51 protein-coding genes, 2 tRNA genes and 2 rRNA genes are annotated in these 49,430 nt (G+C 37.8%); 3 read left to right on the top strand and 52 right to left on the bottom strand.

The genetic code is table 11. From position 1 onward, the window contains the following. The 16 genes from ACNHOZ_RS26915 to spoIIE all read right to left on the bottom strand — a co-directional run. A 16S ribosomal RNA gene (locus ACNHOZ_RS26915) occupies positions 1-108 on the bottom strand; the annotation flags it as partial. Between the two features lie 282 nt (positions 109-390). Then, positions 391-1,875, bottom strand: coding sequence for a lysine--tRNA ligase (gene lysS, locus ACNHOZ_RS26910; protein ID WP_013054894.1), 1,485 nt, complete (start codon positions 1,873-1,875; stop codon positions 391-393). Between the two features lie 272 nt (positions 1,876-2,147). Beyond that, on the bottom strand, positions 2,148-2,693 hold the full coding sequence (gene folK, locus ACNHOZ_RS26905; RefSeq protein ID WP_048021876.1) for a 2-amino-4-hydroxy-6-hydroxymethyldihydropteridine diphosphokinase: 546 nt from the start codon (positions 2,691-2,693) through the stop codon (positions 2,148-2,150). After that, the gene (gene folB / locus ACNHOZ_RS26900) at positions 2,694-3,053 is read right to left on the bottom strand and encodes a dihydroneopterin aldolase (protein ID WP_028412654.1); all 360 of its coding nucleotides are present in this window, start codon (positions 3,051-3,053) and stop codon (positions 2,694-2,696) included. 21 nt (positions 3,054-3,074) lie between these two features. Continuing rightward, a complete protein-coding gene (pabC, locus tag ACNHOZ_RS26895) occupies positions 3,075-3,938 on the bottom strand; it encodes an aminodeoxychorismate lyase (RefSeq protein WP_033580816.1) in 864 nt (287 codons plus the stop codon). 4 nt (positions 3,939-3,942) lie between these two features. Continuing rightward, a complete protein-coding gene (gene pabA / locus ACNHOZ_RS26890) occupies positions 3,943-4,524 on the bottom strand; it encodes an aminodeoxychorismate/anthranilate synthase component II (protein ID WP_013054890.1) in 582 nt (193 codons plus the stop codon). 2 nt (positions 4,525-4,526) lie between these two features. Further along, a complete protein-coding gene (pabB, locus tag ACNHOZ_RS26885) occupies positions 4,527-5,942 on the bottom strand; it encodes an aminodeoxychorismate synthase component I (protein ID WP_048021878.1) in 1,416 nt (471 codons plus the stop codon). Between the two features lie 97 nt (positions 5,943-6,039). Further along, positions 6,040-6,978, bottom strand: a complete 939-nt coding sequence (cysK, locus tag ACNHOZ_RS26880; protein ID WP_013054888.1) for a cysteine synthase A — start codon at positions 6,976-6,978, stop codon at positions 6,040-6,042. A gap of 201 nt (positions 6,979-7,179) precedes the next feature. Further along, positions 7,180-8,058 (bottom strand): Hsp33 family molecular chaperone HslO, encoded by an 879-nt coding sequence (gene hslO / locus ACNHOZ_RS26875; RefSeq protein WP_028412650.1) that lies wholly within the window; start codon positions 8,056-8,058, stop codon positions 7,180-7,182. 12 nt (positions 8,059-8,070) lie between these two features. After that, the gene (locus tag ACNHOZ_RS26870; RefSeq protein ID WP_013054886.1) at positions 8,071-8,838 is read right to left on the bottom strand and encodes a type III pantothenate kinase; all 768 of its coding nucleotides are present in this window, start codon (positions 8,836-8,838) and stop codon (positions 8,071-8,073) included. Positions 8,839-9,059: 221 nt separating this feature from the next. Further along, the gene (ftsH, locus tag ACNHOZ_RS26865; RefSeq protein ID WP_013081350.1) at positions 9,060-10,970 is read right to left on the bottom strand and encodes an ATP-dependent zinc metalloprotease FtsH; all 1,911 of its coding nucleotides are present in this window, start codon (positions 10,968-10,970) and stop codon (positions 9,060-9,062) included. Between the two features lie 93 nt (positions 10,971-11,063). Beyond that, positions 11,064-11,603 carry a hypoxanthine phosphoribosyltransferase gene (gene hpt / locus ACNHOZ_RS26860; RefSeq protein WP_028412649.1) on the bottom strand — a complete coding sequence of 180 codons (540 nt, stop codon included), beginning with the start codon at positions 11,601-11,603 and terminating at the stop codon, positions 11,064-11,066. Positions 11,604-11,630: 27 nt separating this feature from the next. Then, entirely contained in the window at positions 11,631-13,007 is a 1,377-nt protein-coding gene (gene tilS / locus ACNHOZ_RS26855) for a tRNA lysidine(34) synthetase TilS (protein WP_028412648.1), read from the bottom strand. A gap of 96 nt (positions 13,008-13,103) precedes the next feature. Next, positions 13,104-14,069, bottom strand: coding sequence for a protein kinase domain-containing protein (locus tag ACNHOZ_RS26850; RefSeq protein ID WP_048021881.1), 966 nt, complete (start codon positions 14,067-14,069; stop codon positions 13,104-13,106). Beyond that, complete coding sequence (locus ACNHOZ_RS26845; protein WP_013054881.1) at positions 14,038-14,778, bottom strand: VWA domain-containing protein; 741 nt, start codon at positions 14,776-14,778, stop codon at positions 14,038-14,040. The genes ACNHOZ_RS26850 and ACNHOZ_RS26845 overlap by 32 nt, the downstream gene beginning before the upstream one ends. A gap of 71 nt (positions 14,779-14,849) precedes the next feature. After that, positions 14,850-17,327 (bottom strand): stage II sporulation protein E, encoded by a 2,478-nt coding sequence (spoIIE, locus tag ACNHOZ_RS26840; RefSeq protein ID WP_013054880.1) that lies wholly within the window; start codon positions 17,325-17,327, stop codon positions 14,850-14,852. A 312-nt stretch (positions 17,328-17,639) separates the two neighbouring features. Here spoIIE and ACNHOZ_RS26835 point away from each other — a divergent pair. After that, positions 17,640-17,713 (top strand) — tRNA-Met (locus ACNHOZ_RS26835). 10 nt (positions 17,714-17,723) lie between these two features. After that, positions 17,724-17,795, top strand: a tRNA-Glu gene (locus ACNHOZ_RS26830). 121 nt (positions 17,796-17,916) lie between these two features. Here ACNHOZ_RS26830 and ACNHOZ_RS26825 read toward each other — a convergent pair. From ACNHOZ_RS26825 to metG, 25 genes are all read right to left on the bottom strand, one after another. Beyond that, positions 17,917-18,384: a S1 domain-containing RNA-binding protein gene (locus tag ACNHOZ_RS26825; RefSeq protein WP_013054879.1), complete on the bottom strand. Its 468-nt coding sequence runs from the start codon at positions 18,382-18,384 to the stop codon at positions 17,917-17,919. A gap of 88 nt (positions 18,385-18,472) precedes the next feature. Then, the gene (locus ACNHOZ_RS26820; protein WP_013054878.1) at positions 18,473-18,844 is read right to left on the bottom strand and encodes an FtsB family cell division protein; all 372 of its coding nucleotides are present in this window, start codon (positions 18,842-18,844) and stop codon (positions 18,473-18,475) included. 4 nt (positions 18,845-18,848) lie between these two features. Next, on the bottom strand, positions 18,849-19,472 hold the full coding sequence (gene yabQ, locus ACNHOZ_RS26815; RefSeq protein ID WP_028412646.1) for a spore cortex biosynthesis protein YabQ: 624 nt from the start codon (positions 19,470-19,472) through the stop codon (positions 18,849-18,851). Next, complete coding sequence (gene yabP, locus ACNHOZ_RS26810; RefSeq protein ID WP_013054876.1) at positions 19,469-19,774, bottom strand: sporulation protein YabP; 306 nt, start codon at positions 19,772-19,774, stop codon at positions 19,469-19,471. The genes yabQ and yabP overlap by 4 nt, the downstream gene beginning before the upstream one ends. 99 nt (positions 19,775-19,873) lie before the next feature. After that, on the bottom strand, positions 19,874-20,140 hold the full coding sequence (locus ACNHOZ_RS26805; RefSeq protein ID WP_013054875.1) for an RNA-binding S4 domain-containing protein: 267 nt from the start codon (positions 20,138-20,140) through the stop codon (positions 19,874-19,876). A gap of 20 nt (positions 20,141-20,160) precedes the next feature. Continuing rightward, on the bottom strand, positions 20,161-21,621 hold the full coding sequence (locus ACNHOZ_RS26800; RefSeq protein WP_028412645.1) for a bifunctional methyltransferase/pyrophosphohydrolase YabN: 1,461 nt from the start codon (positions 21,619-21,621) through the stop codon (positions 20,161-20,163). 12 nt (positions 21,622-21,633) lie between these two features. Then, the gene (locus ACNHOZ_RS26795) at positions 21,634-23,238 is read right to left on the bottom strand and encodes a putative polysaccharide biosynthesis protein (protein ID WP_048021885.1); all 1,605 of its coding nucleotides are present in this window, start codon (positions 23,236-23,238) and stop codon (positions 21,634-21,636) included. A gap of 229 nt (positions 23,239-23,467) precedes the next feature. Further along, positions 23,468-24,004: a stage V sporulation protein T gene (spoVT, locus tag ACNHOZ_RS26790; protein ID WP_028412643.1), complete on the bottom strand. Its 537-nt coding sequence runs from the start codon at positions 24,002-24,004 to the stop codon at positions 23,468-23,470. 249 nt (positions 24,005-24,253) lie between these two features. Further along, a complete protein-coding gene (gene mfd, locus ACNHOZ_RS26785) occupies positions 24,254-27,784 on the bottom strand; it encodes a transcription-repair coupling factor (protein WP_048021886.1) in 3,531 nt (1,176 codons plus the stop codon). Positions 27,785-27,853: 69 nt separating this feature from the next. Further along, positions 27,854-28,084, bottom strand: coding sequence for an anti-sigma-F factor Fin family protein (locus ACNHOZ_RS26780; RefSeq protein ID WP_013054869.1), 231 nt, complete (start codon positions 28,082-28,084; stop codon positions 27,854-27,856). A gap of 59 nt (positions 28,085-28,143) precedes the next feature. Further along, positions 28,144-28,701, bottom strand: coding sequence for an aminoacyl-tRNA hydrolase (pth, locus tag ACNHOZ_RS26775; RefSeq protein WP_028412641.1), 558 nt, complete (start codon positions 28,699-28,701; stop codon positions 28,144-28,146). A 139-nt stretch (positions 28,702-28,840) separates the two neighbouring features. After that, entirely contained in the window at positions 28,841-29,470 is a 630-nt protein-coding gene (locus ACNHOZ_RS26770; protein ID WP_048021888.1) for a 50S ribosomal protein L25/general stress protein Ctc, read from the bottom strand. A gap of 186 nt (positions 29,471-29,656) precedes the next feature. Further along, the gene (locus ACNHOZ_RS26765) at positions 29,657-30,610 is read right to left on the bottom strand and encodes a ribose-phosphate diphosphokinase (RefSeq protein ID WP_014462059.1); all 954 of its coding nucleotides are present in this window, start codon (positions 30,608-30,610) and stop codon (positions 29,657-29,659) included. An 18-nt stretch (positions 30,611-30,628) separates the two neighbouring features. Further along, a complete protein-coding gene (gene glmU, locus ACNHOZ_RS26760; protein ID WP_028412639.1) occupies positions 30,629-32,008 on the bottom strand; it encodes a bifunctional UDP-N-acetylglucosamine diphosphorylase/glucosamine-1-phosphate N-acetyltransferase GlmU in 1,380 nt (459 codons plus the stop codon). A gap of 194 nt (positions 32,009-32,202) precedes the next feature. Then, a complete protein-coding gene (spoVG, locus tag ACNHOZ_RS26755; RefSeq protein WP_013054864.1) occupies positions 32,203-32,493 on the bottom strand; it encodes a septation regulator SpoVG in 291 nt (96 codons plus the stop codon). Between the two features lie 155 nt (positions 32,494-32,648). Further along, positions 32,649-33,026 carry a RidA family protein gene (locus tag ACNHOZ_RS26750; protein WP_013054863.1) on the bottom strand — a complete coding sequence of 126 codons (378 nt, stop codon included), beginning with the start codon at positions 33,024-33,026 and terminating at the stop codon, positions 32,649-32,651. A 21-nt stretch (positions 33,027-33,047) separates the two neighbouring features. Further along, entirely contained in the window at positions 33,048-33,869 is an 822-nt protein-coding gene (gene purR, locus ACNHOZ_RS26745) for a pur operon repressor (protein ID WP_013054862.1), read from the bottom strand. A 56-nt stretch (positions 33,870-33,925) separates the two neighbouring features. Then, positions 33,926-34,795, bottom strand: coding sequence for a 4-(cytidine 5'-diphospho)-2-C-methyl-D-erythritol kinase (ispE, locus tag ACNHOZ_RS26740; RefSeq protein WP_013054861.1), 870 nt, complete (start codon positions 34,793-34,795; stop codon positions 33,926-33,928). Between the two features lie 193 nt (positions 34,796-34,988). Further along, the gene (locus ACNHOZ_RS26735; RefSeq protein ID WP_016762700.1) at positions 34,989-35,159 is read right to left on the bottom strand and encodes a small, acid-soluble spore protein, alpha/beta type; all 171 of its coding nucleotides are present in this window, start codon (positions 35,157-35,159) and stop codon (positions 34,989-34,991) included. Between the two features lie 194 nt (positions 35,160-35,353). After that, positions 35,354-35,587: a biofilm formation stimulator Veg gene (gene veg / locus ACNHOZ_RS26730; RefSeq protein WP_013054859.1), complete on the bottom strand. Its 234-nt coding sequence runs from the start codon at positions 35,585-35,587 to the stop codon at positions 35,354-35,356. Between the two features lie 273 nt (positions 35,588-35,860). Continuing rightward, positions 35,861-36,733, bottom strand: a complete 873-nt coding sequence (gene yabG / locus ACNHOZ_RS26725) for a sporulation peptidase YabG (protein WP_028412638.1) — start codon at positions 36,731-36,733, stop codon at positions 35,861-35,863. A 77-nt stretch (positions 36,734-36,810) separates the two neighbouring features. Further along, positions 36,811-37,689 (bottom strand): 16S rRNA (adenine(1518)-N(6)/adenine(1519)-N(6))-dimethyltransferase RsmA, encoded by an 879-nt coding sequence (gene rsmA / locus ACNHOZ_RS26720; protein ID WP_048021893.1) that lies wholly within the window; start codon positions 37,687-37,689, stop codon positions 36,811-36,813. Further along, positions 37,683-38,246, bottom strand: a complete 564-nt coding sequence (gene rnmV / locus ACNHOZ_RS26715) for a ribonuclease M5 (protein ID WP_028412636.1) — start codon at positions 38,244-38,246, stop codon at positions 37,683-37,685. The genes rsmA and rnmV overlap by 7 nt, the downstream gene beginning before the upstream one ends. A gap of 223 nt (positions 38,247-38,469) precedes the next feature. Next, positions 38,470-39,240, bottom strand: a complete 771-nt coding sequence (locus ACNHOZ_RS26710; protein WP_028412635.1) for a TatD family hydrolase — start codon at positions 39,238-39,240, stop codon at positions 38,470-38,472. 71 nt (positions 39,241-39,311) lie between these two features. Next, positions 39,312-41,294 carry a methionine--tRNA ligase gene (gene metG, locus ACNHOZ_RS26705; RefSeq protein ID WP_028412634.1) on the bottom strand — a complete coding sequence of 661 codons (1,983 nt, stop codon included), beginning with the start codon at positions 41,292-41,294 and terminating at the stop codon, positions 39,312-39,314. A 566-nt stretch (positions 41,295-41,860) separates the two neighbouring features. Here metG and ACNHOZ_RS26700 point away from each other — a divergent pair. Next, entirely contained in the window at positions 41,861-42,151 is a 291-nt protein-coding gene (locus tag ACNHOZ_RS26700; RefSeq protein ID WP_170836841.1) for an AbrB/MazE/SpoVT family DNA-binding domain-containing protein, read from the top strand. A gap of 32 nt (positions 42,152-42,183) precedes the next feature. Here the strand turns inward: ACNHOZ_RS26700 and rsmI are convergent, their stop codons facing one another. The 11 genes from rsmI to rrf all read right to left on the bottom strand — a co-directional run bounded on the left by rsmI (position 42,184) and on the right by rrf (position 49,421). Continuing rightward, positions 42,184-43,056, bottom strand: coding sequence for a 16S rRNA (cytidine(1402)-2'-O)-methyltransferase (rsmI, locus tag ACNHOZ_RS26695; RefSeq protein ID WP_016762698.1), 873 nt, complete (start codon positions 43,054-43,056; stop codon positions 42,184-42,186). Further along, on the bottom strand, positions 43,034-43,321 hold the full coding sequence (locus tag ACNHOZ_RS26690; protein ID WP_013054850.1) for a GIY-YIG nuclease family protein: 288 nt from the start codon (positions 43,319-43,321) through the stop codon (positions 43,034-43,036). Before ACNHOZ_RS26690 ends, rsmI begins: the two co-directional genes overlap by 23 nt. Further along, positions 43,308-44,054 carry a tRNA1(Val) (adenine(37)-N6)-methyltransferase gene (locus ACNHOZ_RS26685; RefSeq protein WP_028412633.1) on the bottom strand — a complete coding sequence of 249 codons (747 nt, stop codon included), beginning with the start codon at positions 44,052-44,054 and terminating at the stop codon, positions 43,308-43,310. The genes ACNHOZ_RS26690 and ACNHOZ_RS26685 overlap by 14 nt, the downstream gene beginning before the upstream one ends. A gap of 78 nt (positions 44,055-44,132) precedes the next feature. Further along, on the bottom strand, positions 44,133-44,498 hold the full coding sequence (gene yabA, locus ACNHOZ_RS26680; protein WP_013054848.1) for a DNA replication initiation control protein YabA: 366 nt from the start codon (positions 44,496-44,498) through the stop codon (positions 44,133-44,135). Between the two features lie 14 nt (positions 44,499-44,512). Beyond that, complete coding sequence (locus ACNHOZ_RS26675) at positions 44,513-45,340, bottom strand: PSP1 domain-containing protein (RefSeq protein WP_013054847.1); 828 nt, start codon at positions 45,338-45,340, stop codon at positions 44,513-44,515. Between the two features lie 4 nt (positions 45,341-45,344). Continuing rightward, the gene (gene holB, locus ACNHOZ_RS26670; protein ID WP_013054846.1) at positions 45,345-46,337 is read right to left on the bottom strand and encodes a DNA polymerase III subunit delta'; all 993 of its coding nucleotides are present in this window, start codon (positions 46,335-46,337) and stop codon (positions 45,345-45,347) included. A gap of 33 nt (positions 46,338-46,370) precedes the next feature. Next, positions 46,371-46,700 carry a cyclic-di-AMP receptor gene (locus ACNHOZ_RS26665; RefSeq protein ID WP_013054845.1) on the bottom strand — a complete coding sequence of 110 codons (330 nt, stop codon included), beginning with the start codon at positions 46,698-46,700 and terminating at the stop codon, positions 46,371-46,373. 63 nt (positions 46,701-46,763) lie between these two features. Continuing rightward, on the bottom strand, positions 46,764-47,390 hold the full coding sequence (gene tmk / locus ACNHOZ_RS26660) for a dTMP kinase (RefSeq protein ID WP_028412632.1): 627 nt from the start codon (positions 47,388-47,390) through the stop codon (positions 46,764-46,766). Positions 47,391-47,406: 16 nt separating this feature from the next. Then, the gene (locus ACNHOZ_RS26655) at positions 47,407-48,831 is read right to left on the bottom strand and encodes an aminotransferase class I/II-fold pyridoxal phosphate-dependent enzyme (RefSeq protein ID WP_048021896.1); all 1,425 of its coding nucleotides are present in this window, start codon (positions 48,829-48,831) and stop codon (positions 47,407-47,409) included. A gap of 153 nt (positions 48,832-48,984) precedes the next feature. Beyond that, entirely contained in the window at positions 48,985-49,167 is a 183-nt protein-coding gene (locus ACNHOZ_RS26650; protein ID WP_013081329.1) for a sigma factor G inhibitor Gin, read from the bottom strand. A gap of 138 nt (positions 49,168-49,305) precedes the next feature. Beyond that, positions 49,306-49,421, bottom strand: a 5S ribosomal RNA gene (rrf, locus tag ACNHOZ_RS26645). Between the last annotated feature and the right edge of the window lie 9 nt (positions 49,422-49,430).

The raw sequence follows: 49,430 nt of genomic DNA, 5'->3' as shown, positions 1-49,430 counted from the left end.
GTCCGCCGCTAACGTCATAGAAGCAAGCTTCTAATCAGTTCGCTCGACTTGCATGTATTAGGCACGCCGCCAGCGTTCATCCTGAGCCAGGATCAAACTCTCCGAAGAAATGTTTGACTTGCTCATTAAAAAAATAAAAATTAACGTTGACGTTTGTCGCTTTGTTCAGTTTTCAAAGTTCAACCGCCGCTCTTAAGCGACTTTACTATCTTATCAAGTTATCAACGTAATGTCAACAACTTTTTTATTTCTTTTTGTTGTTTTCGCTTGTCTGCGTTAGCAACAGATATAAATATACCAAATCAATTTCATAAAAACAAGAGGTAAATTAAAAGTTTAAATTTTCTAATATTAATACCTAAAAAAAGATGGCCGTAGCCATCTCTTTTTTTAGCGTTGACGCATATGTGGGAATAATAGTACATCACGGATTGACGGTGCATTTGTTAGTAACATAACAAGGCGGTCAATACCGATTCCTAGACCACCTGTAGGTGGCATACCGTATTCTAATGCCTCAATGAAGTCATCATCCATCTCATGTGCTTCATCGTTTCCTTGTTCTTTCTCTTTCAACTGAGCTTCAAAGCGCTCACGTTGGTCAATTGGATCATTTAGCTCTGTAAATGCGTTCGCGTGTTCACGCGCAACGATAAACAGCTCAAAACGGTCAGTAAAACGCGGATCTTCCGCATTTTTCTTAGCAAGTGGAGAGATTTCTACAGGATGTCCGTAAATGAACGTCGGTTGAATTAACTGCTCTTCTACTTTTTGTTCAAAGAATTCATTTACAATATGTCCATATTGCATATGTTCAGTAATTTCTACCCCGTGTTCTTTTGCTAAAGCACGAGCTTCTTCAACAGATGTTTCTCCCCAGAAGTCTACGCCCGTATATTGTTTAATAGCATCGACCATATGAAGTCTTGTCCATTCTGGCGTTAGGTCTACCTCTTGATCACCATACTGAATCTTTGTTGTGCCAAGTACTTCTTGCGCAATGTGTGCAATTAAGTTCTCTGTTAAAGCCATGATATCTTTGTAGTCCGCATACGCTTCGTACAATTCGATCATTGTAAATTCAGGATTGTGACGTGTAGATACACCTTCATTACGGAATACACGGCCAATTTCATATACTTTTTCTAATCCACCTACGATTAAACGTTTTAAATGAAGTTCAATCGCAATACGCATATAAAGTTCCATATCAAGCGCATTGTGGTGTGTCACAAACGGACGAGCTGCTGCTCCACCTGCGATTGAATGCATCATCGGTGTTTCAACTTCTAAGTATCCATGATTATCTAAGTAACGGCGCATCGATTGAATAATGCGGCTTCTTGAGATAAATGTTTGTTTACTTTCTGGGTTTGTAATTAAATCTAAGTAACGTTGACGGTAGCGCTGTTCAATATCTTTTAAACCATGATATTTATCTGGAAGTGGACGAAGCGCTTTTGTTAGTAACGTGAAATCTTTTACTTTAATAGAAAGTTCGCCAACTTTTGTTTTGAATAAAACACCTTCAACCCCTACCAAGTCACCGATATCTACGCTGCTGAAGATTTCGTACTGTTCTTCGCCAATTGCATCTTTACGTACATAAAGCTGAATTTGTCCTGTTAAATCTTGAACGTGAGCGAAACCTGCTTTTCCTTTTCCACGCTTTGTCATAATACGACCAGCTAGTGACACAGGCACTTCATTTTCTTCTAACTGTTCTTTTGTTAACTCGTCATACTCACTAATTAATTGCTGTGATGTATGTGTACGTTCAAAACGTTGACCAAACGGATCAATACCCTGATCTCGTAGGTTGCTCATTTTTTCGCGACGAACGAGAAATTGATCATTTAATTCTTCATGACTCATCGTTTACTCATCTCCATCGTATAATTAAGTTTTCCGAAACAGAAAAAAGGCCAGCATGTTTACTGGCAACTACTACGTTTCTTTAAAATTATTATAGGTTCAGTCGTTTCTCTATGTCAAATCGCTTTATTCTTGCTTCGCTTCTCTTTTTCTTCGATTTCTCTAACAAGCTACCGAATAAACCAACAACCTGCGAACCCAAACCTTAAAGTTTTCACTGTGAACTCTACTTTACGCCAATATAAAAATGAATCAACTAATAAGATTCATTTTTACTTATGTAAATCATTCCTATTATTTTCGAACATATCTAGCATATCAGTTGTTTGCTCTCGAAATAATTTTACATCTTTTAAATCCGATAACCGTTTTGCGATGGTTTCAACTTTTTCTTCTGCTACAGGGAGAATAAGAGATGGAGCTAGTTCGTTCAGAGGAACCATCACAAACGCCCGTTCAAACATTCGGGGATGAGGGACGTTCAGCCTATCCGTATGAATGATTTCATTACTATAAAGTAAGATATCCAAATCAAGGGTTCTAGGCCCCCATACAATCTCTCTTTTTCGACCTGCCGCTTGTTCAATGGCTTGCAAACAATCTAAAAGTTGCTCTGACGAATACGTTGTTTGTATTTTTACTACCATGTTTAAAAAGCTTGCTTGATTCGTATACCCGACCGGGGCCGTTTCATAAACAGATGAAACAGCCACTACCTTAACCTCAGAATGTTTCATCAAGCCAGTAACTCCCGACTTCAAATGTTCCATTCGATTTTCAATATTTGATCCTAATGCAATATATGCTTCTGTTGTCATTCAACGGCTCCTTTTAATTTCAATAGCTACCGATTGATAATAACCGGGAATTGGCGGATCAGGCTTATATACCTTTACTGTACAAGCCTGCACGAGTTCGTAATTAGCAAGCAATTCAGATGCAATCGTTTCGGCCACCGTTTCAACTAACTTGAACGTGCGCTTCTCTACAACTTCCTGGCATGTTTGGTATAAATCTGCATAGCTCACCGAGTATTCTAAATTGTCCGTAGTACCAGCTTGTTTTAAATCTAGTTCTACAGTTAAATCCACGTGAAAACGCTGCCCTAATTTATTTTCTTCTGGAAATACACCATGATATCCATAGAAACGCATATCATTCACATAAATTTTATCCATCTTTAGCCTCTCCTTTCGCTTTTATACATGTAGCTCGCGTCGACTCATTAGCGACATCGTGTAAGAGCGATACTCTTTTTGCAACTGAGCTGTTAACGTATGGTCTCCGACTGAAAACTTCTTATCCTTTATACTTCGAAGAGGTACGATTTCTTGAATGGAATTTGTAACGAAAGCTTCATCACTCTCCAAAAGCTGTTCCGCCGTAAATAAACCTTCTACAACTTCTATGTTTTTCTTTTTTAAAAGCGTAAAGATAAACTGTCTCGTAATTCCATTTAAGATACCTGTTTCAAGAGACGGTGTATATACACAATCATCTTTTACAAAAAATAAATTGGACACAATACCTTCGGCTAAGAACCCTTCTTTTGTTAAAAAAATACCCTCTTTATTTAAGTCTGAACCAACTTCTCGCTTAGCCAGTACATTGTTTAAATAATGATGAGACTTCAACCTCACGGTTCCTTCGGGCGTATTTCGCTTTGTCTCAAGAATAAGCCCCTCTTTTACAAGGGGGCTCGATGGATGAGGCATTGATTTCATGTATACAATTGTAGATGGCTTGTCGTATTCTTCCACTTGCAGTCCAATTCCGCCATTTCCTGCTGAAACATTTAATCGAACATACGCATTTCTCTCATTGTTTTTCATTAACAGACTATTAATAATTGCCAACACGTCCTGTGTGGAGTAGTCCCATACAATATTTAATTCACGTAAGCTGCTACGCAGTCGATCCAGATGGTCTTCCACTAAAAATGGATGACCATCATAAACTCGTAGCGTTTCAAATAGCCCTAGACCATACATATATCCGTGATCAAACGGAGAAATAGTGGCTTCAGACGCAGGCTTTACTTCACCATTGACGTATATATACATATCATTACACTCGCTTTTTTTCGTAAGTTTCAATAAAATTCTTCAGCATTTCTTTACCGTAAGAAGTCATGATAGATTCAGGGTGGAACTGTACCCCTTCAATAGGTAATGATTTATGGCGAATCGCCATAATTTCATCTTCTGCTGTCCACGCTGAAATCTCAAAGCAATCCGGCAGTGAACTTTTTTCTACAATCAAAGAATGATATCGAGTTGCCGTGAACGGATTATCAAGACCTTTAAAGATAGTACGGCCATCATGATGCATTTCAGATGTTTTACCGTGCATTAATTTATCCGCACGAATCACATTCCCTCCAAAAGCTTGCCCAATCGACTGATGCCCTAAGCATACGCCGAATATTGGAATCTTACCTGCAAAATACTCGATGGCTTCTAAACTGATTCCCGCTTCGTTAGGACTACAAGGTCCCGGGGAAATCATCAAGAAATCTGGATTTAGCACTTCAATTTCAGAAAGTGTAATTTCATCATTTCTTTTTACAAGAAGCTCATGCCCTAGCTCACCTAAATACTGTACTAAATTAAACGTAAAAGAATCATAATTATCAATCATTAATATCATCTTTACTCACCCTCACTCAGCTCATTTTCGCTCTGCTCTTTTGCTTTCCATAGTGCAATTGCTTTTTTCAGTGATTCTTTGTATTCGTGTTTCGGATTTGAATCAATTACAACACCCGCACCAGCCTGCACATAAGCTTGGCCGTCTTGAATAATCATAGTGCGAATCGCAATATTTAATTCCATATCTCCATTAAACCCAATCCAACCAATCGATCCTGTATAAATTCCTCGCCTTACAGGTTCAAGTTCTTCAATGATTTCCATTGTACGAACTTTAGGCGCTCCAGTAATCGTTCCTCCAGGAAAAACCGCATCTACAATATCTACAAAATCTTTATTGCGCGCGAGCTTGCCTTTTACATTAGACACAATATGCATCACATGTGAATACTTTTCAATAACCATAAACTCGTCAACATGAACGGTACCATAGTCGCTTACTCTACCAAGGTCATTACGCTCCAAATCAACAAGCATCACATGCTCTGCACGCTCTTTTTCGTTATGAATAAGCTCATCCGCTAACTGTTGGTCTTCTTGATCATCCTTACCGCGAGAGCGCGTTCCCGCAATTGGTCTCGTACTGATTTCGTCACCGGCTTTTTTCACTAATAGTTCTGGCGAACAGCTCACAATGTGAAATTCTTCTGTCTGCATATAAGACATATAAGGAGACGGGTTGATTTTTCGTACCTGTTCGTAGATATGCATAGGATGAGTTTGAAGCTGTTGAGACTGTCGAACAGATAAGTTCACTTGAAACACATCGCCTTGCCCGATGTACTCATGTACGCGAGTTGTGGCATCTGAAAAAGCAGCTTCAGACATTGAAACCTCACTCTTTTCGGCAACACGATGAATACGCTCATATGAGAGCCCTTCAGCACTTGCCTCCATCCAGTCCTTTTTGTATTGATTAATACGCTTATGTGCCTGCTCTTTACAATCTGCTTCATCGTTAACGATAATCCAGAGCTTTTCCTTTTCTTGATCATATACAAATACGTCATCGAAAATAAGGAAATAAACGTCCGGCGTTTTCAATGAATCTTCAGCAAGATCAGGTATGGTTTCTACATAGCGGATATAATCATAGCTAATAAAGCCAATTGCTCCACCTTGAAAAGGAGGAAGATCTGGATTCACCTCTGCTTCAAACTTCTTCATCCAGTCTCGCATAAGATGAAGCGGATTACCTTTTTGAACAGTAGCTTGGCCATCCGTTTTGATATGAAGCTCGTTTTGTTCGCCTCGCAAAATGGCTACAGGTTTTAATCCCATCATTTGAAACTTTCCGCCTCGACCGCTTTCAAGCAGGATATGATTCGGTTCCCCTTTTGACAACTCTTGATATTTTTTGAACCATTGGTTTTTAGAGATAGAAATAGATTCGCCCCAAGTCATTCTTTGCTGCATTTGTTCACTCTCCTAAAAATAAATCACCTGCTTTCATTTTACATGATTCTCAGATGAAAAAAAACAGCTTCATATAGAAGCTGTTCTTTTATGGTTTTTATGCTTGTGTTTGTTCCTCGAATTGGAACAATGGAGTACTTAAGTAACGCTCACCGTTACTTGGAATAATCGCTAACACTTTTTTACCTTTTCCTAGCTGTTTTGCAGCTTTTAACGCAGCATAAATCGCAGCCCCAGAAGAGATACCTACTAGTACGCCTTCTGTTTTTGCTACTTTACGTGCATATTCAAAAGCTTGGTCGTTTTGAACAGCGACAACTTCGTCATATACTTCCGTGTTAAGCGTATCCGGAACAAAGTTTGCACCGATTCCTTGAATTTTATGAGGTCCTGGTTGACCACCACTTAAGATCGGAGAATCAGCTGGCTCTACCGCATAAATTTTGATGTTTGGATACTTTTCTTTTAATACTTCGCCAGCACCTGTAATAGTACCGCCAGTACCGATACCTGCCACAAATCCATCTAGCTGATCGCCAAACTGCTCGATGATCTCTTTAGCAGTTGTTTGACGGTGCACTTCTGGGTTAGCTTCATTTTGGAACTGCTGAGGAATAAAGTAGCCGTGCTCTTTTGCAAGCTCAGTTGCTTTATTAACCGCACCTTTCATTCCTTCTGGACCTGGTGTTAACACTAACTCTGCACCGTACGCACGAAGCAGATTACGACGCTCAATACTCATCGTTTCAGGCATTGTTAAAATAGCACGGTATCCTTTTGCTGCAGCTACCATTGCTAAGCCAATTCCTGTGTTACCGCTTGTTGGTTCAATGATGGTGTCTCCAGGCTTTAATACACCTTTTGCTTCAGCATCTTCGATCATTGCTAATGCGATACGATCTTTTACGCTGCTTCCTGGGTTCATAAATTCTAATTTTAAATATACATCCGCCATATCTTCTTCAACTAGACGGTTTAGTTTTACGATTGGTGTTTGACCAATTAACTCTGTAATTGAATTTGCAATACGTGCCATATGACCACTCCTAATACCAACTAATTTTATTGATTTTGTATACAATTTATCAGATGTTTTCTAAATTGTCAATCATTTTGTCTTTACATTTACCTATTTTTGTTATATTTTTAGATCAATATATACATAAATAGGACTTAACACTTATAAAAAAAGGCGTTCATTTATAAAATGACGCCTTTAAAGAATCTTTTATTTCATTTAAATTGCTTGTTCTTTCATTTCTTCTAGCTGCTTTTTATCAAAACGATAGGTTTCATTACAAAAATGACACTGTGCTTCAGCTTGGCCGTCTTCCTCAATCATCGATTGAATCTCTTCTTTTCCTAAGCTGATAATGGCATTAGCAATTCTTTCTTCTGAGCACTGACATTTGAACTCTACAGGCATTGTCTCTAGAAACTTTACGTTTTCTTTTCCAAGAACTTCTTCTAAGATTTCCTCAGGAGAAAGACCTTTTTGGATCAGTTTTGAAATGGGTTCAATCGTTTGTAAACGTTGTTCAATAGCTGTAATCGTTTGATCATCTGTTCCTGGCATAAGCTGAATGATAAATCCACCCGCAGCTAAGATTGTGTTATCAGGGTTAACAAGTACACCTACACCTACTGAAGATGGAACTTGCTCAGATGTCACGAAATAATACGTGAAATCCTCTCCTAATTCTCCCGATACGATAGGTACTTGTCCATTAAATTGATCACGCATCCCGATATCTTTTACAACACTCAGCGTACCATCTGTACCTACAGCACGTGCTACATCTAATTTTCCATGCTGATTTAAATCGAAGTGCGTTTGCGGGTTCGTTACATATCCACGCACTTCACCCTTGGCATTGCTGTCTACTAAGATAACACCAATTGGGCCGCGGCCTTCAATTTTAATTGTTAGCTTTTGCTCACCTTTTAGCATAGCCCCCATCATAACTCCCGCAGTCATTGAACGTCCCAATGCTGCAGAGGCTGTAGGCCATGTATAGTGACGGCGCTGCGCTTCTCCAACTGTATCCGTTGTTTTTACCGCATAAGCGCGAACTTGACTATTGTAAGCTAGTGCTTTTACTAAATAGTCGCCCATAATATACACCTCTTACTCCATATTTTTTGTATAGATTATTTGTAATCCTTTTAAAGTCAAAAATGGATCCACAATATCAATAATATCCGACTCTTTAGCAATCAATGTTGCGAGTCCTCCAGTAGCAATAACTTTAGGATTTACTGTTGCTTGCTCTTTCATTCTTGCTACAATTCCTTCTACTTGTCCAACGTATCCATATAAAATACCTGCTTGCATCGCAGATACTGTATTTTTCCCAACAATGCTATTTGGTCGCGCAATTTCAATACGCGGAAGCTTAGATGCTCTTGAATAAAGAGCTTCTGTCGAAATATTAATACCAGGGGCAATTGCACCACCCATATATTGCTTATTTTCATCAATGTAGCAATATGTGGTTGCGGTACCAAAATCAACGATAATTAAAGGGCTTCCGTACAGCTGAATTCCAGCAACAGCATTGACAATACGGTCTGCTCCCACTTCACGTGGATTTTCATATTTAATATTTAAACCCGTCTTAATTCCAGGACCAACAACAAGCGGCTTTAAATGAAAATACTTTTGACACATTCTCTCCAATGCAAACATAATAGGAGGAACAACAGAGGAAATAATAATACCATGAATATCTTTAAAAGATAAACTAACGTGCTCAAGCAAGGCTTTGATTGTCATGCCATACTCGTCTTCTGTTTTATTACGGCTTGTTTCTACACGCCAATGGTACTTTAATTCATCTCCATCGTATACACCTAATACCGTATTGGTATTTCCAACATCTAATACAAAAATCATTTCAATCACCACTTTATTTAAATTCAGTATTCACACTGAAACCATCATACCATAACTGGTAAATAGACGTGTATATTCTAGATAAAATAGGAATATAATGACACAATTCTCTAGTGGATATCCTACTTATCCACTATATATATGAAAAACTTTTTGCCAAACCTAACTTCTACCAAATAAAAAAGATCAGTGGAGATTGTCTCCACTGATCTTTTTTGATCTTATGCTTTTGGCTCTTCATCGTCTGTCTTTGTTTGGATGTTTACTTTAACATCTTCATCTGTTACGTGACTAGAACGGTCTGGAAGAGTTCCATGATCTACTAAGTGGTTGATCTGCTCAGCGTCTAACGTTTCTACTTCTAACAATGTTTGAGCTACAAGCTCTAACTTGTCACGGTTTTCCGTTAAGATCTGCTTCGCACGCTCATAGCTTTCTTTAATGAAACGTTGGATTTCATTATCAATTTCATGAGCAATCGCATCACTGTAGTTTTGTTCACTGTGTAAATCACGACCTAAGAATACTTGGCCTTGTTGTGATTGACCGAATTGCATTGGTCCTAACTTTTCACTCATACCGTATTCTGTTACCATTTTACGAGCGATGCTTGTTGCACGCTGGAAGTCATTGTGAGCACCTGTACTCACTTCGCCGAAAATAATTTCCTCAGCTACGCGACCACCAAGCAATCCAACAATTTTATCCAGCAGCTCTGGCTTCGTCATAAAGTAGCGATCTTCTTTTGGTAACATAACAGCATATCCACCAGCTTGCCCACGTGGAACAATGGTTACTTTATGTACCATATCAGCTTCGTCTAATACGACACCGATAATTGTATGTCCTGCTTCATGATAAGCAACAATATTGCGTTCTTTTTTAGAAATAACTCGACTTTTCTTAGCTGGACCTGCAATTACGCGGTCTGTTGCTTCGTCAATATCGACCATTTCAATTTTCTTTTTGTCCTGTCTAGCAGCTACTAAGGCAGCTTCGTTTAACAAGTTTTCTAAATCTGCACCTGAGAAACCTGGCGTACGCATAGCAATTGCTTTTAAGTTTACTGATTCATCTAAAGGCTTATTGCGAGCATGTACTTTAAGCACTGCTTCACGGCCATTTACATCTGGACGATCTACCGTAATTTGACGGTCGAAGCGGCCTGGACGTAATAACGCTGGATCTAAAATATCCGGGCGGTTTGTTGCTGCAATAATAATGATACCTTCGTTAGCACCAAAACCATCCATCTCAACAAGCAACTGGTTCAATGTTTGTTCACGCTCATCGTGTCCACCACCAAGACCTGCGCCACGTTGACGACCTACAGCATCGATTTCATCAATAAAGATAATACATGGAGCATTCTTTTTCGCATTTTCGAATAAATCACGAACACGAGAAGCACCGACCCCAACAAACATTTCAACAAAGTCCGAACCACTGATAGAGAAGAAAGGAACGCCTGCTTCACCAGCAACAGCTCTTGCTAATAATGTTTTACCAGTACCAGGAGGTCCCACAAGTAAGACACCCTTCGGAATTCTTGCACCTAGCTCTGCGAATTTACGAGGATCTTTTAAGAACTCAACAACTTCCACAAGTTCTTGCTTTTCTTCGTCTGCACCAGCTACGTCTTTAAATTTAACCTTTTTCTTTTCTTCACTGTAAAGCTTAGCCTTACTCTTACCGAAGTTCATAACACGACTTCCGCCGCCCTGAGCTTGGTTCAGTAAGAAGAAGAAGAGGATGAAAATAATAACAAACGGAATGATTGACGTAAAGAACGTTACCCAGCCGCTTGTTTCATCAGCAGGTTTAAAATCAACTTCTACTTGATTATTTTCTGAAGCAGCGTCAATACGATTAAGTGCTTTGTCACCATCTACGATGTAAGTTTGGAACGTTTGATCCTTTTTATAAGAATCTAACTTTCCTTGCACAACATACACGCCTCTTTCAGGCTTCATAGAGAGTGATTTCACATCACCTTTGTCTAAGTGTTGAACAAATGTATCGTATCTCATTGGTTCTGCTTTTTGATTAGAGCCACTAAAGAAGCTTACCACGCCAATAATGACTAAAAATATAAGTAAATAAAAGATGGTATTACGGAAGATCCGATTCATTTCTTACCTCCTCCCACGATAAACAAATACTGTATTCAATACTAACATAGAACATTTATCCTATCCAATAAATTGCACTTGGATATGTGCTTCTTAATTGCTGTATACTTGCGGTTTAAGAACCCCAATATACGGCAGGTTACGATATTTTTCTTGATAATCCAATCCATACCCTACTACGAACGCATCAGGTACTTCAAATCCAACGTAATCTGCTTTAATAGCTGCTTTACGACCTGTTGGTTTGTCTAAGAGTGTGACAATCTTAATTGACTTAGCTTTACGGTACTTGAATAACTCTACAAGATAGCTAAGTGTTAAGCCGCTGTCGATAATATCCTCTAAGATAAGAATGTCTCGACCTTCAACTGATGTATCTAAATCTTTTAGGATTTTTACTTCACCAGAAGAAACCATCGCATTGCCATAACTTGATACATCCATAAAATCCATTTCTAAATATGTATCAACACGCTTAATTAGATCAGACATAAAAGGCATAGCGCCTTTTAGTACACCGATTACCAAAGGAAAACGGTCAGCGTATTCCTCAGATAATAGCTTACCCAATTCTTTTACTTTCTGTTGTATTTCTTCTTCTGAAATCAAAATTTCTTGAATATCCTGCTTCATTCCTTACTTGCCTCCTAGAAGTTTTCGCTACTTATAGTATAAAATAACATATCTGGACTTATGTGTATGCAGTTCATAAGCAGATTTTTTCAAACCAGGTAGCCACAAAATAGTTCCTTGGCTATCTTCCACTACCGGCCAATGATCTCTGAAGTGTAAAGGGATTTTTTCATCGATAAAAATATCCTTTACTTTTTTATGTCCCTTCATGCCCTTTACTCGCATTTTATCGCCATTTTTTCGTGTCCTTACCTTTAATGATTGTAAATCGTGAGCTTCATCTAAAAGAAAAACATCGTTTCCTTTTATATCTTCGACTTTATTATGTATTTCACAAATAAGCTGGTGACCATTTGGAAGCTCAACGACCCCTGGAATCGGAACAATAAATTCATATGGCTCGATGTTCCCCTCATTAAAGGTGAAAAGACAGTCGTTGTAAGATCGGATAATGCGTAAACCATTTGGAAAGTCAAGCGTCCCAGACGGTTTTTCACTTTCACAAAATCCTACTAACGTGTCAACATGCGCTGAGGAAAGGGTTGGAGGAATTTCTTTATAGAGATAGTTTAATATTAGTTGAATACCACGCCTTTGTAAAGGCTTGCGTATCCTTAGAAAACAATCTCTATCAATGAGAATTTCATTTTGCAATTTCTTTCTCATTACTTTATTCATCACATCGGTCGTTAATTCCTCTAAGTATGCTTGATCTTCATGCAAGTTCTCGCTAAATTGTTGAAATTTTTCATGTACAGCGACGTTTTCTTGCTTTAAAAATGGCAAAACGTAATGACGAAACCGATTTCTCGTGTACGAGTCTTTCTCATTACTCGGATCAATTCGAGGTGTAAGCCCATGTAGCTTACAGTAGCGATTGATTTCTTCTTTCGTTACGGCTAGGAAAGGCCTAATAATAAATCCATGCCCATATGGCCGCTTGGGCTGCATCCCTGCGTATCCATTCATCGTACTACCTCGAACCATTCGCATTAACATCGTTTCAATCTGATCATCTCCGTGATGTCCTAATGCAAGAAGGTTTGCTTTGTGCTTCTTCATAACATGAGTAAAAAATGCATAGCGGCATTCTCTGGCAGCTACTTGAGAAGATAGCTTTCTTTCCTTCTGATAGGCAGTAACATCAATCTGCTTCGCCTCACATTTAATATTCAATTGTTTGCAGTAGTTCTGCACATATTCCATGTCTTGCTGTGACTCTTGGCCCCGGAACATATGATCAACATGAGCAGCAATAATCGTAAGAGATTTTTGCTCTTTCAGACTCCATAAGAAATGCAGCAGCGCTAAAGAATCAGGACCACCAGAAATACCTACAACCACCGTAGAGCCTGCGGATAATAACTGATGTTTTGTCATAAAATTGTTCACTTGCTTTTCCATAGGAATGACTCATCCTTATAATGTACACGCAATAATGTATCATTAATTTACTTTATACGAATGACTATAAGGAAAGTTTCACAATTTCTCCAAACTTTATAGCACTTGAATAAATAGATACAAAATATAAATCAACATTACAGACGTACAAAGTAGTAGCGTCTCTAACACGTGAGAACGCTTCTTCTTTACTTTAACACGAGGGGCAGACGGTTGACGAACGTTTTGAGGCTTTGTTCCTCTACTTTTTGTCCCTCTTCTTTTTTCGACCGATAACACCTCTGTTTTCATTTCTTTAGCTGACTTATACTTTCCCGTAACCGCTTGATACAAAACGTCTCCGAAAGGTTCCAACTGCTTTGTTGTTAATATAAATTGTTTTAATTGTTCAGCCGGTTTGTCTGTTTTATTAATTCGCTTGCCATAAGCCGCGTGAATCAAAACCATAGATACGGCAAACAAATCATAGGTCGGTTCTGCTTTTCGGGAGCCAAGCCCCCAGTGCGCTCGATCATAAAAGTCGGTAAATTCTTTTATTGACCGCCCTTGCAGAGTTGTTCCTCCCACGTCGATCCATCGAACTTTTACAGGGTTAGATGTTACGACCAGGTTTTCGGGTTTTAAATCGCCAAATACCCACCCTTCTTCATGAAGGTTTTCTAAGTCTGTTAAGAGCTGACTTGCAAACACTTGCAACCATTCTGTCCCTCTTGTTGAGATAAAAGAAAGGAGAGGCTGCCCTTTCACATACTCCATTACATAGAAAGAAAGAGCGTGAGAACCATAGCTCCAATCATCTACATCAAGTAAACGCGGTCCTAGCACTTTGTCTTTGACTTGAGACAACTTTTTTAATACATTCACTTCTGCTGTAACGGACATGTTGGAAAAGCTTATTTTTAACGCCGCTAGCGTTCCGTTTACTAATTGGACTAAGTAGACAACTCCAGTTGCTCCCACGCCTAATTTCTCAAGAATTTTATAATGGACGTGATGCCATTTCCCTTGAATTTCTGTTCCCGGAGATAGGTTACATACCTGATTCTTCAATGTATTGTTCATTATTTTTTAACAACCCTCTCAATGAGCGCTTTTTGGTGAAATAATGAGTAGCCTCTTTGATAGCCGGTCCAGTAGGCGTAATACCTCCTGCTGTTAGTTTTGGGAAAATCGTTGAAAGCGACTCTAATCTTGGATTCCAGTCCATTAGCTTCTCTACATCTTTCTTTTTCCCAGGAAATAAAAAGATTGAAAATTGATTGTGCCCCATGCGAGCATTCAAGCTTAACGATAAATCTAACAGCGACTCCTTTACAGTAGGGAGCTTATTTTTCATACTTCCGCTCATGTCAACTAAAATAAGAATCTCTAAGTCAACCGTTTCCCCAAGTTCATCAACCACTTCCATGATTTCTCCTCGCTTCTCAGGAGATAACTCTTCTAATCTTGAATTAGAGGAACCTAGAATTTGCTGAAGTTCTTTATTTACAACGCCTTGAAGTGTTTGCGTCATTGCCTGCCTTGTAACCATTTGAACAGTTTGAGACAGCTGTTTTACGTAAACAATTTGACTCACGCCACCGCCTGACATGGCAATGCCTTCTATTTCATTCGTGCTTTGCTCATCAATTGTATCCTCTTCCATCACACCAATAACGTTTACACTAATTCCTTGTTCTTTAGCTAGTGCAGCCATTGCTACCGGATCTTCACCTGTATTCGAACCACCGTCCGTAATGACCAACATCTGTTTCAATGTACCTTTTTTCATAAAAAAATCCCCTCCTCATTATCAGTATTAACATGATAGACGAGGAGGAGATAAAATATACTTCTATCTAACTATTGTGCTTTTTTACGATAAGCGTAAGAAGGAATCGATGACCATTTCGGGGTATTGTGCTGAAGTTTTGCCACAACTACCGTCATATCATCTTCAATTAAACCTGATTTTGTTCGAATAACTTCTTCCATAATTAAGTCTGCAATTTCTTGTGGATCGTTTGTTTGAAGCTCGCCAATTTTTCGCTTCATCCACATTTCGTAGTTCTCAACGTGTTTCGGTCCTTCAAATACACCGTCACTCATCATAATTAACAAGTCTTCCGCCTTCATTTGTTCATTCACAACATCCACTTCAAATTCTTCAATAATGCCCATTGGCAAATTGCTTGCCTGTATTTTAATAACCTTATCTCCGCGTTTGATGAAGCTTGGCGTAGAACCGATTTTCAAGAAGTTTACATTGGCATCTTGTAAATCAATCATCGCTAAATCTAAGGTCGAAAAGATCTCATCGTTTGTACGCAGGGATAAAATAGAGTTAATCGATTTAATTGCAATTGTCTCTTCTATTCCTGTTTGTAAAATTTGTTTTAACAGCTGAAGCGTTTCGCTGCTTTCATAGTGGGCACGCTCTCCATTTCCCATGCCATCACTAATAGCTAGTGCATATTTACCGGCGTTTAGCTCAATCATGGAATAGCTGTCACCGGATACAAACCCTCCGCCTTTAGCAGCATGTGCTACGCCTGTATCAACAACGTATGCTTTCGTACAGCCAAATGAAACGTGGCAATAGCCTTGAGGATATTTAGCACATTCTTCGTTCTTTACTACAATACTTTCACCTAAAATATCCGTAAGCATTGGCGCAATAATTTTCTCGCATTCTCCTCTTCCGTGACAATATGGCACCCACATTTCAATATCTACATTTCCAGGTTCTAAGCTATAAATTTCGATTTGATTGATTTCCATCCCAAAGTTACGAAGAGCTTCTAAAATCTGTTCTTCTTGTACATTTAAATTTTCGCGCTCTCGCTTAATTTCTTTTGCAAAATTCCCCATGACTTCAGAGACACCGTGAAGCTGTTCTGCTACAATCCTTCTACTTTCTTGAATTTGTGCTTTTAAGTGCTGATTGGCTTTAAAATACGTAAGTTCATGCTCAATCACATCGATGACTTTTTTCGATTTCACGCAATGTTTGTCCATTTCTCGAATTAGCCTTGGATTTTGTTCAAGAGTGCCATTATCAACTTCAAGCATAATTTCCTTCATATATTCATAGGTTGTATCAAACTGCTGTGCCCAGCATTGTTCTTTTTTAAAACAAAATTGGCACGTCCTTTCGGTAACGCTGCTTAAGAAATAATCAACTTCTTTATCAGCGCTTGGCTTTTCATCGTAAAATCCATTTTGCGTAAAGCTTTTGGAAAGTGCTTGAAAAACATTTGAAAACTGTTCTACGCGATTTGCTGTTACATCTCGGATCTTACGCACGTACTGCTGTTGTTCAAGCATATTTTCAGATGTCCCTGGTACTAGTTTACTTAAGTTTTTCAAAACAAAAGATGGGGTTAATAAAAATAGGACAACGGCCGTCAGTGATTCATACAAATTAGTCGTCAATCCTTGATCTGCCTGAGCATATAGGCCAATTAGCAATGAACCAACAACCAGCCCTAGAGCTGCCCCTAGCTTTTTACCGTCTTTTAAAAGTCCTCCAAGCAAGCCAGAAAAAGCGAGTAAACTCATTTCGTACAAACTAGAAACATTCGCGAAACTTAAAATTAAACCGGTTACGACCCCGACCGTAGCTCCTATCGTAGGGCCAGATACAAACGCAAAAACTAGTACTAAGTAACGAGATAATATATGTTCAGCCGAAAGGCCGTAAATCATCCACCCTATTGTCCCTGTCATAACAGATGCCAACAAAATAATAAGAGAAATCACTTCTTCTGTTTTTAATGATTGTTTTCGCTTTCGATATGAAATTAAAGGCACGCTTTGTAGGAAAATCATTGTTAAGATAAAGCTCAACCCTGCTTCTACTGCCACAAATGTAAAATCATACATGGTGAATTCCTTGGTAAACACATAAAAAATAGTTAGTTTTGTAAGTAACATCGCGCTAAATACAGTGAACGGCAGTTTCTTTAACGGATCCATTGTCAGTATGCCGCTAAATCGATGAATTAGTAAGAAAACAAATAGTGTAGCAAATACGGTACCTCCATTTTGAATGGAAACACTAAATGCCCCTGCCAATACGGCTAAACTTGCTAACGGTGCTTTTTCTTTCTTTATAGCCATTACGGCTGCAAAGAATGGCAAAGCAAATGGCATGATTTTCATTAAAATTAACGCTCGTCCTAATAAGAAACCTACGACTAGCAGCAATAATCCCCATTGAAATAACACCTTTTCCGTTTTCATACCCGCCTTTGTAAATACACGGGACATTTCTAATCTAGTTCGGTTAAATACCGCCTCTGTTGTTGGACTTGCAAAATCTCTTTCCGTCTTTTGCATTCTCCCACCACCCGCTAATTATACTTATTCGTTATTATATCGCGGCGAAAGGTGAAATTTTGTCAAACGGACTAGCAAAATACCTATAATCGTTCGACTATTTTCTAGTATTATATTGAAAACTATACAAAAAGATGTACAATCTTACATGGAGATTTAAAAAATATGAGAGATACTGTTCGCCCCAGAGAAAGCCTATGCTCATCATTCTTTTTTAAAAGCAAATAAAAGTCTATAAAAATAACAAAAAAGTTATTGACAATAACCCTGCTTTTTTATATTATTATAAATGTCTTTTAGAGAACGTATAATGGCGGTGTAGCTCAGCTGGCTAGAGCGTACGGTTCATACCCGTGAGGTCGGGGGTTCGATCCCCTCCGCCGCTACTCGAATAACGGCCCGTTGGTCAAGCGGTTAAGACACCGCCCTTTCACGGCGGTAACACGGGTTCGAATCCCGTACGGGTCATCAAAAAGCATGTACAACAAGTACATGCTTTTTTTCTACTCTTTTTTACATATAAAAAAAGCACCTTTTAGATAAAAGGTACTTTCCAAAAACTCGCTATCTATTTGATATAAGCAGCAAGTTAACCGCGTTTTGCACCGCGTCCACCGCGTTTTGATTCGGTATGGCGTTTTAGGGAAGATAAACGTTCTTCACTGTCTTTTAAGAAACGATTCATTTTTTGTTCGAATGTTTCTTTTGTACGGAAATCATTACCGCCACCACGATTGTTATTACGTTGTGGGCGTGAATCACGTGGACGGTCTGAGCGTGGCGCTCTTGCAGGACGCTCTGGTCTTTCTGGACGTTCTGGTTTGTCTACCGCTTTCTTAATTGAAAGACCAATTTTACCATCTTTCTCAACGTTAATTACTTTGACTTCAACTTCGTCGCCCACTTTTAAATGGTCGTTAATGTCCTTTACGTAATTATCAGCTACTTCACTGATATGAACCAAGCCTGTTGAACCTCCTGGTAACTCAACAAAAGCTCCAAAGTTCGTAATACCTGTTACCTTTCCCTGTAACTTGCTGCCTACTTCGATTGACATAAAAAAAATGCTCCTCCTTAAATGATAAAAGAAATCAATTTATTATATTATACAAAAAGCAAAAATACACTGTCAACGAACCATACGTTTAGTCTTTTTTTACATTAAAGATAATTTCCCCGTCTTCTGATAAAAAATAATCTCTCCGGGCAATCTTTTTAATATAATCATCGTCATTCAACTTGACGATTTCACCTTTTAACTGTTTTTGCTTGCTTTGTAATTTTGTCAGCTGCTGTTCTAATTTTACCTTCTCAGCTTTTTTGTTCTCAATAGCTGAGGTTTGCGTAATTAAAGCTGATACCATCAATCCACCAATGATTAAGGCCAACACTCCGAAAACAGTCAAACGCCTAATTAAACCGATACGCTTTCGATCTGTATTTTGTTTAATTTGTTCTTGTTTATGGCTATAATCAGTATTTAACTTCGCGACCTTTTTTTTTCGTACCGCACTCATTGAATTAGTCGTCCCCCTTGTTTTTTAAAGTGTTCACCCATGCAACGACTCTCATTATCATATTCTTTGCACGATTGTAAATTCCTTCTATATACCGAAAACCCATATGTAAAAATCGTTTTACAGGTTTAGGCATCATTCTCCAAAATACGAAAAGAACCCACCTAGTCGGTAAGTAAATAAGCTTTAGACAGAATACGAGCAGCTTATGAACAGCTCGGTAGATCCCTAAAGCGACTACAAGTAGAATATGAATAAAGAAGCGGATAGGCTTGACCAAAAAAATATTACTAAGCGTTAAAACACCTCGATATAAACTTAATACGCTCGAGACAGTAAATGTTAATACTTTTAAATACAGTGATTGAAATAAGCTTTGATACGCGGCAAAGCCGCAAAACAAAGCAAGAAACGCATACAAACGCAGTTCTCCTTCATTCACTAAAAACAACACATAAAAAATGAGAAGAGCTTGCACCATCCAAAACAATACGTCATTTACAAATACAAACCATGGGCGTGATTTAGAGCGATTAACAAAGTAACGATAAGTATCGAGAGAAGCACCTAAACCGCTTCCCATCGATACCATCGCAAGCATTGTATAGAGCTGAATGTTTAAACTCATCGAAACAACTTACTAAAGAATCCTTTAGCCTTCTCCGATTGGTTCTCATCTAAGTAAACTATATCAAAGATTTTTCCTTTTATCGATACAATTCCTTGATCAACGTCTAAATTTTTCATTTGCAGATTTTGCCCTCTAACTGACAAGAAACCCATCACTGTTTCAAGTAAAAATTCCTCATTGTCAAAGCTCTCTACCTGCTTCACACCCGTGATATCTAAGAGACGCCGACCCTTCATCACTAAATCATGATTTGGAGTATGGTCTTTGTTTGAATTGCTTGTTTCATAAAATTGGCTCATATCTTCATCCCCACCTCATTCATTAAGAGCATTCGCTCTTGTTATCTGTTGTTTAAAACATATGAATGAGAAAGGTGATTTAGAACAAGCCTTCATCAGTTATACTTCAGATGAAATACGCTCTTCTTTGACAATTGAGTACAAATTAGCTGCTTCTTCTTTTTTAGCTGCTTCTTGAAGAGCCTCTATTTTAACGGTAATTTTCTTCGTGCCAAATGTGATGGCTAATTCATCTCCTACTTTCACATTTGTGCTTGCTTTTGCAACGATACCATTAATCGTAATACGGCCCTTGTCTGATACTTCTTTTGCCAATGTACGGCGCTTAATTAAACGTGATACTTTTAAAAATTTATCTAACCTCATAATTCCCTCACCTTTCTGTTTTACAAACCTGTTTTTTTGGCTTCTTCCCAAAATTCATCTAACTCTTTTAACGAAAAAGATTCAAATGGTTTTTCAGAAGCTCTCACTTTTTCTTCAATATATTGAAATCGATTTAAAAATTTTGTATTCGTTTTAGCTAATGCAGCTTCAGAGTCGATTTTATAAAATCTTGCAATATTCACTAAAGCAAATAAAATATCTCCAAATTCATCGCTCATTTTTTCTTTATCAGCATGCTGTACTTCATCTTGGAATTCAGCAAGTTCTTCTTGTACTTTTTCCCACATAGGTTCAACTTCTGACCAATCGAAACCAACTTTTGCAGCTTGTTTTTGGTATCCGTGCGCTTTCATTAAAGAAGGCATAGCCCCAGGTACAGAAGCTAACAGAGAAGAAGGCTCCTCTCCTTTTTCTTCTTTTTTGATTTCATCCCAATTTTTTAAGACCTCATCTGCATCATTCACGCTCACTTCCCCAAATACATGCGGATGGCGTCTTACCATTTTCTCTGAAACACTGCGAATGACGTCATCAATTGAAAACATTCCTTCATCTTCACCGATTTGTGCATGAAGCAATACCTGCAGCAATACATCACCGAGCTCTTCAATCATATTATCGTCATCTTGACGGTCAATTGCATCTAATAACTCATAAGACTCTTCTAGCAAATAGCGCTTGAGCGATTCATGCGTTTGTTTTTGATCCCAAGGACATCCGTTTGGCCCTCTGAGCGTGGCAATAATCCTTCTGAATGAGTCAAATTGATGGTATAAAACCGTTTCGTCCGCTACTGGAGGGACATAAATAGTCGTTAAGTTATTGAGCGACATTTCTCTATCTAATTCATACAGCTTGACCGGCTGGATTTTTTCTTCACTGCTTCCCGCTGCCGTTACAATGTAAACGAGGTAATCATCAGGAACGTGTTCCATCAGCGTTAGTTTTACCTCTGAAGCAACGAACTGATCGTACACTTGAGCAATTAGAACATGACCCGTTAACTCTATTTCGCTTCGCTTTAAGTCTGTTCCGTCTAGCAGCTGAAATCCTTCAATAGGATCGATCTTTAGTGCGCCAAAAATTGGATCTAAGAAGCTTTGTCCCCCTTTAATTTCAACAGGAATGCTGCGTTCTTTTCCTTTTTGTAAAAGTAATTGAACCGTACGTTCTGCCACTAAAGGATGCCCGGGAACGGCATACACCACTTCTTCTACTGAAGCTTTATCGATTAAATCATTTGATATATGTTCATATACCTCTTCAAATCCATCATAAGATTCGTATACGTCATCATAGGATACGTACGTCAAGCCTTCACTTTCTAATTCTTTGATTACAGGATGTTCTTTTGTGCGCATATAAATATGCTTTTCCTGCTGCAGCAAGCGATAGATGCCTACGGGTAGCTGCTCTAAATCGCCTGCTCCTAAACCAATAACTGTTACTTTACCTGTCATTGCTTCACCTTCTTATTTATTTTTTAATACGTATTTAGCTAAAACACTCCCCATTGGAAGTAAACGTAATTCCTCTTCGGTAAAAATATGTTGTTTCATAATGATAAACAAATAAAACAAACCGCCTATTAAAACACCAGATCCTGTTTCAACCACTTGTTTGCTTGTATCTAAACCATTAGACCATACAAAGTGATGTAAACAAAATAAATAGCTTTGCAAAAGAATGACCATTGCTATGCCCGTTATAAAAATACCTCCACTCGCCTTTTTCGGAACGAGCGATACAGCTAGCTTTTTATACAGACAAAATAGATTGATTGCTGCAACAATAGCGAATCCAGCTGAGGAAGCAATGGCTGCTCCTATGGTTTGAAAATCTGGTATTAGCCAAAGATTCAATATCAGTTTAACCGTCATGCCAGCGATGACGGCTATTACAGGTGCGAAAACAGCTCCCATCCCCTGAAGCACAGCTCCAGCAGTTGCTGCTACGGTTGTAAATATAACTAACAAGCTCAAAATTTGTAAAACGTCCGTTCCGTCGGAGTTACTATATAAAAGCATATTAATGGGTTTCATCAGCGCAATCAAGCCAAAGGCTGCTCCAACTCCGACTACAAGCGATAGTCGGAGAGACAGCTGAACTTTTTCAAGCACAAATGACAAGTTCTTTTTCGCAATGGCTGAAGAAATAACGGGTACAAGTGAAAGTGAAAAAGCTGTACCTACTACTGTACCTAATTGAATCAACGGAAGTCCACGGTCATAAATACCTTTTGAAACTTTTGCTGCCTGTTCAGCCATGCCATGCGCCGTCAGACCGGAATATAATGTAAAGGAATCAATAAGCTGAATAAACAGCAGACCCATAGCGCTGATACAAATTAATAAACCTTGAATAATAAGGATTTTCACTACTTTTTTGATGTCTGCTTTTTTTATGCGTTGAAATACTCCCTTAGAATTTGTCTTTGTTCTAAAAACAAATAAACATAAAATAATAAGAGATGTTATACCGCCTGTTATGGAACCAAAAATAGCTCCTGCTCCTGCAGTATAAGGACCATACCCATGGTGGATAAAGAAAATAGATAGGCACAAAATAGTCCCTACTCGAACAATTTGTTCTGCGATTTGAGACAACGCAGTAGGAAACATATTATATAATCCTTGATAATAACCACGAATGACAGCAATAAACGGAATAAGTAAAAACGAAAATGAAATAATTTGAATGAGAAGCGTTAACTGACGATCTCCCATCCACCCGGCAATCGTTTCTGCAAAGATATATTGGAGGGAAAACATTATGCAGCCTACTACAAACAAAAAAGCAAATGAAACTTGAAGTATTCCTCGGATTTCCTTTCTCCGATTTGTTGCCACATAATCGGCTACTAACTTTGAAATAATTACAGGGAAACCGTATGTACCTAGCTGTAGCGCAATTCCATATAGCGGATAAACTTGCTGATAGATATAAAACCCTATATCTCCCGCAATATGGTGATATGGAATACGGTAAGTAGCACTTAAGATTTTCGTAAATAAACCTGCGAGCGTTAAAATAATCGCGCCGTTAAAAATAGAATAGAGCTTTGATTGTTTCTGCATTCCTACACCTTTCACCTGCAGCTTGTAATTATGTGAACAACGCTTTTTATGAGCCGCTAACTGTAGAAGAATAGCGCTTTGTTCTTATAAAACATCCTGCACTTTCCAATAAATAAAATACCGTACCATTATATCATGTTCTCTTTATTTCTAAGGTAAGACAGCATGAAAAAAGGTAGCAGAAACTGCTACCTTTTCAGTAAATAATGTAAAATAAAGATAATTACGCTTACTGCTCCATTTGACGAGATAAGAAGCTAGCTGCCGTTTCGGCTGCTTTATGCTCTACTTCACCAAGAGACTTCTCTTTTGAGAAGATGACAACAGCTCCAATCGGATCTCCATTTGCAATAATCGGACCGATTGTGTAAGAAGAAATATTTTCTTCGTATCCATCGACAAATTCAAGGTTTTTCCCATCAGTTACTAAAGAAGAACTGCGGCTTTCCATAACAGATTCTACTAAAGAACTAATGTTTTTATTTAAGTATTCTTTTTTAGAGCTTCCTGCTACCGCAATAAATACATCGCGGTCACAAATAAGTACAGGATGACCTAAGCTATCGTATAGCGCTTCGCCATACTCTTTTGCAAAATCTCCTAATTCACTAATTGGCGAATATTTCTTTAAAATAACTTCTCCATCGCGATCGACGAAAATCTCTAGCGGGTCTCCCTCTCGGATGCGAAGTGTTCTTCTAATTTCTTTTGGAATCACAACGCGACCCAAATCATCAATACGACGAACAATACCTGTTGCTTTCATTCATTGAAGCCTCTCTTTCATATGATGATTAAAATAGTTGGTGAATATCACTGATGGCTATATGATAAAAGGTTCACCTTTGTTGAGGTTAGTATTCTTCACTCTACAACTTCTATTCACCAACCATCTCTTTTTTTGTTAAAAAGTGTGCTTTTATTAAAAAAATGTCCAAAAAACCGTCAAAACATGGGGATTTGGACATTTTTATTTCGGCTATATAAAAAGAAGGCTCAAAAATGAGCCTTCTTTTTAATTCGTAACTTGTTCTTTTTTAACAGTGGCTACTCCTTTTACTAACTGATACACAATATTGAGCCATTCTTTTTGAGCAAGTCCTTTTACGTTAACCACTAATTTTACTTTCTTGCCTTCCATACCTAAGCTGACCATTCTGCCAAATTGATCACCTAGCATGAATAATTTTTGGCCGTCTATCGTTGAGCTCGCTTCTTCAGAAAGCAGAATAGAAATTTCTTGTTTTGACTGAAGAATAGATTCTACTAAGTTCTGCGTTGCATATACTTTTGTTTCAGCTACTTTAAACAAATACTCAACCTCAGCCGGATACTCCCCAAAACGATCAATCATTTCATCTTGCAATTCTTGAATATCCTCTAGTGCTTCAATTCCTCTAAAGCGCTTATACATCTCAATTTTCAAGCGGCCGTCTGTAATGTACTGATCAGGGATATACGCGTCTAAGTCCAGATTCATTTCCACATTAAATTTCACACTTTCTCCGTCAGACCCGCGTCTTTCTTCTATCGCTTCTTTAAGCATTTGTGAGTAGAGATCGAAACCGACAGAATCGATAAATCCATGCTGCTGAGCACCCAGTAGGTTTCCGGCGCCACGTATTGAAAGATCACGCATAGCAATTTTAAAACCAGAACCTAATTCGGTGAATTCTTTAATAGCTTGCAGACGCTTTTCAGCTACTTCTGTCAGTACTTTGTCTTTATGATACGTAAAGTACGCATATGCCACGCGATTTGAACGACCTACGCGTCCTCTTAATTGATACAGTTGTGATAATCCCATCTTATCAGCATTGTTGACAATGAGCGTATTTACATTTGGAATATCTACTCCTGTTTCGATAATAGTTGTACTCACAATCACGTCATATTCGCCTTCTAAAAAGCTTAAGATAACCGCTTCGAGTTCTGTTTCATTCATTTTTCCGTGGGCATACGTTACCCTAGCATCAGGCACGAGCATCGAAATTTCTTCTGCTTTTCGTTCAATATCTTCTACGCGATTATATAAAAAGTAAACTTGGCCATCACGCGCTAACTCACGCTCAATCGCTTCACGAACTAGAACCGGATTATACTCCACTACATATGTTTGAACCGGAAAACGATTTTCAGGCGGCGTTTCAATAACAGACAAATCCCTTACGCCCAACATAGACATATGTAATGTTCGTGGAATAGGTGTTGCTGTAAGTGTAAGGACATCAACATTTGCTTTCATTTGCTTGATTTTTTCCTTGTGCGTTACACCAAAACGTTGCTCTTCATCGATAACTAACAACCCTAAATCCTTATAAATCACATCTTTAGATAGTAAACGATGTGTACCAATCACTACATCTACGGTCCCGTTTTTTAGCCCTTTAATTGTTTCCTGCTGCTGTTTACGGCTGCGAAAGCGGCTCAATAGCCCAATATTAATTGGGTAGTCTTGAAAACGCTCACGGATGGTTTCATAATGCTGCTGAGCTAAAATAGTGGTTGGTACTAAAATAGCCACTTGTTTTCCATCTGTCACAGCTTTAAACGCAGCACGAATGGCTACTTCTGTTTTTCCGTATCCAACGTCTCCACAAAGCAGACGATCCATTGGTCTTTCATGTTCCATATCCTTTTTAATTTCTTGTACAGAACGAAGCTGATCTTCGGTTTCTTGATAAGGGAAAGCTGTTTCAAATTCTCTCTGTAAATCGCCATCCGGGGAAAATGCATAACCTTTACTTGCTTCGCGCTCTGCATACAGTTTAATTAAGTCATCAGCGATGTCTTGAACAGAAGACTCAACTTTTCGTTTCACTTTCTTCCAGTCATTTCCGCCAAGTTTATATACTTTCGGCTCTTTCCCTTCAGAGCCTACATATTTTTGTACTTGATCAATCTGTTCAACAGGAACATACAGCTTGTCAGAGCCTTCATATTTGATATGGATATAATCTTTATGATTACCGTTAATCTCTAACGTTTCCATTCCTAAATAACGGCCAATACCGTGGTTCACGTGAACGACATAGTCACCTACGTTTAACTCTGAATAGCTTTTAATACGCTCTGCATTGGAAAGCTTTTGACGACGCTTTGATTTCTTGATCCGCTTTTTAAACAATTCTTCCTCGGTTAAAACTGCTAATTTTTGCATCGGCAGTTCAAAGCCCATTTGTAAATCGCCTTCAATAATTTGAACAAGACCTGGCACAAGCTGACCATTTCCATCTAAAATAGATGAATCAATATCATAATCTGCTAGCACACCTTCGAGTTTTTTCACGCGCTCTTTATCTGCTCCTAAGAGGACTACCGTATAATTAGCATTTTTCCAACGTTCAATTTCACTTTTTAATAAGTTCATTTGCCCGTAAAACTGCTGCATCTGCTTACATGAAATATTAATAATATTTTGCGGACTCGTATACGATACGTGCTTCAAAAATAACGATAAGTATAAAAACTGATGTTTTGCTCGCTGAATAAGAGATGGGAGCTTATGAGATAATTGAACATCTCGAACAATTTGCCCCTGTCCTAATAATTCTGTTATCCATTCAGCTTCCTCTGTTTCAAGCTGATCAGACGTCTCTTGAATTCGAGTTGTTTCATCAAAGATAACAAGGCCACCTTCTGGTAAATAATCTAGTAAACTAGCAGGCGATTCGTAAAAGAATGATAAATACTTGAACATATTTTCAAGAAGTTGACCTTGACGCAGCTGTTCAATTTCACCTTTAATATTTTCTGTTAAGGTAGCTTTTAGCGCTGCGTTTTTCACTTGCTGCAGCGTCGAAGCCAGCTGTGCTTCTAGTTCTTCAATTCCTTGGGCCACTTCATTTTGGTTCACAATGATTTCCGTAGCAGGGCCGATTGAAATTTCTTTTAACTGTTCTTGAGAGCGTTGATCCTCAATTGTAAAAGTACGAATGGAATCGATCTCGGTATCAAATAGTTCAATTCGGACAGGTAGCTCTTCTGTTAACGGATAAATATCAATGATTCCTCCGCGCACACTAAACTCACCCGGAGCTGAAACCATCGATGCCCGCTCATAACCCAACTCAACTAACCTTTTTAAATAATGATCAACGTCGATGTCAATTCCCATTTGAAACGGCAGCTGCGTTTGCTCCCATCTTGCTTTAGGAGGCAGCAGCTTTCGAATTCCTGCAAGCGGGGTTACAACTACTCCACCTGTATGTTGACTCCAATAATTGAGTACTTCAATTCGCTGAGCCTTTAATTCTGGACTTGCAATCCCCACTTCTGTAGCAACTAAATCGTTAACAGGGTATAAGAAAACGTCTTTTTCCGGTAAAAGGTGCAAAAGGTCTTCATACACTTTTTGGGCTTGATATAAATTATGAGTCACTACTAATAAGGGGTATTTTTTATCCTCATTTAAGAGTGCCATTAATACAGATCGAGCTGAACCGGAAATTCCCGTTACTAACTGTTCTTTCAAACCTTCTTCTAAACTGCTGACAACAGCTCCAATTTCTTTATTTTCTTCAAATTGCTGTCTAATCCCTCGCAAAGGAATTCCCTCCTCCCATGATATGTCTAAACTAAACAGAAAAACGCTTTGGTTTGAGACCAAAGCTTTTTATTGTATAAATGTTTCGTACTGATGATAGTCTGGATTTCGTTCTAGCGCTTCTTGACAGTCTTCACAAATAATTTTAACCACGATGTCTCCACTATTATGGTAGTGAATAAAGTCTTTTCGTTCATCTGCGGTCAGGTGATTAAAACCGAGTGCTTCTGTATTGTGAGCTGTCTTTTCTATCATACCGACTTTTGCGCCACAATGTCTACAGAAATAATGAATAGACATACAAATCCTCCCAAATCTTTTAGTGTTAGTATGGACGATTGAGAGAAATTTTATTCTGCTTAATTATAGCGATTCATTACTTCTAAGAACGTTTGACCTAAAAAGTCTTCACTCGCGTGCACAGACGTTTTCATCGCTTCTTCCATATGAACCATTTCATCTTCTGTAAAGCGCCCTAGTACATAGTCAACTACTTTCATACCGTTTTTCGGACGATCAATCCCAATACGAATTCGGTTAAACTCTTGGGTTTTTAAATGCTGAATAATTGATTTTATTCCGTTATGGCCGCCTGGACTTCCTTTTGTACGCAATCTTACTTTTCCGCACGGTAAATCTAAGTCATCGTAAATAACAAGCAAGTCTTCGACGTCTATATCAAAATAGTCCATTAACGGGCGAATACTTTCTCCTGATAAATTCATATATGTTAGAGGCTTTAATAATATGACTTTTTCTCCTCTTATTATACCTGTTCCATATATTCCGTTAAACTTTGTTTTATCTAATGAAATCATAAACTGTTCGGCAATTTTATCAATTGCCATAAATCCTATGTTATGACGAGTACGGTCATATTCTTTTCCAGGATTCCCTAAACCAACGATTAATTTCAAAATAGATACTCCTTTCCACTCTATGTAAGTTGTACATAATAGGTAAATGTCTTTAATGTTTTACATTACTATATAGTATCACTTTTATTATAATCAATTCACACAAAAAGACGTAACCTTTTGGTTACGTCTTTTTATATTATTCTTCGCTATCTTTTTCTTTTGTTGCTTCAACGTCGCCTTCAGCATCCTGAACTTCGCCGCTATCCGGCTCTTCTTCCTGTTGAGGAGGTAGTACAGAAGCAACTGTATCTTCTGCATCATGCGTAATTTCTAGCTTTTTATCTACCTTAATATCCCCTACTGTAATTGTATCGTTGATTCCCAAATCTGATACATCTACATCAATAGATGATGGGATATCTTGCGGCAAGCCTTTTAATGAAATTTCATATAGAGACTGCTGTAATACGCCGCCTTCTTTTATTCCTTTTGCTTCTCCTACTAGAGATAAAGAAACTTCAGTATCAATTTCTTTCTTCATGTCGACCACTTGGAAATCGGCGTGGACAATTTCGTTTTTTAATGGATCGGTTTGAATATCATGTAACATTACGGAATATTTTTGCTTGTCCACTTGTAATGTTAACACTCCATTGCGTCCTGCTTCACGAATAGTCTTAATAAAATCAGCACTGTTTAAGTAAATAGGCGTGGATTCTGTTTTATTTCCGTAAACAACCGCTGGGAAGTTTCCTTCGTCGCGAATTTTTCTATTTGTAGAATTTTTGAAATCCGTTCTTTTATTTGCTTGAATTGAAATACTCATTTTATTCACCTTCCAGTATGTTTTCTACTTAAAATGTACCCTTTTTAGAAGGCTGCTAAACATAAAACTCGTTTCAATCAGCAATATATCTTTGCTCATCCCGTTCAAATCCCTTTAAAACCAAGGATTAGCCCATTTAATTTTTTTCAAAAAAACCTCTTTCCAAATGGAAAGAGGTTCTGTTTATCAATCAAATAACGTACTAACTGATTGCTCTTCGTGAACACGAATAATCGCTTCACCAATTAACGGAGCTACTGAAAGTTCTGTTACTTTACCAATTTTCTTATCTTCTGTTAAAGCAATAGAGTTTGTTACAGCTAGCTCTTTGATTGTAGAGTTTTGAATACGCTCAATCGCAGGGCCTGAAAGAACTGGGTGTGTACAACAAGCATATACTTCTTTTGCACCTGCTTCAATTAATGCACTTGCACCAATTGTAATTGTACCAGCTGTATCAATCATGTCATCAATCAAGATTGCTGTTTTCCCTTCCACTTGTCCAACAATGTTCATAACTTCTGCTACGTTTGGACGTGGGCGACGTTTGTCAATGATAGCGATCGGCGCTTTTAGACGTTCCGCTAAACGGCGAGCACGCGTTACGCCACCGTGGTCCGGAGATACAACAACAACGTCATCAAGGTTTTTACTCTTGAAGTATTCACCTAAAATTGGAACACCTACTAAATGGTCAATTGGAATATCGAAGAAACCTTGAATTTGAGGAGCATGTAAATCTAATGTGATAATACGAGTAGCTCCCGCTTTTTCAATGATATTTGCTGCTAATTTGGCAGTGATTGGTTCACGTGCACGAGCTTTACGATCCTGACGAGCATAGCCATAGTAAGGCATAACGATGTTAATTGTTTTAGCTGATGCACGTTTTAATGCATCAATCATAATTAATAATTCCATTAAGTGTTCGTTAACTGGAGCACTTGTTGATTGAATGATAAATACATCACAACCACGGATACTTTCTTCAATGTTAATTTGAATTTCACCGTCACTGAAACGATCAACCGAACATTTACCTAATTCCACACCAATTACTTTTGCGATCTCTTCAGCTAAAGCCTTGTTTGAATTTAGCGTAAATAACTTTAAATTTTCATCAGCATATACATTTGACATTTTATTGTGAAACCTCCGTCAGGATTTTTTATTAATATCAAGCTTTTCAGCATAGTTTTCTTTATTTACTTGTTTCGCACGAGCAATTGATAATGCTTTTCCTGGCACATTATCCGTTACGGTTGAACCAGCTGCAACATAGGCGCCTTCACCAATTGTTACAGGTGCAATTAAGTTTGAGTTACATCCTACGAATGCCCCATCTTCAATCTTTGTTAAAAATTTATTTTTCCCATCGTAGTTAACTGTAATAGATCCGCACCCTAAGTTTACACCTTTTCCGACCTCTGCGTCTCCAATATAACTTAAATGAGAAGCTTTGCTACCTTTGCCAAAAGATGCTTTTTTAATTTCTACAAAGTTTCCTACGCGCACTTCATCTCCAATTAATGATTGAGGACGAATATGTGCAAATGGGCCAATTGTGACTTCGTGACCAATTTCACTATCGTGAGCAACAGAATGGCGAATAGAAGTATTATTACCTATTTTGCAGTCTTTAATTTCACTGTTAGGTCCTACTTCACAGTTCTCTCCAATTACAACTGTTCCTTGAATAACCGTACCAGGATAAATAACCGTATCTCTGCCAATGACAGCATCTGCTGAAATGTACGTGTTAGAAGGATCCACAATCGTCACTCCATTTAACATATGCTGCTTGTTGATACGCTTTTTCATTGTTTCTTCTGCTTGAGACAGAGCAAATCGATCATTAACGCCCAATGTTTCAGCAAAATCGGATGTTTGATATGCAGAAATAATTTGACCTTCATTTTTTAGAATTTCGATAACATCAGGTAAATAGTACTCTCCCTGTACATTATCATTTGAAACTTTTGAAAGTGTCTCAAATAATTTCTCATTATCAAAACAGTACGTACCAGTATTAATTTCCTGTACAAGACGCTCTTGTTCTGTGGCATCTTTATGCTCAACAATCTTTTCAACAGAGCCTTGTTCATTTCGAATGATGCGTCCATATCCTGTTGGATCTTCTGCATGAGCCGTTAAAATAGTTGCCATTGCATTTGTTGCTTCATGATGCTTTAATAAAGATTCAATTGTTTCAGCTGTAATAAGCGGAGTATCTCCACATACAACAATTGTCGTACCTTTTTCATGTGCAAGTAAAGATTCTGCTTGCATTACTGCATGAGCTGTTCCTAACTGCTCTTCTTGTAAAGCAAATAAGCTTTTATCTCCAACATGTGATTTCACTTTTTCGGCACCGTGACCTACAACTGTAATTAAATTTGTTAAATCTAAGCGTGATAACTGATCAATTACGTGTTGCACCATCGGTTTGCCACACACAGGGTGTAACACTTTATATAAAGATGACTTCATACGTGTACCCTGACCAGCTGCCAATATGACTGCATATCTTTTTGACATAACAGGCCTCCAATTTTACCTTTTTATCCATTAAGAATATTATATCAAAAATGACAGCATTTCAAGGAATCATTTATAAGTCATGAATTTTATTTTTTGGTAATGCTAAAGTTTTACAAAGGTGTGAAATTGTATAAGCGGTAATCAAAAAGAAAAGAGCCTACTTTTCAGTAGACTCTTAATGTATCATATGTTTACGAAGCACCCGCTTCTTCGAATTCAACTTCTACCTCACCTAAACGATGATATTCTGCTAAAACAGCATCTTGAATCTTTCCGCGAGTATTTGAATTGATTGGATGTGCAATATCACGGAACTCACCATCCGGTGTACGTTTACTTGGCATGGCTACAAATAAGCCATTATTACCATCAATCACACGAATATCATGAACAACAAATTCACCATCTAATGTGATTGAAGCAATCGCTCTCATACGTCCTTCAGTGTTCACGCGGCGTAATCTTACGTCAGTTACTTCCATCTTGTTCACCACCTTTTTCTATGCGAAGCTTTACATACTTAATTCCACAGAATTTTGTGTTTTCCTGCTATTCAGAAAAAATTTTTAGAAAATTTTCGCAAAAAAAGTGAACAATTGGAAGTTACTTGCTTTTTGTTAGAAATTTGTTAATTTAATTACCCTTTAACAAGCGCAATAACTTCAATTTCAACAAGTACATCTTTAGGTAGTCTCGCTACTTCTACACATGAACGTGCCGGCTTATGGTCGCCGAAGTAGTCACCATAGACTTCATTTAATGCTGCGAAGTCGTTCATATCTTTAATGAACACGGTTGCCTTTACAACTGTATTTAGAGAAGCTCCTGCTTCTTCAAGAACTGCTTTTAGATTTTCAAATACTTGAGTAGCTTGTACTTGAACATCGCCTTCGACCAACGTACCATCTGGACGAAGTGGAATTTGACCTGAACTGTAAAACAAGTTATTCACAACAATTCCCTGTGAATATGGACCAATAGCTTGCGGTGCATTTTTTGTTTGAACCTGTAACATATGTTCCTCTCCCTTACTTGATCAAATATATTTTAAGTAATTGCCTTCCTGTACACGAATTTGTTTATCTTTAATATTTACATCTGTTAATTGTACAAGAGACACATACTCATCCACTAAACGTTCTTCAATATCTTCTGATTCTACTAAAACTCCAATACCAGCAACAGTTGCATCAAACTCTTCAAGCAAACTAACCATTCCATTTACCGTACCGCCGGCTTTCATGAAGTCATCAATGATGAGTACATTTGACCCCACCGCTAAACTTCTCTTAGCTAACAGCATCGTTTGAATGCGCTTAGATGAACCTGACACGTAGTTAATACTAACGGTCGATCCTTCAGTTACTTTACTGTCTCTGCGCACAATAACAACGGGCACGTCTAAATACTGAGCAACCGCATACGCAATAGGAATACCTTTTGTTGCTACAGTCATCACAACATCGATTTTGCGGTTAGCAAAAAGCGATGCATACAAGCGACCGATTTTATTCACAACGCGGGGGTTCCCTAAAATATCAGTTAAATATAAATATCCACCTGGCAATAAACGCTCAGGTTTTTCAATCAACCCACATAATTCTTGAACAAGCTGACCGGCTTCTTCATTCGTCATCTTTGGAATGAATTTAACTCCGCCGGCAGCCCCTGGTAGCGTAACCAAAGTTCCGATACCCTGCTGTTCAAAAGTTTGTTTAATAATCGCCATATCTTCGCTAATAGATGATTTTGCGGAATCATATTTATCTGCAAAATACGTAAGAGGGATAAGGCGCTGAGGGTTTTGAATGAAATAGTTGGTCATATCAATTAATCGTCCACTACGTCGAAACTTCATAACATCCTCCTGAAAATCCGAATATTGTAATGTAAATATAACATTAACATACGGATTTATTCAAGCGTTATTCGTTCACCTAGTAACCTAACTGCATAAACTTTATCACAAAAGCCACGTAATCCATTATAAATGCGATGCATACGTGAATCATGCTGTACAAGTCCAAATACAGTTGGCCCACTGCCACTCATGAGTACAGCATCGGCGCCAAAACGCTTTATTTGTTCTTTAATGAGAGCTACTTCCGGATGCATTTTCAGCGTTACTGCTTCCAATACATTTCCGACAAGGCTACACATTTGATCATAATTTCCTGATTGTATGGCGTGAACCATCTCATCTACTTTAGGATGATCCATTTCCTCAATTTTTAAGTTTCGATATACATCTGCTGTAGAAACACCTATTTCAGGCTTAGCCAAAATCACCCAGCAGCTTGGAGGTGCCTCAATATGCTCTACAATCTCTCCGCGCCCTGTAGCAAGAGCTGTCCCTCCGTACACGCAAAAAGATACGTCAGAGCCAATCTCAGCCCCTATTTCTGCAAGTGTGTCTAATGATAACCCTAATTCCCATAACGTATTTAAACCGCGTAATGTAGCAGCCGCGTCACTGCTGCCTCCAGCTAATCCAGCAGCTACTGGAATATGTTTATCAATTAATATATTTACACCTTTTGAAATGTTATAACGTCGCTTCAAAATCTGCGCTGCCTGATAAGCAAGATTTCGCTGGTCATCTGGAACAAAGCGATTATGAGAATAAATAACAATTCGTCCATCTTCACGATCAGAAAGTTCAATTCTGTCCGCTAAATCAATTGTTGTCATAATCATCTTAACTTCATGGTAACCATCTGGGCGTTTATGTAACACATCAAGTGACAAATTTATTTTAGCCGGTGCTTTCACCATTAATTTCAACTTGCTTCACCTACTTCATCTTATCGAGTTTAACGCTATTTTATCATAAAATGAACAAGATATAGCTGTTCATTTAAACATCTTTGTTTAATCCTCTATTTTATCTTTCATTTTGGGACAAAAAAACCGAAGCGGTTATACACTTCGGTTTTCCTCATTTCACTTTAAATAATCGCATAAGCATTGATTTTCACTATTGCCTTAGCTGCTGCTGTGCAAGCTCCACTGCTCGCTTCACCATATTGCCTGCGTCTTTTGCCCGAATAGCGCCCCAACCTTCTGCTTGTACAGTATCGTAAAAACCAAGTTCTTTAGCCAGTTCTTCTTTCAGCTTCGATGACATAATCCCTCTACGCCTTGACATTGTACATGGCTCCTTTACGTATAAAATGAAATTTCAACCTGAATCTCCTCGCTCTTTATACATGAAAATGCGAGGACGATATGTATAGTATGTATAAAAAATAATGTATATATAATTTGAAAAAAAGACCAATAAAAAAGCAGTAAACCAATGTCCACTGCTCATCACCACTTGCTATATTGCCTATGTCATTCTTAGAAAAATTTTAGTTGCACTGTTTCCGTTAACACATCTGCGTAACTATACGAAACGCGCTCCAAAGAGTTTTCCTCTTGATCTAATTCAACGATAAAAACAGATGGGTACGTTTCTGTTAATACACCTGAACGTTCTACTGTTTTTCTACGACCACCGTTTGCTTTTAAAGTTAATCGTTGGCCTAGGTGCAAATCCAGCGCTTGCTTAATATCAGACAAAGTTTTCGCCATATTGGTCCACCTCACTATGTATAGTGTAACACATGTTAGAAAAATAGTCAAAAACATAAAATTATAACAATCTATCTCTAATTGTGTCAATAAATAATTTTCAACATGAATCTACATTTCGCTGTTAGTATGCTCGTTTTTTAACGAAATATGTATATCTTTAGCAAATATTGAAAATGATTTTGTGAAATTCAGCGTATACTTTGGCTTCATACGAAAAAACAACTGGTTGCACATCATGCGTGTACATGCTGTAACCAGTTGTTTTTATTTCTACTCATCGCTTTCATAAGGCATGCCCGTGCGAAGCAGCCCTTTTGTTTCTACTCCTCCTAAACCTTTAGCACCCGTTAATGTATTACGTAAGACGTCCCATACATTAATACGATCCGTGAAAGGAGTAAAACTTAGTTTTGCTACTACATACACGGGGTCAAGCGCATGAATATTTACACGCGAAGGTGAACTAGCAAAGTTTGCTCCGGCTTGAATCAATAATTCAAAATGCGATTGACAGGCACCTGCAAAAATCACCAGCTGATCTAAATTACCAACTCTTTTTCTTGCTTCTTGGACTGTTCGAATATAGTGTTTGGAATGTCTATAAGCAAGAAGATCATCCTTATTTCCTTTTCCTTTGGAATAAGCATCATGCCCTGTCAGCACCAGAATATCAGGCCTTACATCCTCAATTAACTTTCCAACTTTCTCCGGCATCTCTGACTCTACGCAATGAACACCATAAACAGGAACACCAATTTTTTCGTAAACCAACAAACATTTACGTAAATAATTAGGGTCTCCGTCTACGTGCAGGACCTTTCCAGGAATTTGAAACAAGCGATGTGAATGGCTGTATCCATTAGTCATGCTATATTCAGTTTTCTCTCGAACGAGCCGATAATCCTGTTGAATAAGCTCCAAGGATCTTTCTAAAAGTTCTTCTTCTTGTTTTTTTCTTTGATCCTGTTCTTTAGCATCCACAACCTCTAAATCTGTACAAGGAGCGTCGGCAATCAACCGAACGTCTTCTCCTATTAAAGTCGCATATTTCCCCGCTTCGCTGTCATTAATAGCTATAACACGAAAAAGCAAATCTCTTTGATAAGAAGGTCGTGTAACTATATCACCAATTTTGATGTTCATATGCTTCACTCCGTCTTTGCTACTTCAAAAATAAATTCTCTTCATAGCCTATGACTTCATGATAAAAATGTGATGATTTAGCGAAATGATTTTAAAAGTTGGTCACTTAACGATCCGAATTCTTGAATAGATAACGTTTCGCCTCTTCGTTTCGGATCAATTTCAGCAGTTGCAAGTGCTTGCTCAATGTCCGCTTTTTTCTGTTTCCCATTTGGCAAGTTGTTCACTAGATTGTTTAAAATGGTTTTTCGGCGCTGTCCAAAACTTGCTCGTACAACTTGGAAGAAGAATGCTTCATCTTGTACTTCTACCGCTGGCTTCGGTCTTCTCAGCAGCCGAATAACAGCTGAATCTACATTAGGCTGCGGATTAAATACTGTTTTAGGCACAATCATAACCGTCTCAGCCTCTGTATAGTATTGAATCGCAATAGAAAGTGAACCGTACTCCTTTGTTCCCGGTTTAGCTGCTATACGGTCGGCAACTTCTTTTTGAAGCATAACAACGATTCCCCGTACCGGAATTTGCTCTTCTAATAATTTCATCAAAATGGGTGTCGTCACGTAATACGGTAAATTCGCAACGACCATTAAATCTTCTATGTTTTCGAATTCTTGTTCGAGCGTCTCTTTTAAATCTGCTTTTAACACATCTTGATGAATAACTTTTGCATTTGGGTAAGGAGAAAGAGTGTCGGCTAAAATCGGAAGCAGACGCTGGTCGATTTCAAATGCCAGTACTTTTTTTGCGCGCTTTGCTAGCTGTTCAGTTAACGCTCCGATACCGGGTCCAATTTCAATTGCTCCCGTTTCTTCTGTTATTTCTGCATGATCAACAATGCGATGTAAAATGTTCGTATCAATTAAAAAATTTTGTCCCAAACTCTTTTTAAATGTAAAACCGTATTTCTTTAAAATTTCCTTGGTTCGATTAGGCGTTGCAATATCTTTTAACACGATTCCTTTTCCTCCTTATTTATCTGCTCAACAGCTTTGATAAACTCCTCTTTTGAAATTTGGAACATCTGTAATCGTTTATGAAGCTGCTTTCCATTGGCATAGCCTATTTTTAATAACTTTCCTATTCTTTCACGTCGAGACTTGGCTTTACTATCTCCTACCAAACGAGCTACGATTAAATCCTCTTGGGAAATCTCCATATCTGCTTCTACCCACTCTTGCTTTACATCTTTTAGTGCTTTTTGAATAGACGCAATAGAAGCATGTTCAACTCCAATACCTTTGCCGTTTTTAGGGCGAGCCTCTTCTTTATCTAAAAATGCATGTTTACATCCTGGAACACGTTCTGAAACAATATTTCGAATTCGCTGTCCTGGATAATCTGGATCTGTAAAAATAATTACGCCTCTTGTTTTTTGAGCTAATTTTACTTTTTCAATGGTTTCTTCATTTACAGCTGATCCATTTGTCTCGATGGTATCCGCATCCACTGCACGTTTAATCGCTACGGTATCGTCCCGACCTTCTACTACAATAATTTCTTTAATCTTCATTTCTTCCTCCAAAACATTCAGTTTTGTTCATTTGCTTTTCAGTAAAAATGAAATGCTCGTTACTCACATCATTTTTCTTCTATGAAATCAACGTTTTATCTTATTATCAACTAAATTAAAAAGCATCTATCTGTTATTTTAACTGAAAAAGGCAGAGGATAACATTCTCCTCTGCGCCTATCTTTACTTTAACACGAAAATGATTGTTATATGAGAAAAAGTTTTAATCATTAATGCCAAATAGCTTTTTAGCGTTAGCTGTTGTAATATCAGCCAACTCTTCATACGTTATGCCTTTTAACTCTGCAATTTGCTCCGCTACGTATGACACATAACCAGGTTCATTGCGCTTGCCGCGGAATGGATGGGGAGTTAGATAAGGACAGTCTGTTTCAATTAATAGTTTATCTAAAGGAAGTTCTGCAGCAACTTCTTTTGGTTTTTTTGCATTTTTAAAAGTAACAGGTCCACCAAAAGAAATATACATATTCATATCCATACACTGCTTCGCTACTTCAATACTGCCCGTGAAGCAATGCATAATCCCGCCTACTTCTTCTACGTGCTCTTCTTTTAAAATGGTTACCACGTCTTCTGTTGCATCACGATTATGAATAATGATAGGTAAATTCACTTTGCGCGCTAAGCGAATTTGACGGCGAAATACGTCCTTTTGAACCTCTTTAGGTGATTTATCCCAATGATAGTCTAATCCCATCTCTCCTAAAGCCACAACTTTCGGATGCTGAGCTAACTCTTCAATCCAAGCTAAATGCTCATCCGTCATATCAATTGCATCTACTGGATGCCAGCCTACACTAGCATAGATAAAGTCGTACGTTTCAGCTATTTGAATAGCTTTTTTAATGGTAGGTTCATCAAATCCAACAACCACCATGTTTTGAACACCTTTTTCTAACGCGCGATTAATTACTTCTTGCAAATCGTCTTCATACTGTTCTGCGTTTAAATGAACATGTGTATCAAATAACATCTAATCGATCCTTTCCATGAATAAAAGGGGGTCCTCGCATGTTACACGTGAAACACCCCTTTTACCTATACTTATTTTATCTTCGTGCCGTTTGCTAAGTTTTGATCTACGCTTGCTAGTGAAAGACCATTCTCATCTTCACCAGCTAAAATCATTCCTTGTGATAGTTCGCCGCGCAATTTTACAGGTTTTAAGTTGGTTACACAAATTACTTTGCGACCTACTAATTCTTCAGGCTTATAAAACTTGGCAATACCTGATACAACTTGGCGTTTTTCATAGCCAAGATCAAGCTGCAGCTTTAATAGTTTATCTGCCTTCTTAACTGGTTCTACTTGCGTAACTTGCGCTACACGAAGCTCTACTTTCATGAAATCATCAATCGTAATCTCTTCAGAAGGCTCTTCCTTCACAACAGGTTTTTCTTCCTTCGGAGCACTTCCTTGCATCTGCTCTTTAATAAACGCTACCTCTTCTTCTCGATCTAGACGAGGGAACATTGGCTCACCTTTTTCTACTTTTGTGCCTTCTTTAAGCATATTAAAGCGCGTCGTGCTTTCCCACGTTTTTAACACATCTTCTTTTACACCGATCTGAGCAAAAATTTTCTCAGGTGTACGTGTTAAGAATGGCTGTAGTAATACCGCAATGTGACGAATTGATTCAGCTAGATGTGTCATAACGGAAGCAAGTTCTGCACGCTTATTCTCATCTTTTGCTAACGCCCAAGGCTGCGTTTCATCAATGTATTTATTCGTGCGGCTTACATATTGCCAGATAGAAGCAAGAGCCACTGAAAACTCCATATCCTCCATCGCTTCTTCATATTTATTCACTGTATCTTTTTGAGCTTGTACGATAAGTGCATCAAACTCGGTTACATTTCCTTCATAAGTCGGAATAACACCATCAAAATACTTATTAATCATCGCCACTGTACGGTTAACTAGGTTGCCAAGGTCATTTGCTAAGTCAAAGTTAATACGTTCAACAAACGCTTCTGGTGTGAATACACCGTCTGAACCGAATGGAACTTCACGAAGCAAGTAGTAACGAAGGGCATCTAACCCATAGCGGTCAATCAATGTCACTGGGTCCACTACATTCCCTTTTGACTTCGACATCTTTCCATCTTTCATTAATAACCAGCCGTGAGCAAATACTTTCTTAGGAAGTGGCAAATCAAGTGCCATCAACATGATTGGCCAATAAATGGTATGGAAACGTACGATTTCTTTTCCTACTAAATGTACGTTAGCCGGCCAGTATTTTCGATAGTTTTCATCATTCTCAGTATCATACCCAAGAGAGGTGATATAGTTAGAAAGCGCATCAATCCATACGTAAATAACGTGTTTTGGGTTACCTGGAACTTTTACCCCCCAATCAAACGTCGTACGAGAAACAGCTAAGTCTTCAAGACCCGGCTTAATAAAATTATTGATCATTTCGTTTTTACGAGACTCCGGTTGAATAAATGAAGGGTTCTCTTCATAAAAAGCTAGTAAACGATCTACGTATTTCCCCATTTTAAAGAAATAGGACTCTTCTCGAACGAGCTCTACAGGGTGTCCGCTATCCGGGCTTTTCCCACCTACAACTTTTCCATTTTCAACGATTGGATCTACTAGTTGATGCTCTGTATAGTACGTCTCATCGGGAACTGAATACCAACCTTCATACTCATCAAGATAAATATCACCTTGTTCTAAAAGGCGCGCGAAAATCTTTTCCACGATTTCTTTATGTCTTGGTTCTGTTGTACGGATAAAATCATCATACGAAATATCCATCTTATCCCACAGCTCTTTGATTCCAGAGACAATATCATCTACGTATTGCTGAGGTGTCACGTTTTTCTCTTCTGCTTTTCGCTGAATTTTTTGACCATGTTCATCCGTACCTGTTAAATAACGTACGTCAAACCCTCTCAAACGTTTATAACGAGCCATTGCATCTCCCGCTACCGTCGTGTATGCGTGCCCTATATGTAATTTACCACTCGGATAATAAATCGGCGTAGTAATGTAAAATGTATTATTTCCATCTGCCATGTTCATAACCTCCAACATTCCATTTCAACATTTTGATTTATATGGATGTAATCATATAAACCCTGTCTTCTTATTCTACTATCTATCATACTATTTTACATGATAATTTCAAAACATTCTCTTCCTATATACACGGGAATATGACGGATTCACTTCATTTTTAAATAATCGTTATTTTCCCAAAAAATAATCCTGTTAATTGTATCAGCTTCGCCCTATTTTTATAAAAAATATACCCTCATTCAAAAAGTCACTTTGATAAAAACGACAAATAGGTCTAATTTTGTCGTTTTATGTCGAATTATATTTACCCTATCTTCAAAATAGTTAATATCAAGCTATTTAGGCGATTAATCTTTTTTCCAATGAAACCCCTTGTCATTCCTTGACTGACGGTCACAATTAGCTTCTAAACGAGTCGGGGAAAAAATTTTTTCCCAGCTACATTTTTTTACATATAAAATGATTGACTAGTTTTGGAAACGCTGGTATTATGAAAGTACGTTGAAATTGTCGAATAATGACGAAAGTAATAACATAGAAAAATGATCATTGAGAGGAGAACGATTAACATGAAATCTACAGGTATTGTTCGTAAAGTTGATGAATTAGGACGCGTAGTAATTCCAATTGAATTACGTCGTACATTAGGAATTGCAGAGAAAGATGCTCTAGAAATCTATGTAGATGAAGAGCGCATCATCTTAAAAAAATATAAACCAAACATGACTTGCCAAGTAACAGGTGAAGTATCTGATGATAACATTCAACTTGCTAGCGGCAAATTAATTCTAAGCCGTGAAGGTGCAGAACAAATCATGAAAGAACTTCAAGATTCTTTACAAGCTTCTAAATAAAACGAAAAGCTGTCTATGATAGACAGCTTTTTTTAATGTACGTGATATTCACTATAAATGTCTCGTTTTGATACATCTCGGTCTTTTGCCACTTGCTTAATCGCTTCTTTGTTTGAAAGTCCTTCTTCTACATAGTGATCAACGTGCTCGATAATGGTGAGCTGTTCCCACCATAGATTACTTTCATCTGGCGCTTCTTCATTTGTCCCTTCAAGAATTAAGCAGAATTCCCCTCTAATATCTGTGGCATTTGTCCATTCAATTGCTTCTAATACGCTTCCTCTTAAAAATTCTTCATAGCGTTTGGTTAACTCTCTACATAACACAATAGATCGGTTCCCTAAAATTTCTTCTATACTCTTTAGCGTTTCTTTTAACCGATGAGGGGCTTCATAAAATATCATGCTTTCTTTAATATACTGAAGCTCTTGAAGCTGTTCTTTACGCTGTTTTTTATTTCTGTTTAAAAATCCATAGAAATAAAACTGCCCTGTAGGTAGACCAGAAGCAATTAAAGCCGTTAATGCTGCGTTAGGCCCCGGCAGCGGAACAACCGTATATCCTTCTTTAACGGCAGCTACCACTAACTCATAACCAGGGTCTGAAATACAGGGCATACCCGCGTCGCTTACTAAAGCAATATTTTTTTCACTGTCCAAGTCGCTTAACAGCTGTTCACTTTTTGTATGTTTATTATGTTCATGATAACTTGTAATAGGCGTATCGATCTCAAAGTGGTTACATAGTTTTTTCGTTTGTCTCGTATCTTCTGCGGCAATATAATCAACTTCTTTTAAAATTCGAATCGCACGAAATGTCATATCCTCTAAGTTTCCAATAGGCGTGGGAACTAAATATAAAACGCCTCGTTCATTCGATACATCATAACTTTTTTGTGATTTCATTCTGCTTTTCTTGCTCCCTTCGAATGTAAGCCTGTTTTTGCACTCTGCTTAACTGTTTGAACCAATACTCTTTTTGCATAGCTTCTGTTTTAGAAGTAAACACCTCATGCCAAATTAATGAAACAGGCCTTCTTGCTCTCGTATATTTTGCCCCTTTCCCTTCATTATGGACAGAAATACGTTTTTGCAAATTATTCGTGTAACCAGCGTAATACGTACAGTCCTTGCATTCAACTACATAAAAATAATGATTATTCTGTTCCATATAAAATCCTTTTTAATTCGTCCGTGTATTCATCATTATCTTGGTAGACCACCAGTGGAGGAAGAATCTTTAAATCTGGACTTCCATCCTTCGTACCTTCAATTAAAAGCGTATTTGCTTCTTTCCCATCTTTAGGATAGACAAACTGAAGTCTCTTTGGCTCTAAACGGTATTGCCTCATTAACGTAACGATATCTAATAGTCTCCCTGGACGGTGAACCAATGCTACTTTTCCGCCTTGCTTAACTAGTTGACTACTGGCTCTAATCACATCTTCCAACGAACAATGAATTTCGTGGCGAGCGATTGCAAAGTGTTCGTTTTCATTTATTTCTTCTTTATTGGATGTGGTGAAATAAGGAGGATTACATGTTACAACATCATATTTTCCATAACCCAGTTCTTGAGGTGCATTTTTTAAATCACCATGTATCATTTTAATCTGCCCATCCAGCTGATTATACGCAATACTTCTTTGTGCCATACTGTGTAGCCGCTCTTGAATTTCTACACCAATGATTTTTCCCTTTGTTCGTTTAGATAAAAACAGTGGGATTACACCGTTTCCTGAACATAAATCAACCAAGTTGCCTTTACGAATTGGGACATAAGCAAAGTGAGATAAAAGCACAGCATCCAATGAAAAGGAAAAGACAGATGGACTTTGAATAATACGCATTTCCTCATCGGCTAATAGATAATCTAAACGTTCATCTCCATATAACTCAACCATAATCGTTCTTCTCCTTGTACATCTATTATTTACATCTTTTACTCATAAAAAGAACCTCTCCAAAAGGGAGAGGTGTTGTTACTTTTTATTTAAAAATGACAAGCAAAACAAACAGTCTCCATCTTTACGCACACTTCCATAATGAATGTTACAAATATGAAAACCCTCTTGGTAAAGGCGAGCCAAATTGTCATATCCTTCTCCGATATCAATTTGTTTTTGCTCTTTTGTTTGAGCGCTTGCTTTTGAATGTCTATTTTTCAGCTTCGTTTCGAAGTTTGTCTGGTCAAGGCGACGGCGCAAATGATCATTTTCTATTTGCAGATGATGATTTTCTTCAATTAGCTCAGCAAGATGCTCTTTTAACTCACCTAACTGCTTATATAAATGACCAATTTGTTCCTCCATGTTTGTCACCGAATCAAAAATCTCTTTTTTATCCACCTTTGCCCACCTCGTTAATCTGTGGCTTGAAACGAAACAGCACCTTCATTATTGATCTCATCCAGAGTATACTCTAAAATTTGTTCGTGATCTGACAGTTCCACTTGAATAATTCTTTCCAAAATATTCAAACCTACTACACGTCCTGAACCATCTGAAGTTTTAATTGTTGAGCCTATATCAGGAAGCTGTTCTTTTGCCGTTTCATACTCATCATTTTCATATTTTAAACAACACATCAAACGTCCGCATAAACCAGAAATTTTCGTTGGATTAAGCGATAGGTTTTGGTCTTTGGCCATCTTAATAGAAACCGGCTCAAAATCACCTAAAAACGTTGAGCAACATAGCATACGTCCACAAGGACCTATCCCACCCAACAGTTTTGCCTCGTCTCGTACACCAATTTGACGAAGCTCAATTCGCGTACGGAAAATAGCAGCTAAATCTTTAACTAGCTCTCTAAAATCAATACGGCCGTCTGCTGTAAAATAAAAAATGACTTTATTACGATCAAACGTATATTCTACATCTACTAACTTCATATCTAAATCGTGTGATTGAATTTTTTGCACGCATACGTCATACGCTTCTCTAGCAGCTTGTTTATTTTCATCCACAATCAGCCTGTCTTTTTGTTCAGCAATGCGGATTACTTTTTTCAAAGGAAGCACGACATCATGTTCACTTACTTGCTTTTTGTTAATAACCACTCTGCCAAATTCAACACCACGAACTGTTTCTACAATAACAAACTCACCATCTGGAATTGTAAGTTCTCCAGGGTCAAAATAATATATTTTCCCCGCTTTTTTAAAGCGAACGCCTACTACATCATACAAGCTTTTATCCCTCCTGCAAATCCAACACCAGCTGTTCCATTAATAACTGTAGATTCATATTTGAATTTAATTTATTTTTGGCCTTCAAGATAACCTCTAAGCGATAAATCGCTTTTTCCTGCGTTGTCTGAAGAGCTTGCTGTTTTAATTCTTCTATTTTATGACGATAGACGATTTTAGACTCTTGTCCAACTTGCAGCGTCAACAAATCACGGTAAAGAAGCATCAATAAAGTTAAACCAATATGAGCTTGTTCTTTTTCTTTAAAATGTGTTACCCACTTTTCATGAATAAAAAGAAGAGCTTGTTGAGGTCTCGTTGTTAACACTTCATATAATTGTATCACTAACTTTATTGCAAGTCCAAACCATTCATCTTTACTTAATTCAATTGCTTCATCAATGCTGTTTGTTAAATTAGACAAGATGGACGCATCTACTGCGGAAAGGCCATTTTCTACTAGTTTTTCAGCTAACTGTTCTGGTGTAAGAGATCGAAATGATATTACTTGGCAACGTGAGATAATCGTATCTAATAAGCGCTGTATATTTTCTGTTAATAAAATTGCATAAGTTCCGTTGCCAGGCTCTTCTAAAAATTTCAGTAAACTATTTGCTGCGCTTACTGTCATTTTATCAACATGATTCACAATATATAACTTTTTATTAGATTCAACACCGGTTTTTGTGAATTCTGATTGCAAGAATTGAATTTGCTCTTTTTTAATCGATAAACCAGCTGGCTCAATCAAGTGAATATCTGGATGATTACCTGAATCAATTCGCCGGCAGTTACTGCACTCATGGCATGGCCTATGATTAACTGGATTTTGGCAAAACAGTGCTTTAGCAAACAAAAAACTAATTTGTTTTTTACCTGTTCCTTTGCTTCCTTCAAATAAATAAGCATGAGCAACTCGCTCTTTAAGTAAGCTGTTTTGCAAAATCTTTAATACGTTCGGCTGAAGAGCTTCAAGCTGTTCCCATGTATTTCCCATTCAATCATCACTTTCTATTTAAAATCTTCTCTCTTAAAATTGATGAAATTGATCTACTGGTAGTACGAATACTGTAGCTCCGCCCACTTCAACTTCAACAGGATACGGAATGTATGAATCTGCATTACCACCCATCGGTGCCACAGGAGAAATCATCTGTCTGCGGTTTTCACATTGGCCCTTAATAATATCAAGTACTTCATCTACTTTATGATCATCTGTACCAATCATAATTGTTGTATTCCCTGATTTTAAAAATCCACCCGTACTTGATAATTTGGTTGAACGAAATCCTCTTTCTACAAGTGCATTTAAAAGCTTTGAGCTATCTGAATCTTGAATAACGGCCATTACTAATTTCATGAATAACACCTCATTTTACTTTATTGTTAAGAATAGTATAGCAAGAATAACAATCATCTGTATTTATTTTAAAATCAATTGTATCTGTTTATAAGCTTCTTCACAGACCTTTTCAATGGATTGATTTGCATCAATTCGGCGAATACGCTCTGGAAATTGACTCAAAAGAGATAGATATCCATCTCGTACTTTGTAATGAAAGTCTAAGGATTCTAAATCTAATCGATTAATCTCATCTTTTCGACCTTTATTAATTCTTTCTAATCCTACCTCAGGCTCAATATCAAAATATAAAGTGGCCTGTGGCATCGTTTGCTCAATAGCAAATTGATTGATAGCAAAAATATCTTCTACACCTATCCCCCGCGCATTTCCTTGATAAGCAAGTGAGCTATCAATAAAACGGTCACATAATACTATATTCCCTTTATTTAGCTCAGGAATCACTTTTTCTACAAGATGTTGTCTCCTAGCCGCAGCGTAAAGAAGTGCTTCTGTTCTGGCATCCATTTCCGTGTTAGATGGATTTAAGATGATTTCACGAATTTGTTCAGCAATTCGTATGCCTCCAGGCTCTCTTGTTAATACAATGTTATAGCCATCTTGTATTAATTTTTGTTGAACCATATGGATGATGGTCGTCTTACCAGCACCCTCTGGCCCTTCGAATGTAATAAACGTTCCTGACATGTATAAATTCCTTTCTCTATTTAAATACTTCTATCTTTCCTTCTTCCATACAAGAGCCGCCTTGAATATGACCATTTAACCTTTGAATATGCAAAATATAGTCAATATGATTGCTCGTAATCGTTTCTCCCTCCATTAAAATAGGAATTCCAGGAGGATATGGAATAATAGATTGTGCGCTTACACACCCAATCGCTTCTTCAAACGAACACATATGCTTTGTCCTTAATTTTCTTTCTTCCATAGACAGGAGAACCGTTGCCCTTGAAAAACGAAATGGTTTGATTAGTGGTTTTTCATACGACTTACGCTGTATATTTGCTACTGCTTGTCTAACCCGCTTAATTGTATCATTAAAGTCCCAACTGCTGCTTAACGGTAGAACAAACAATACATAGTTAACGTCAGCTAGTTCTGTATAAATATCTTGTTTTTCCAGTTCCTTTTGCAAATCATATCCTGTTGCCGCCGAACAAGTCAATGTCATTTTCAAAAGGTCGGTAGCAGTTTGATCTGTTTCCACATTAATAGTTGAAAGTGTATCAATCTTATTAATCTTTTCAACAAACGAATGAATATTGTCAGTCATTCTATCGATATCATGCTGTGTAAACTGCTGCAGATAATACCGTGCCAAATCGAGAGAAGCCATAATAGGGTATGAAGGACTGCTTGACTGAAGTACTTGTAGGTAATGGCGCACCACTTGCTTATTCACTAATGTTCCCTGCATATGTAAATAAGAACCCATTGTCATAGCTGGTAGCGTTTTATGTGCTGACTGAACGACAAGGTCAGCTCCATACGTAACAGCTGACGACGGAAAAGGATTGCCTAAAATAAAATGGGCTCCATGAGCTTCATCAATAACTATAGGAATATTGTAGCTATGAATAAAGTCAATGGTCTCCTTTAAATCTCGTGCTACCCCGTAGTAAGTAGGATTTGTTAATACAAATGCTTTTATATCCTCAGAACGCTCTAAAGCCGCTTTAATTGTTTTAATGGATACACCTGTACTAAGATGTGTTTTTGAATCTATTTCAGGAGCTAAAAAAATAGGTGATGCCTTTGATAAAGTAATAGCATTAAAAATAGATTTATGAGAATCTCTTTGAACAGCAATTTTATCTCCTTCTTGACAAAGAGATAAAATTGCTGAGAGGTTGCCTACAGTAGAACCATTAACTAAAAAAAAGCTTTCATCTACTCCATACAACTTTGCCGTTAACTCTTGTGCTTCTTTAATAACAGATTCTGCTTCATGTAAATCATCTAATCCGCTAATTTCCGTTAGATCGTATTGCAAAAAATCTGCGTAAGAAGACTGAATATGTGAAGGTAGAATTTGACCATTTTTATGGCCGGGCACGTGGTAAGAGAGTGACCTCTTTTCGCTATGCCTTACTAAACGGTTATATAAAGGTAAATATGTATCCATACATCCATTCCTTACTTTTTGTAAATATAACATTGTTAACTTGATAAAAGAATATGTAAGCATTTTTCCTATCAAAATTCATTTTTCTTTCATTATAACAAACTTAAATGATTTTTTTGAGCCATATAAAGAAGCCCTTATAAAAAAGGGCTTTTAGTAAGAAAACGCTCCTGATATTCTCTTTAATTGATTTACTAACAATTGATAACGAAAATGAGATGAATCCACCTCTACAATCTCTACCTCGCAGTGTTGGCATATAAAGCTGGAAAACACTTCAATACCCTTTGTATGCTGTTCATGACAAACGGAACATGTTTTAATTTGTTTTTCCATTACTCTCCACCTCCACTAAATAAGTATCGACAAGATGTAACTTCTTTATGCAGTTCATTTACCCCATTTTATGTAGATAGCTTATACTTTGTGAATAATAAAAAAAGACTAGCTAAAATAGCTAGTCTTTTTTCAAGTGCCTGGCAACGTCCTACTCTCACAGGGACAAAGTCCCAACTACCATTGGCGCTAAAGAGCTTAACTTCCGTGTTCGGTATGGGAACGGGTGTGACCTCTTCGCTATCGCCACCAGACAAGAGATT

It is taken from the genome of Priestia sp. D51 (genome assembly GCF_053345675.1).
The sequence above is the reverse complement of the archived record's forward strand: the minus strand, read 5'-3'. Positions and strand labels throughout refer to the sequence as shown.

Excerpts from the sequence above, each read along its gene's own strand:
- yabG (WP_028412638.1), bottom strand. The coding sequence starts at position 36,733 with ATGAACATCAAAATTGGTGATATAGTTACACGACCTTCTTATCAAAGA.
- ACNHOZ_RS26665 (WP_013054845.1), bottom strand. The coding sequence starts at position 46,700 with ATGAAATTAGTAATGGCCGTTATTCAAGATTCAGATAGCTCAAAGCTT.
- ACNHOZ_RS26800 (WP_028412645.1), bottom strand. The coding sequence starts at position 21,621 with ATGACAGGTAAAGTAACAGTTATTGGTTTAGGAGCAGGCGATTTAGAG.
- hpt (WP_028412649.1), bottom strand. The coding sequence starts at position 11,603 with ATGAAGCAGGATATTCAAGAAATTTTGATTTCAGAAGAAGAAATACAA.
- ACNHOZ_RS26820 (WP_013054878.1), bottom strand. The coding sequence starts at position 18,844 with ATGAGTGCGGTACGAAAAAAAAAGGTCGCGAAGTTAAATACTGATTAT.
- rnmV (WP_028412636.1), bottom strand. The coding sequence starts at position 38,246 with ATGAAGATTAAAGAAATTATTGTAGTAGAAGGTCGGGACGATACCGTA.
- ACNHOZ_RS26795 (WP_048021885.1), bottom strand. The coding sequence starts at position 23,238 with ATGCAGAAACAATCAAAGCTCTATTCTATTTTTAACGGCGCGATTATT.
- pabC (WP_033580816.1), bottom strand. The coding sequence starts at position 3,938 with ATGTATATATACGTCAATGGTGAAGTAAAGCCTGCGTCTGAAGCCACT.
- spoVG (WP_013054864.1), bottom strand. The coding sequence starts at position 32,493 with ATGGAAGTAACTGACGTAAGATTACGCCGCGTGAACACTGAAGGACGT.
- ACNHOZ_RS26710 (WP_028412635.1), bottom strand. The coding sequence starts at position 39,240 with ATGTTATTTGATACACATGTTCATTTAAACGCAGAACAGTATGAAGAC.
- holB (WP_013054846.1), bottom strand. The coding sequence starts at position 46,337 with ATGGGAAATACATGGGAACAGCTTGAAGCTCTTCAGCCGAACGTATTA.
- pabA (WP_013054890.1), bottom strand. The coding sequence starts at position 4,524 with ATGATATTAATGATTGATAATTATGATTCTTTTACGTTTAATTTAGTA.
- ftsH (WP_013081350.1), bottom strand. The coding sequence starts at position 10,970 with ATGAATCGGATCTTCCGTAATACCATCTTTTATTTACTTATATTTTTA.
- ACNHOZ_RS26805 (WP_013054875.1), bottom strand. The coding sequence starts at position 20,140 with ATGAGGTTAGATAAATTTTTAAAAGTATCACGTTTAATTAAGCGCCGT.
- ACNHOZ_RS26735 (WP_016762700.1), bottom strand. The coding sequence starts at position 35,159 with ATGTCAAGGCGTAGAGGGATTATGTCATCGAAGCTGAAAGAAGAACTG.
- ACNHOZ_RS26780 (WP_013054869.1), bottom strand. The coding sequence starts at position 28,084 with ATGTCTATTCATTATTTCTGTAGACATTGTGGCGCAAAAGTCGGTATG.
- folB (WP_028412654.1), bottom strand. The coding sequence starts at position 3,053 with ATGGATAAAATTTATGTGAATGATATGCGTTTCTATGGATATCATGGT.
- tmk (WP_028412632.1), bottom strand. The coding sequence starts at position 47,390 with ATGTCAGGAACGTTTATTACATTCGAAGGGCCAGAGGGTGCTGGTAAG.
- ACNHOZ_RS26850 (WP_048021881.1), bottom strand. The coding sequence starts at position 14,069 with ATGAACAATACATTGAAGAATCAGGTATGTAACCTATCTCCGGGAACA.
- folK (WP_048021876.1), bottom strand. The coding sequence starts at position 2,693 with ATGACAACAGAAGCATATATTGCATTAGGATCAAATATTGAAAATCGA.
- lysS (WP_013054894.1), bottom strand. The coding sequence starts at position 1,875 with ATGAGTCATGAAGAATTAAATGATCAATTTCTCGTTCGTCGCGAAAAA.
- purR (WP_013054862.1), bottom strand. The coding sequence starts at position 33,869 with ATGAAGTTTCGACGTAGTGGACGATTAATTGATATGACCAACTATTTC.
- ACNHOZ_RS26825 (WP_013054879.1), bottom strand. The coding sequence starts at position 18,384 with ATGTCAATCGAAGTAGGCAGCAAGTTACAGGGAAAGGTAACAGGTATT.
- ACNHOZ_RS26765 (WP_014462059.1), bottom strand. The coding sequence starts at position 30,610 with ATGTCAAATGTATATGCTGATGAAAATTTAAAGTTATTTACGCTAAAT.
- ACNHOZ_RS26845 (WP_013054881.1), bottom strand. The coding sequence starts at position 14,778 with ATGAAAAAAGGTACATTGAAACAGATGTTGGTCATTACGGACGGTGGT.
- ACNHOZ_RS26870 (WP_013054886.1), bottom strand. The coding sequence starts at position 8,838 with ATGATTTTTGTATTAGATGTTGGAAATACCAATACGGTATTAGGTGTA.
- yabP (WP_013054876.1), bottom strand. The coding sequence starts at position 19,774 with ATGAGCCAATTTTATGAAACAAGCAATTCAAACAAAGACCATACTCCA.
- hslO (WP_028412650.1), bottom strand. The coding sequence starts at position 8,058 with ATGGGCGACTATTTAGTAAAAGCACTAGCTTACAATAGTCAAGTTCGC.
- metG (WP_028412634.1), bottom strand. The coding sequence starts at position 41,294 with ATGGCAGATGGAAATAATACATTTTACATTACTACGCCGATTTATTAT.
- cysK (WP_013054888.1), bottom strand. The coding sequence starts at position 6,978 with ATGGCACGTATTGCAAATTCAATTACAGAGTTAATTGGTCAAACACCA.
- spoVT (WP_028412643.1), bottom strand. The coding sequence starts at position 24,004 with ATGAAAGCAACAGGTATTGTTCGTCGTATTGATGATTTGGGTCGCGTT.
- ACNHOZ_RS26685 (WP_028412633.1), bottom strand. The coding sequence starts at position 44,054 with ATGGTTGAGTTATATGGAGATGAACGTTTAGATTATCTATTAGCCGAT.
- glmU (WP_028412639.1), bottom strand. The coding sequence starts at position 32,008 with ATGTCAAAAAGATATGCAGTCATATTGGCAGCTGGTCAGGGTACACGT.
- ACNHOZ_RS26650 (WP_013081329.1), bottom strand. The coding sequence starts at position 49,167 with ATGGAAAAACAAATTAAAACATGTTCCGTTTGTCATGAACAGCATACA.
- veg (WP_013054859.1), bottom strand. The coding sequence starts at position 35,587 with ATGGCGAAAACTTTGTCTGATATTAAGCAAGCGCTGGATTTGCACCTA.
- ACNHOZ_RS26750 (WP_013054863.1), bottom strand. The coding sequence starts at position 33,026 with ATGTTACAGGTTCAAACAAAAAATGCACCGCAAGCTATTGGTCCATAT.
- spoIIE (WP_013054880.1), bottom strand. The coding sequence starts at position 17,327 with ATGCAAAAGACGGAAAGAGATTTTGCAAGTCCAACAACAGAGGCGGTA.
- rsmI (WP_016762698.1), bottom strand. The coding sequence starts at position 43,056 with ATGAAATCACAAAAAAGTTATGATGTATCGAATGAACGAGGCGTTTTA.
- ACNHOZ_RS26770 (WP_048021888.1), bottom strand. The coding sequence starts at position 29,470 with ATGAGTATTTCAATTCAAGCAAATAAAAGAACGGATTTCAAAAATTCT.
- tilS (WP_028412648.1), bottom strand. The coding sequence starts at position 13,007 with ATGGAAAAGCAAGTGAACAATTTTATGACAAAACATCAGTTATTATCC.
- yabQ (WP_028412646.1), bottom strand. The coding sequence starts at position 19,472 with ATGAGTTTAAACATTCAGCTCTATACAATGCTTGCGATGGTATCGATG.
- ACNHOZ_RS26690 (WP_013054850.1), bottom strand. The coding sequence starts at position 43,321 with ATGGAACAGAATAATCATTATTTTTATGTAGTTGAATGCAAGGACTGT.
- ACNHOZ_RS26655 (WP_048021896.1), bottom strand. The coding sequence starts at position 48,831 with ATGGATACATATTTACCTTTATATAACCGTTTAGTAAGGCATAGCGAA.
- pabB (WP_048021878.1), bottom strand. The coding sequence starts at position 5,942 with ATGCAGCAAAGAATGACTTGGGGCGAATCTATTTCTATCTCTAAAAAC.